This is a genomic window from Ligilactobacillus sp. LYQ135, from assembly GCF_053711055.1.
Genome location: NZ_JBSJYT010000001.1, coordinates 346,029 through 403,699 on the forward strand (window position 1 = coordinate 346,029; position 57,671 = coordinate 403,699).

Below are 57,671 nucleotides of genomic sequence, written 5' to 3' on the forward strand. Positions count from 1 at the left end.
ATTTTATTACTTGTTTTTGGGTTCATCGTTTAATTGCTCCTTTCCGTGTAATCAATCGAATTAACAAGTTAAATGCTAATGACATTAAAAGTAATACTAATGCTAGTGACCATAAAGCATTGTTAGATACTGTTCCTAAAACGGTATTTCCCATTTGGCTAGTTAATTGACTCGTCAAAGTAGCAGTTGGAGTACCTAAACCAGTTGGCATTAAGACGGCATTCCCAATAACCATTTGAACTGCTAAAGCTTCACCAAAAGCACGCGTCATCCCAAAAATAATCGCCGTTAAAATTCCTGGCATTGCAGCACGTAAAACAATTTTATAAATTGATTGCCATTTTGTTGCTCCTAAGGCTAAAGCTGCTTGGCGATAACTTACGGGAATTGATTTCAAACTATCGGCTGTTAATGAAATTACGGTTGGTAAAATCATTACAAACAATACTAATGTTCCTGCTAAAATTCCAAATCCAGTTCCACCAATTAACTTACGTACTAATGGAACTACAACCATTAAACCAATGTATCCATAAACAACTGAAGGAATCCCTACTAAAAGTTCGATCACAGCACGCAATGCTCGAGTTCCTTTTTTAGGAGCATATTCTGTCATGAAAATCGCAACGCCAATTGCAAATGGAGTAGCTAAAATTGCAGCTAAAATCGTTACGATAAATGAAGTTGAAATCATTGGTAAGGCACCAATTAATTTATGTCCTGGATCCCATTGTTTTCCAGTAATAAATTGTTTAATACTTAAATGATCTTGAGTAAATGTTGCAATCCCTTTACTTGTGATAAAGTAAAGAATTGATGCAATTAAAATGATGATAAATCCTAAACAAGTGTAGCAAAGGATTTTACCCCATGCATCTTCTTTTGTTTGCTTTGATTTTGATAGTAGCTTATTTTTGATTTCGTCCATGATTTCACTTCCTTGGTGTTATTTTGCCATCTGGTGATTTTTCAACTTGCATGTTATTTACACTAATATATTTCAAATCAGATACTAAACTATTTTGAACTTTATCTGACATCATGTATTCAATGAATTTTTTAGTTTCGCCGGTTGGCTTTCCTTTTGTATACATGTGTTCATATGACCAAATTTTCCACTTATTAGTTTGGACATTTTTATCGGTTGGCTTTATCCCATCAATTGAAAGTGGGTGAATTCCTTGACTTCTCAAGTATGAGAATGAAAGGTAACTAATTGCCCCTGGAGTATTAGAAACAATCTTTTGAACCGTTCCGTTTGACTCTTGTTCTTGAGCGTTCATCATTTTTTTGCCTTTCATTACATCACTTTCAAATGTAACACGCGTTCCACTTCCTTTAGCACGGTTAATTACCACAATTTTTTGATTTTTACCGCCTAATTGTTTCCAGTTAGTGATCTTTCCTGCAAAAATATCTTGTAATTGTTTCATTGTAATGTTTTTAACTGAAACACCATCGTTTACAATTGGTGCAATCCCAGCAACTGCAACCTTATGATCAACTAATTCATTTGCTTTAATTCCGCTTTGTTGACTTGCAAAAACATCAGAATTACCAATTTGAACAGCGCCTGCTTGAACTTGGCTTAATCCAGTTCCAGAACCACCACCTTGAACAGTGATATTCCCGCCATGTTCTTGATCATACTCACTTGCCGCCTTTTCAACTAAAGGTTGTAAAGCAGTTGAACCTACGATCGTGATTTTATCACTTTTATTTTGATTGCCACATCCACTTAAAAAAAATGTCGCAATCCCTAACGTCGCAATTACTGCAAGTATTCTTTTTTTCATTAATAATATCTCCTTAATATTTACCTCTCACTTGTAGCTTACTGAATTGATGTAAAACTTAGATTGATAATTTGTAAAGGGTATGTAAAAAGACATTATTAATGTAAATTTTGTGTAAAGTTATTATTTTTTCGGTAAATTTAAGAAGGTGTGACAAAATCATTTAAACAAGTGTGGCATAAGTTAGAAATGCATATGTATGTAAAACATCCAAAGCATTTCGTGCTTATGCTTAGCTTGTTGCTTTTTGAACCCGATTAAGAAAGTGTGACAAAAGTATTTAAAATAAACGTGGCATAAGCAGCATAAAAGAGACTGTAACTTACGTCATAGTCTCACTTTTTAGTATTCATACTTTATTTATCAGTTACTTGCCCATTTTCATCTTTTTGAACTTTCATATCATGAATACTAATGTACTTCATTTGTTTTACTAATTTTTGTTGCACTTCTTTACTCATCATGTATTTTAAGAAATCTTTAGTAACGCCAGTGGGTTTTCCTTTTGTATACATATGTTCATATGACCAAATCTTCCATGCATTTATTTGAACATTTTTATCCGTTGGTTTTATCCCATCAATTGAAAGTGAGTGAATTCCATCACCATCTAAATATGAAAAGGCAATGTAACTAATTGCACCTGGTGTCTTCTTAACTACTTTTTGAACAGTTCCATTAGAATCTTGTTCTTGGGCACTAACTGCTTTTTGTCCATTTAGCACCGTATCTTCAAAAGTTGTCCGGGTTCCACTCCCCTTAGCCCGATTAACTACAACAATTTTTTGATCTTTACCTCCTAATTGCTTCCAATTAGTAATTTTTCCAGTAAAAATATCACGTAATTGATCCATTGTAATATTTTCAACTGAGACATCTTGATTTACAATTGGAGCAATTCCGACAACTGCTACCTTATGATCAACTAACTTACTTGCATCAATTCCACTTTGTTGACTTGCAAAGATATCTGAATCACCAATTTGAACTGATCCTTCTTGAACTTGACTTAGTCCTGTTCCTGAACCACCACCTTGAACAGTGATACTATCGCCACTTTCACTTGTATATTTATCAGCTGCCTTTTCAACTAAAGGTTGTAAAGCAGTTGATCCTACAATTGTAATTTTCTCTGATTTTTTTTGAGAATTGCATCCTCCTAAAATTAAAGTCAGTAACCCTACCATGACAATTGTAAGTGGTAATTTCCTTTTCAAATTTTTCATCGTGGTAATCTCTCCTTTATTCTTTTTTGATTACACTTTAAATCCTAATAAGCTGATGTAAAATTCGAATAAATGTCACGTAAAATGTCCGTAAAAATTTTTTTTACTTTGTAAATTAATGATTGAGTTTGTGATTATTTTGTATATTTTCAAAAATAATTGCCAATTGCGTTTATAATATGGAATAATAAGGAAGGAAAAGTCTTTGTTGGAGGTACATCATGGAAGATCGGTTAATATTAATTACACAAAAACTTCCGTTGTTTATGAAGCTTAACACCTATTGCAATGATCATGGCTGGATGGTTTACAATACGACTGAAATTAATGATGTTATGGATTTCATTCAACATAAACATGTTGCTGGAATTATTTGGGATTTAGACGCTACTGATAAAACAGAAACACTGCCATTCATTAAAAAAATTCGTGAAACCTTTAATAAGCCAATTCTTACCCTCACCTCACAAAAAGACTTCGATTATGAAATGCAACTCTTTTCTTTGCATGTTGATGAATACTTAGTTGAACCATATGAATACGAAGAAGTGATTGTCCGCCTTCAACAAGCTATGTGGAGCCGGGCAATTCAAACTGAAAAGAAAGTTCCTGAACTTTTTGAACAAGAACTTGATATTGATGATAGCATCTTAGATGATTATACTGACGATGAAATTCACCAGCAAAAGAGTCATCATCCTAAGCATCATCACATTAAACTTGATGATTTACTTTTAGACATTGACCATTACCGCGTTTTAAAAAATGGCGAAGATTTAGGATTAACTCCTAAAGAATTTAAACTTCTTTATTTCTTAGTGAAAAATAAAGGACAAGTTTTATCCCGAGAACAACTTTTAGAAGGAGTTTGGGACTATAACGACTTAGGAACATCGCGAATTGTTGATATTCACATTAGTCATTTACGCGATAAAATTGAACCTGATCCTCAACATCCTAAATACATTAAAACCATTCGTGGATTCGGCTATTCTTTTGAAGGCAAACCAATCCGCATTAAAAAAGACAATAAAAATTAACAAAAAAAGAAGTTGTGACAAAACACTAGAAACGGGTATGCTGTAAGGAAAAATCCGAACGAATCACGCAGTGAAGATTCGGAGGCTTTAGAACTTACAGGCATGTCCGTTTGTTTTGGAGCACGATTATATGGATATAAAAATAGAGACTGGACTTACGTCACAGCCTCTTAGTTTATATTTTTATAGTTTTTTGAAAACTACATTCAATTTTTAAACTTCTGCTGGCGTTGTGATTTTACCTAAAAATTCCATTTGATTCAGATCACAAAAACGTTCCATGAGTTTTGAAGGTTCCATTCCTTGAACTGCTAGTCCTACTTTTTTCCATACCACATACTTTGAGGATATTCAGACATTCGATCAAACCACGTTTTCAAGTGTTCACTCATATTATGAGTACCAATTAGCCACACATCGGCTGCTTGCATTTTAGCAATAAATTCTTTAAATTGATCATCTGCAAAATGCTGTCCTAACTGATAAATTTTATAATCAATTCCCGTTAAAATTTGGTGTCCAAGTTGACTAGTATTGCCATTTGAATATTCACTTGCATTAATAAAAAGAATTTTTGTCATCCTACTTTATCTCTTTATCATCATTATTATCCAGCTGGTCTTAAATATATGGGTCAAGTTTATTTTCAAAATTACGCATATGACTATCAAAATTGTCGATTTTATAATTTAAATAGTCTAAGGTTTGTTGTAAATCAAAAATTTTTTCTTCAATTTCTGAGCGTTGTTCACGTAAAATATCTTTTCGTGCAACTGCCGCTTCTTCGCGTCTTTGTAAAAATAACTTAGTATATTCAATCATTGATTCAACTGAAACACCTGCATTTCACATATTTTTTACAAAGTAAATCCAGTTTAAATCATAGTTATTATACTACTATTACGATGAACGGGCGGAATTAACCCTTCACGTTCATAATATCGCAATGTATCCGGTGATAAATTAAATTTTTTACTTACAGTAGTCAACTTTTTGTTTAGTTGTAATTAATTCACCTTTTAAATCTTCAATTTGCTTTTCAATTTCTGCTTGTTGATCCTCCATAATTTTTAAGCGTTCAGGTGCATCCCTGTAGACTTCATACAGGTAATGGTTCTTAATGCTAAAAAATCAGTTCTTTTAAATGCACGATTCCCATGTTCATCGCGCCCAACAAAATTTAATAATCCAATTCGATCCCAATATCTTAATGTATGAGAGCTAATTCCCATAATTTTACTGACTTCACTAACTTTATAAGTTTTCATAATTCACCTACATTTCTTGTGCAGTTGTTCGCACAATAATTTCATTTAATGCTATATCTGCAGGCATATCAATTGCATCTGCAATTACTTGAGCAATTCGTTCAACTGGAATTGCATATTGATTATAAAAATCAGTAATAAATCCCTTAGCATCTTTGCTAGTAATTGAACTTAAAAGGTTAGTTTTAATTGATCCTGGAGAAACTACCGTTACACAGACATTCGTTTTCATTTGGGTCATTTCTTGACGCAAACCTTCGCTAATTGAATTTACTCCTGCTTTAGTAGCTGAATAAACAGATGAGCCTACTCCAACATGATGTGCTGCAATTGAGGAAATATTAATAATATGACCGAATTTTTGTGGAATCATGTAAGTTAGTGCTGTAGAAATTCCATAAAGCGCTCCTTTTAAATTAATATCAATCATATTATCCCAATCTTCAATTCGCTTTTCTGCTAAAGGAGATTGTGGCATAATTCCTGCACTATTTAACCATACGTCAATTCTGCCAAATGCTTCATTCGCCTTATCTGCTAACTTTTGAACCGCAGTTGCACTTGTTACATCGTCACTTCATAAATTGCCGTACCGTCATTTTTTTCAATTTCAGTTTTAATTTCTTGGAGCTTATTTTCACGCCGTGCTTCCAAAACCACTTTATATCCTTTTTGTGCCATTTTCAATGCTGTGGCCTTTCCCATCCCACTAGATGCACCTGTATTACGATTACTTTTTCACTCATGTTTATCATCCTTCCTGTCAATATTTCAAGTGTAGGTCTTTGAGTGTACTCAAAGACAAGAAAAAATTCCTTTAAGTTGATTTAAAAAACATCAACTTAAAGGAATTAAGTTCCACATGAAACTATTCATTTTTCTTTATCAAATTCTATTAAAAACTTTCTCATAAAATCCGTACGCTCATGTGCTAATTTTTTCGCACTTGGACTGTTCATTAAATTCTCTAGTTTTAGTAATTTCTCATAGAAATGATTAATCGTAGTACCTTGATGATTATGGTATTGAGTTGCTGATTTAAACTGTTTTTGTGGCTTAGTTTCATCATATATCAATTGATGATGGACACCACCATATGCAAATGCACGTGCAATTCCAATTGCACCTAATGCATCTAATCGATCAGCATCTTGAACATATTGACCTTCAATTGATAAAATTTGCTTTTCATGCAAGTTCTTCGAATATGACATCTTTTGAATTGTATTGAATATATTTGATTGATCTTTTAGTGAAAGTTTCTTAATCGTATCTAAATTTTTAATCTCGGCTAATCTTCTGATTGAATTATCTGTAAGTTTTTCATCAATTGTATCATGTAAATATGCCATTATTTTAACTAACTTAATTCCATGCTCATCATTTGGATAGTCCTTTTGAAATAAATTCACTGCGGTTGCTGCCACTCTTTTAGCATGATAAAAGTCATGACCACTTGGATCGCTTTGCATCCACTGATAAGCAAAATTAACAATATCTTCCATATTATTAATCCTTAAATTTTACTGCGGTACCATATGCGACCACTGATTGCATATCACCACTAATTGAACCAGAATCAAATCGCATCATCACAACAGCATCTGCGCCTTTATCAATGGCTTCTTGTTTCATTCGTTCAATTGCTTTTTGTCGTGATTCATGCAACATTTCAGTATAAGCCTTGATTTCTCCTCCAACAATATTTTTCAAACTTGCACCCATGTTACGCAATACATTTTTTGATTGAGTCGTTACTCCAAATACTTCTCCAATAATTTCATATTCACGACCTGCGATTTGTTCTGTAGTAGTAACTAAAATATCCATAATTATCTCCTCCTTTTAGGTTGTTTTAATTATACCATAATTCATTTTACAAGCGACAAAACTATTCCAATGTCAATAAAAACTATGCCAAAAATCGTCAAATTCAACAAAGATCATTTTCACAAATAAACTTTGCTTTCACGAAAACTGGCATGAAAATTGATTAAAAATAAATTTTATTTTCTTTTTAAAACACATTCCATTCAGATCGTGCACAATCATTTGTAAAAACATTCATCTTAATTCTTAACTAATTTTACTAACTATTCGGAACAATCCAATGCATTTTTCTTTAAAAAACCAAAAAAACTCCGCAGAAAAACTGCGGAGAAAAAAGGAGTATATTTTATGAAATCTCAAAGGGGAAGCTTGAGTTTCATGATTTGTAATCAACTACTTTTCAGGGGAGAAAAAGTAATGAAAATGTTTCGGCCTTTTCTATCAGGCTATATTTACAATTTACACTGTAAATGTGAATTTTTTGTGAATTTCATTCATTTGAAAACGTTTTATTTATTAAAAAAGTTTAAAGTTGATGTTTTTTGCATTTATTTGAGCAACATTGCATTAAATGCAACAATAACTGTTGAGCATGACATCACTGCAGCTCCAACCATTGGACTAAGTATAAAGCCGATTGGTGCAAGGATTCCAGCTGCTAATGGTAGAACAATGATATTATATCCTGCTCCCCACCAAAGATTTTCAGTCATTTTCACAGTCGTTTTCCGTGCTAGTTTCAAAAATTTCAATACATCAGTTGGATTACTTTTCACTAACACTACATCTGCTGAATTAATTGCCACATCCGTTCCTGAACCAATTGCAATTCCAATATCAGCTCGCGTTAAACTTGGTGCATCATTAATCCCATCACCAATCATCATTACTTTACCTTTTTTTTGATATTCACGTACAATTTTTTCTTTATCTTGAGGCATTAATTCCGCTTTGACTTCATCAATTCCTAGTTCATTTGCAACTGCTTGAGCAGCTTTTTGGTTGTCTCCAGTTAGTATTACTGGAATAATTCCTTGTTCTTTTAATCTAGCAATAAATTTCTTTGAATCCTTTTTAATTGTGTCGCCTTGAGCAACATATCCTAAAATTTCTTTATCTTTAATCAAATAACTAATTGTACTTGCAACTGGTAAATTATCAATTACTGGAACTGTAATTCCTGCTTTTTTCAATCCATTGGCTGAAACTAAACTATAAGTAGCTTCAGCAATTTTCCCCGTTAAGCCCACTCCAGTAATTTGAGAAACATCTTGTGCTGGATTAATTTTTAAATGGCATTTTTTGGCTTCATCAACAATTCCAACTGCAAGTGGGTGACTTGAGCTAATTTCTAAAGCAGCCATTAAATTTAAAATTTGATCATCATTCAAATTAGCAGTTAAAGTTCCAATTTTGTGAACTTTAAAATCGCCTTCTGTTAATGTTCCTGTTTTATCCATTAACGCATATTTTAGATGCCTAACTTGTTCCATTGCGGTTCGATTATGAATCAATAGTCCTTGTCTTGCAGCAATTGAAGTACTTCTTGCTACAACAAGAGGAATCGCTAATCCTAAAGAATGCGGACAAGCTACCACTAAAGTCGCAACTGCAACTGATAAAGCATAAGATAAACCTTCATAGTGAAACCAAACAACAAAAGCAATTAAGGCAATTGTTACAGCTGCGTAAAATAATGATCCCGCAACTTTATCAGCCATATTTTCTTGTTTTGACTTTGTCTTCTTTGCATCATTAATTAATCTCATTACTTGAGCCAAATATCCATTTTGACCAGTTCCTGTAACTTTAATTGTTAATGTTCCATTCCCATTTACTGATCCACCTACAACACTATCGCCTTGATGTTTTTCAACTGCCCGTGATTCACCAGTAACCATGGATTCATTTGCCGTTGAAGTTCCTTCAATCACAATTCCATCTGCAGGCATTTTTTCTCCTGCTAATACTTGTAAAACATCATCTTCATGAACATCTTTCAAAGGAACATCTTTAACTTGACCGTTAATTACTTGATGCGCCATCTTAGGTAAGAGTTTAACTAATGAATCTAAAGAAGAACTTGCCTTCATTTCGACATTCATTTCAATCCAATGACCTAACAACATAATGTCAACTAAACTTGATAATTCCCAAAAGAAATCCATTACATGTTTTCCAAAAAATTGTTGCTGAATTACGGAATAAATACTATATACATAAGCAACACTAATTCCCATTGCAATTAAAGTCATCATCGCTGGTTTCTTCTCTTTAAGTTCAACCTTTGCTCCACTGAAAAATGGTGAGCCACCATAAAAGAAGATAATTGTTCCTAAAATCGCTACAATCCAATTTGAACCAGGAAAAGTGATTTCAAAAGGTAAGTGCATTCCCATAAAAGGGGACATCACAATAATTGGAATTGTTAAAATCAAGGATATCCAAAACTTCTTTTTCATATTTCCCATATGCATCATGTGACCGCCATGTTCCATCATGTCCATATCATCATGGTGCATATGCGCATGATCCATTTTGGTGTGATCATGCATTTCATGTTGATCCATATCCATTTTCAAAAACCTCCTAACTTATCCTCAATCCTAAATATATACTTTATGTTTACGTTTGTAAACGTAAATGTTCTTAATTTTAAAATAAAAAAAAGACTATGACAAAAGTCATAGTCTTAAAATTACTTTTATTAGTCTTCAGCAACAAATGGTAACAAGCCCATGATGCGAGCACGTTTGATAGCTACTGTAAGCTTACGTTGGTTCTTAGCACTTGTACCTGTTACACGACGAGGTAAAATTTTACCACGTTCTGAAATGAAACGACGTAATAATTCTGTATCTTTGTAATCGATGTATTCGATATGGTTTGCTGCGATGTAGTCTACCTTACGGCGACGACGACCGCCACGACGTTGTTGTGCCATGCTTATCCCTCCCTAGTTTCTAGAATGGTAAGTCATCATCTGAAATATCAATTTGTTGTCCATTATCGGCAAAAGGATCATTATCATTGGTTGAATTACCTTGATTTTGATCATTGCCACCAAGATTACCAGTTTGCACATTTCCTGAGAATGAACCACCCTGACTACCTGCTGGATTTCCATATGGGTTATTGTCAAATGATGGATTATTCATTGAAGAGCCATCTTGACCTTGAGGATGTTCACGGCGGTATTGTTCAGATTGCGCTTTAGTTTCCAACAATGAGAAGTTGTCAACTACAACTTCTGTCACGTATACCCGTGCACCTTGTTGGTTTTCATATGAACGAGTTTGTAACCGTCCTTCAACAGCAACCATTGAACCTTTATGGGTAAAATTAGCAAAGTTTTCAGCTGCTTTGCGCCAAAGCACACAGTTGATAAAATCAGCTTCGCGTTGCCCATTTTGGTTTGTAAATGAACGATCAACTGCAAGGGTAAATGATGCAACTGCCGTTCCAGATTGGGTATAACGTAAATCAGGATCTTTTGTTAAGCGACCTACAAGAACTACTCTGTTAATCAAGGTCATGCCCTCCTTTATATTTTAATTTTATTCTTTTATTAGTCTTCGCGTTTTACGATCATGTGGCGTAAAATACCATCGTTGATCTTTGAAAGACGATCAAATTCGTTAATTGCATCTGCATTTTCAGCATTAACGTTTACAATGTGGTACATACCTTCTGTGTAACCGTTAATTTCATATGCAAAACGACGCTTTGACCAGTCTTTTGAATCAATAATTTCAGCACCACCATTCTTCAAAACGTCATCGAATTTAGCAACTAAATCATTTTTAGCTGCTTCATCAAGTGAAGGATTGATGATGTATGTGATTTCATAATGTGTCATAGTTGTTTGCACCTCCTTATGGACTTTTGGTTCTTTTAAATATAGTAAAAGAACAAGGTATTACAAGTTAGAATTATATCATCTCTATTTTTGTTTTGCAATAAGATTCCTGATTTTTCCCCTTACTATCTATATACGCTAAAAAAGATTTTTTTTAGAAAAAATTGCAAAAAAAAAGACTGCGACTCATGCCACAATCTTCTTGAATTCTTAGCTTAGTCTTCTTGCTTTTCGTTATGTTCAATTTCACGATCAGCAAGTGCTTGTACATCATTTTTTAGCAATATTTGATCTGCACTAGTTTCTATAGTTGCATCTGCAACATTATTTTCGTCATTTTTTTCAGGATCAACCTTAGCAATTGTTGAAACTTTAGCATCATCTTCTAAGTTAATTAGGTGAACACCTAAAGTTGCTCGTCCAGTTTCAGAAACATCTGCAACATTAAAGCGAATCAAAACGCCTTTATTGGTAATTACCATGATATCTTCATCACCATGCACAATCGTTAATCCCGCTAATGGACCATTCTTGGCTGTGATATTAGATGTTTTAATTCCTTTTCCGCCACGTCCTTTAATTGGATATGCACTTGCAGGTGTCCGTTTACCATAACCATTTTCTGAAATTACGAATACATCACTATCTTGATCCAAAATATCAGAACCAATTACATAATCATTTTCACGTAATCTAATTCCCCGAACTCCGGCAGCAGAACGTCCCATCGAACGCACTGTACTTTCATTAAATGAAACTGCATATCCTAAATGAGTTCCAATAATAATATTTTGATTGCCATCAGTTAATGATACATTCATCAATTCATCGTCATCATGTAAATTAATTGCTTTTAATCCATTTTTACGAATGTTACTAAAATCTTCAACTGGAGTCCGCTTAACAGTTCCTTGTTTTGTAGTAAAGAACAAGTAAGCAGCATTTGCATTTTCATCATGCGGAATATTTACAACCGTTGCAATTTTTTCTCCTTCACCAATGTTAAGCAAATTAATCACTGGAATTCCCTTTGCTGAACGTCCATATTCAGGAATTTCGTAGCCCTTCATGCTATATACTTTTCCTAAATTAGTAAAGAATAGTAATTCATCATGCGTTGAAGTAGTAATTAATTGTTCAATGAAGTCATCATCATGAACGCCCATTCCTTGAACACCACGTCCACCACGTCTTTGAGCTTTAAAATCACTTGTTGGCAAGCGTTTAATATAACCATTATGAGTTAATGTAATTGCGACAGATTCTTCTTCAATTAAATCTTCATCTTCAATGCTTGTGACTTCGCCAACCATTAATTCAGTGCGGCGTTCATCGCCATATTTATCTTGGATATCAAGTAATTCTTGGTAAATAATTTCATTAATACGAGCTTCATTTGCTAAGATATCTTCATAATCAGCAATTGCCTTCATAGTCTTATCATAATCGGCTTCAACTTTGTCTCGTTCCAAACCGGTTAATCGAACTAGTCGCATATCTAAAATTGCTTGTGCTTGCTTATCACTTAAATCAAATTCGTTCATCAAGCGATCTTTAGCAATGTCTCCACTTTCAGATTTACGAATAATATTGATAATTGCATCAATATGGTCTAAAGCAATTCGTAACCCTGCTAAAATGTGTGCTCGTGCCTTAGCTTTTCTTAAATCAAATTCCGTTCTTCTGCGAATAACTTCAACTTGGTGTTTTAAGTAGTATTGCAAAATTTGCTTTAAACTTAAAATTTTAGGAGTGCCATCAACAATGGCTAACATATTAAACCCAAATGAAGTTTGCATTAAGGTCATCTTATACAAGTTATTTAATACGACTGATGCACTGACATCGCGCCGCACATCAATTGTAATCCGCATCCCATCACGGTCAGATTCATCATGAATAGCTGTAATTCCATCAATTTCTTTTTCCCGTGCAAGTTCAGAAATCCGTTCAATTAAGCGGGCTTTATTGACCATGTATGGTAATTCATGGACAATAATTTGTTCCCGTCCATTTTTTTGCTCTTCAATTTCAACTTTAGCACGTAATGTAACGGTTCCCTTACCAGTTTCATATGCTTTTCGAATTCCTGATTTTCCCATTACAATTCCACCAGTTGGAAAGTCTGGTCCTGGAATTACTTCCATCAAATCAGCAATAGTTGCATCAGGATTATCCATTAAAACATGGATTGCAGAAATTACTTCTGATAAATTGTGAGGTGGAATGTTTGTAGTCATCCCAACCGCAATCCCAGTTGCACCATTTACCAATAAATTTGGAAAACGCGCAGGCAAAACTTTAGGTTCGCGTTCAGTTCCATCGTAATTTGGTTGAAAATCAATTGTGTCTTTATTAATATCACGCAGCATTTCAGTTGCGATCTTAGACATCCGTGCTTCAGTATAACGCATCGCAGCAGCACCGTCGCCATCGACAGACCCAAAGTTACCGTGTCCATCAACAAGCATGTACCGATAGCTGAAATCTTGTGCCATTCGCACCATAGATTCGTAAATTGCTGAGTCACCATGTGGGTGAAATTTACCCATAACTTCCCCAACAATTCTGGCTGATTTCTTGTATGGCTTATCTGGAGTAACCCCTAATTCACTCATTCCATATAAAATCCGTCGATGAACAGGTTTTAAACCATCGCGAACATCTGGTAAAGCACGTGCTACTAAAACACTCATTGCATAATCTAAGAACGATGTTTGCATGACGTTTGAAAGATCAACGTCTTTAATTCGATCTGGTAAATCTACCACTGTAGCTGCCTCCTTCTACATTTCCTGGGTAATAAAATTTTAAACATCAAGATTGTCAACAAAGGTTGCATTTTCTTCAATAAATTGGCGCCGTGGACCAACTTGATTACCCATTAACATTTCAAATACTGAGTTTGCTTCTTGAGCATCTGCTAATTTAACACGTAGTAACCGGCGTCTTTCAGGATCCATTGTAGTTTCCCACAATTGTTCTGCATCCATTTCACCAAGTCCTTTATACCGTTGAATTACTGGCTTAGGTGAAGCTGGTAATTGTGATAAGATTTCATCCAATTCCTCATCTGAATCAATGTATCGAATCATTTTACCTTGGCGAACTTGATACAATGGTGGTTGTGCAATATAAACATAGCCTTTTTCAATCATTGGACGCATAAACCGATAGAACAATGTTAATAGCAATGTTCGAATGTGAGCACCATCAACATCCGCATCAGTCATGATGATTAATTTATGATAGTTTGCTTTTTCAACATCAAAATCTTCGCCAAAGCCGGTTCCAAGTGCAGTAAATAATGAGCGAATTTCTTCATTCGCTAAAATTCGGTCTAAACTTGCCTTTTCAACATTTAAAATTTTTCCACGAATTGGCAAAATTGCTTGGGTTAAGCGTGAACGTCCTTGCTTAGCTGAACCACCCGCAGAATCCCCTTCGACGATAAATAATTCTGAAATCTCAGGATCTTTACTTGTGTTATCTGCTAATTTTCCTGGTAAATTCGAAATTTCTAATCCATTTTTCTTTCGCGTAACTTCGCGTGCACGTTTAGCAGCAACCCGTGCCTTAGATGCTAAGATTCCTTTATTTACAATTTCTTTAGCAACAGTTGGATTTTCCATCATAAACTTACTAAAGATTTCACTGAAAATCTTATCAGTTGCAGCACGTGCATCTGAATTTCCTAACTTAGTTTTAGTTTGCCCTTCAAATTGTGGGTTAGGATGTTTAACTGAAATTACAGCAGTCAATCCTTCACGCACATCTTCACCAGATAAATTAGGATCATTTTCTTTTAATAAATTAGTTTTACGCGCATAATCATTAATTACCCGCGTCAATGCAGTTTTAAACCCAGATTCATGAGTTCCACCTTCATATGTGTGAATGTTATTAGTGAAGGTTAATAAATTGGAGTGAAAATCATTAGTATATTGCAAGGCAATTTCAACTGTAATTCCCTTTTGAACTCCTTCAACATAAATTGGATCTTTAAAAATAACTTCCTTGCCCTTATTTAAGTACTCAACATAATGTTTAATTCCACCAACATAGTGAAACTCTTCATGAGTAGGTTCTTCAGGTCTTTTATCGTCAATTGTAATTTTTAATCCTTTATTCAAAAAGGCTAATTCCCGAATCCGCGTTGTTAAGGTTTTAATATTGTAAATTGTTGTTTCAGTAAAAACATCTGGATCTGGAACAAAGTGCACCGTTGTTCCATGAGCATGGACATCAGTTTGCCCAATCACATGCATGGTAGTGTTAACTTTTCCAAGTTTAAAATCCATTCCATAAATGTTAGGATCACCTTCACGAGTAACTTGAACATCTAATGAAGTTGATAACGCATTTACTACAGATGCACCTACACCATGCAATCCACCAGAAACCTTGTATCCACCACCGCCAAATTTCCCGCCGGCATGTAAGACAGTGAAAACTGTTTCTAAAGCAGGACGACCAGTTTTCTTTTGAATATCGACTGGAATTCCCCGCCCATTATCTTTAACAGTGATACTATTATCTTTTTCAACAGTTACGTTGATTTCCGTTGCAAATCCCGCTAAAGCTTCATCAATTCCATTATCAATGATTTCCCATACAAGGTGATGCAAGCCTTGTTCGCTAGTTGATCCAATATACATTCCAGGACGTTTACGAACTGCTTCTAAGCCTTCTAAGACTTGGATTTGACTGGCATCATATTCTTTAGCTTTTTCTTCTTTTGCTTCTTGCACTTGCTTCTCATCTGCCATATCGTTCACTCCTAACTTATAATCTTATTTTTATTTCGTTGGATAAAATACTTGTGGAATCAACTTGGAATCATCACTTTCAAGTGTAGTTGTTCCAGTTTGAATCCGAAAAATTCGTGGTTCTTTAATTAAATTTCGCGCTACATCACTTAAAGCCGGCGTTGTCAGAAAGGTTTGAACCTTATCTTGAATTGTTTTCAATAAGTGCGTTTGTCTTGCACCATCTAACTCGGATAAAACATCATCTAGCAACAACACCGGATATTCTCCAGTTTGATTTTTCATTAAATCAATTTCAGCTAACTTTACTGCTAAAGCCACTGTTCTTCGTTGCCCTTGAGAACCATAAACTTGGACATTTTTTTGATTAATCAAAAACTTAACATCATCACGATGAGGTCCATATAAAGTAGTTCCTTGAAAGATTTCTTTTTGTTGATTTTTAGTATATAAGTCCATCAAAGCTTGTGAAATTTCAGTTTCATTCATTTCAGCAATGGTCTTTAATGCACTTTCATATTCAAAAGTCAACTTTTCTTTGCTTTGGGTAATTCCTGCTTGCAGTTTTTGCGCATATTTTTCTAATTCTTTTAAAAAACGCACTCGCTGAATAATAATTGCACCACCAACTGCTGCTAATTGCTCAGACAATACTTCTAAATATAATTTGTCGGTTTGAATCTTGGTTTGCAATTGTTTCAAATACTGATTACGTTGCTTTAAAATACTCCGATATTGAGTTAAATCATGTAAATATTTAGGTGAAATTTGCCCAAACTCCATATCAATGAATCTTCGACGAACACTTGGAGCGCCATTAACCAAAGCCAGATCTTCTGGAGCAAATAAAATTACATTTAACTGACCTAAATATTCTGAAAGGCGGGCTTTTTCTAAATGATTTACCTTAGCCTTTTTACCACGCTTTCCGATGTCTAATTCTAATTTTAAAGAGCCAAATTGGCGTTGCACTGTTCCGTAAATTTGAGCAGCATCCTTTCCAAATTCGATTAATTCCTTATCGTTATTTGTACGGTGGCTGCGCGTCATTGCCAACACATAAATTGCTTCTAGTAAATTGGTTTTACCTTGAGCATTTTCTCCAATTAATACATTAATTTGTGAAGAAAAATCAATGCTGACATCATCATAATTGCGGAAATGATGCAGTTTTAAATTTTCTAAGTACATAGTTTTTAAAGACCACTTTTCATGATGTAAGTTTTGCCATTGGGCAATTTTACTTCATCATTGGGATAAAGTTTGCGTCCTCGACGATTATCTAGCTCGCCATTAACATAAATATCATGCTCACTTAAGTACCATTTTGCTTGTCCACCTGATGAAATTACATCAGCAATTTTCAACAATTGTCCTAATGTAATGTATGGTGTTTCTAACCTAATTTCCTGCATCTAGCAAACCCTCCTTAAAATTAGTCTTTTACTGTATAATTATACCCTTTTTTTAGGATAAAAACAATTTTATTCCGCATATTTTGCGGTTTAAGCAAAGTTAATGATTTCGAATAAAAAGACCCTAAAACTATTAAAAATAGCTTAAATCAAACAAGGTTGACAAAAGCATTTAAACATAAAAATAAGACTACAACATGCGTTGTAGTCTTTAATTTACTTTTCTTTAACATACTGTCTTTCAATTTCTTCTAGTGTATGTCCTTTAGTTTCTGGAACTTTAAAGATTACAAAAGCAACTGCAATTAAACAAATTACTCCAAAAATTGCAAAAACTGTTTCTTGAGTCATTGACGCTGTCATTAATGGGAATAATAATCCCACTAAAAATGCACCAATCCAGTTAAATGATGAAGCCGTTCCACTTGCTTTTCCACGGATTGCTAGTGGGAAAATCTCACCAACAATTACCCATGTAAGTGGTGCCCATGTAAATCCATAAAAGCCAACATAAATGCATAAGAAGAAAATTGTAATTAACGGGTCAACATTTCTAAATAACGTACTAATTACAGCCGGCAAAATAAAAGATAAGCCCATTCCTGTACCACCTAAAATCAATAAAGTCCGCCGCTTAAATTTATCTGCAATGATTAAGAAAACAAATGAAGCTCCTAAAAGAATTGCGCCTTCAATTACTGGCCACATTAAATTTGATGAAGCTGCATGTCCTGTTGCCTTAGCAACAATTAATGGAATGTAATAGAAAATTGCATTAACTCCCATTAATTGTTGGAAAGCAGCAACTCCGACGCCTGCAATCACTAAGTAATGGTATTTTCCAGTAAATATTTTACTTAATTTAGTTTGAGATTTACTTTGGTTTTCGGCTTTTTTTATGCTTTGGACTGCGTGAATTTCACTTTCGATCTGATCTTTCGGTTGTACTAAAGTCAAAACTTGCCGCGCTTCTTTAATTCGATTGTGATTAATTAAGTAGCGTGGTGATCCTGGTAAGTTTAAACTTCCAATAAATAAAATTAATGCTGGCACTGCAGCCATTCCAAGCATTGCACGCCAAGCAAAAGTTGCTGGTAAATATTGCAACAAATAATCAACACAATAAGATAATAAAGTTCCTAATGCAATCATTGTAAAATTAATTCCTGACAGTCGTCCTCTCGATTTAGCAGGAGTCATTTCTGACATATAATTTGGCACGATTGCTGAAATTGCTCCGACAGAAAGTCCTAAGAAAATACGCACTAACGTCAAATATATGTATCCATTTTCAGGTGCAATTGCTGATAGCAAAGATCCCACAATAAAAATTAAAGCTGAAAATGAAAGCATCCTTTTTCTGCCAATTTTATCTGATAAATGCCCTGCCATAATCCCGCCAAAAATTGCACCAAACATCAAAGATGATGTGATACATCCTTCCCAAAAGGCGGAATGCATGTGCCAATCAATTTGTAAAAATGGCAAAGCGCCTGTCATTACCCCAATATCGTAGCCGAACAAAATTCCTCCAAATGAACCAAAAAAATATATATACGCCTTTGAAACTTTTTTTACTCGCGTCATAAACATCCCTTCCTTCGATTTAAATTTTGCACAATATATAATTATAAAAACATTGTTATTTTAATTTTTTTATCAGTAAAAGTCATTTAATTTGCTCAAAATAAAAAAGACTGCAATTTTTGTTACAGTCTTTAATCTTTTGATTATTTTAAAAAGTTCGCACTGGAGTGATTAATTGAATAAAATCTTCGCTATCTTCAGTTGGCATTAATGTAAATGGACGTAATGGCAATGTTAATGATAAACGCACTTGTGCTTGTCCAAAAGCTTGTAAAGCAGCTTTCATATAATCCGGGTTAAAGGAAATTTCAATATCATTTCCTTCTAACTTATCAAATTGTAATTCTTCTTCAATATTTCCAACTTCAGGTGAGTTACTTGATAATGTTGCTGTTTGTTTTTCAGTATTTAAATTTAATTTAACAACATTATTACGACCTTCGTGTGAAAGTAATGATGCTCGTTCAATCGCACGCAATAATGTTATAGCATTAAATTCAACATTTGTTTCTGAACTTTGCGGAATTAAGCGATCTGTGTCAGGATACATTCCTTCAAGTAAACGTGAATAAAAAGCAGTATCATTAAAATTAAACAAAATTTGATTTTCAGCAATTTGTAATTCAAGTGGATTGGTTGAATCACCAATCATACGTGCCAGTTCAATTAAAGATTTACCTGGGACGATAATGTCATAGTTAAGATTTTCAGCACCAATTAACTTTACTGTCCGTTGACTTAACCGATGTGAATCAGTTGCAACTGCATGTAATTTTCCATTACCAATTGTTAAATGAACACCTGTTAACATTGGCCGATTTTCTTGAGTTGAAACTGCAATCACAGTTTGATTAATAATTTGTTTGAACAAATCAGCTGGAATTTTTAAATGTTCATTTGAATCAATTTCTGGTAAATGAGGATAATTTTCTGCATCTATCCCATTAACTTGATATTCAGTTTGTCCAGAAGTAATCGTTGCTTGAAAACGATCATTAACTTCTAAAGTAAAAGTATCTTCTGGCAATTTTTTAACAATTTCACTAAAGAAGCGAGCTGGTAACACAATTGATCCTGGTTCATTAATTGTTAAGTCAAAATCAGAATCATCAGTAGTAATTTCATTTTCAATTGAAATATCAGAGTCACTTCCTGTGAGTGTTAATTTAAAATTATCAGCTTGAATTTTTAAACCAGTTAAAATTTCAATTGCAGTTTTAGATGAAATTGCGCGTTGCACATCATTTAATTTTTTTATGAATGCATTTCTTTTTATTGTAAATTTCATGTAGATGCTCCTTTAATTAATATATATAAGTAATTATTTATAGTAGTAGTATTAGGGGATGTTGATCTTGTGGAAAACTTTTGAAAAGTTATAAAAATCAAGAATTATTCCTGTGAATAATGTGTGGATAAAAATTTGATTTTGTTCACAGTTATTCACAATTAAACCTTTAAGTTTTCCTTCAACTCTTCAATATTTTTTTGCAATTCTTTATTGCTTAAAAGTTCGGTTTGAATTTTTTCATGGGCATGAATGACCGTCGTATGATCTTTACCACCAAATTCTTGACCAATTTTTGGTAAAGAAGCGTCAGTTAATTCGCGTGATAGATACATTGCGATTTGACGTGGCATTACAATTGATTTAACCCGTTTTTTTCCTTTCAAATCAGTCACGGTCACGTTAAAGTATTTAGCAACCTTATTTTGAATTAAAGGAATTGTTACTTCTTTAGCAGAACCGTTACTTTCAAATCCACTTAAAGCTTCGGCTACCATACTAGTTGTGATTGGTCCATTAGTCATTGACGTTACAATTTTGATTCGAGATAAAGCACCTTCAAGATCCCGCACACTTGAATCAGCGTGACCAGAAATATAGTTTAAAGCTTCATCGGGTAAATCAAGACCAAGCGATTGAGATTTTTCGCGTAAAATTGCAATTCGCGTTTCAAAATCAGGTGGAGTAATATCTACTGGCAGTCCCATTTTAAAGCGTGTAACTAACCGCGTTTGTAAATTTTGAATTTCGTTTGGTAATCGATCTGCAGTGAGGACAATTTGCTTATTATTTTGGAAAAGTGTCTCAAAGGTATTAAAAAATTCTTCTTGAGTTCCAAGTTTACTTGCAAGGAATTGAATATCATCAACTAATAATAAATCTACGTTGCGATATTCTGAGCGAAATTCAGATTGATTTTTTAATTGAATTGAAGTAATAAAATCGTTGGCAAAAGCTTCACTTGAAACATATTTAACCTTAGCTTTAGGATTACGTTTTAAAATAGTATGTCCAATCGCTTGCATTAAGTGAGTTTTACCTAGTCCTGCTCCTCCGTATATAAATAAAGGATTGTAAACACCACCGGGATCTTCAGCAACAGCCAAAGCAGCGGCATGTGCCATTTTGTTTCCGTTTCCGACCACGAATTTTTCAAAGGTATAATTACTATTCAATTGATTATTTTGAACGAAATTATTATCTTTTGATGAGATCTTACTGGTCTTTTGCGGAACTTCGTTGGCTGAATGATCAACTTGAAGATCAATTTCGCTTGGTTGTTGAGTAGATGTTTCATTGATTTCTTCAGCTGAACGGACAATAATATTGATTTTTTGACCAATTGCTGGTTCTAGTAAATCAATAATTGTAGGGCTAATGTTACGTTCCCAATAACCTTTTATAAGATCAAATGGAACTTCAACGACCAGAGTATTATTTTTGAATTCCAATGGTTTGGCTTGTTTGATCCAGGTATTAAAAGCCACTTGACTAAAAGATTCACGTAACCCATCAGAAATAATCTTCCATAAAGAATCTAATTCTGGCTCATGCACAATTGGGCCTCCTTTGCAAAAAAAATTATACGTTCATTGTAGCATTAAAAAAATAAGTTTTCCACAGGTGTGAAAAAGAATATTTTATTAAAGAACAAGGGGTTAATTGTTTATCCACAAGGATAATTTTTTTGTTGATAACATTAATGTGCCGGAGAGTTATTCACAGAACACTTTGGAAAGTACTGCTTGATATGGCGGGGATTATAATTCTTTTCCACAAAAACAACAAAAATCCACAAAAAGACAATCCACCTATTGTTAACTGTGGATAAGTGTGTAAAAAAAGCTGTTAATTTCTTTTTTACAATTCACAATTATTTATTTTGACTGCTAATAAATTTTTGTAAAATGTGGAAATTTTTGCTAATTTTTCACAAAAAAAATAAATTAGCAATTTTTTCAAATTAAAAAATCGCTTTTCATATCATCTTTTGTATGTTAAACTTACAAAGTAAGTCTGTTTTAGACTTTATTGGCATTCGAAATAGAATTTAATATTTCAATTTTAATAAGGAGGTGTTACTTCATGAAGAGAACTTACCAACCTAAGAAACGTCACCGTCAACGCGTACATGGTTTCCGTAAGCGTATGAGTACAAAGAACGGTCGGAATGTGTTAGCACGTAGACGCCGTAAAGGTAGAAAAGTATTGTCTGCATAGATCACTGGACCGTCAGTGGTCTTTTTTCTTATCTAAAAGAATTAATGGATAAGTCCATTTTGGGAGAATGACAATGAGAAAATCATACCGCGTTAAAAAAGAAGCAGAATTCCAAACGGTTTTTAAACAGGGCAAATCAGTTGCTAATCGACAGTTTGTAGTTTATATGCTTGAAAAACCCAATCAACCTCATTTTCGAGTAGGCATCTCGGTTGGAAAAAAGGTCGGCAATGCAGTTGCACGTAACTGGGTCAAGCGGCGTATTCGCCAAACTTTAACAGATCTAAAGCCACAATTAAAGCAAGACTGTGATTTTTTAGTAATTGCACGCCCAACAGTGGCTTGGATGTCAACTGCAGAAGTTAAGAAGCATCTTAGTCATGCGTTAAGATTAGCGAAAGTATTACCTGCAAAAAATGAAACGAAAAGTGAGGAATCGCGTAAGTAATGAAAAGACGTACTAAAAGAAATCTTGCGATTCTCGGAACCTTGTCATTGGCTTTAGTATTAGGCGGATGTGCCAATAGTAATGAACCAATTACTGCTCATAGTACTGGTTTTTGGGATCATTATATTATTTGGAATTTCGTTCGCGCCATTCAATGGTTGAGTAATATATTTGGCCATAACTATGGATGGGGAATCGTGGTCTTTACAATTATTGTCAGAATTATAATCTTGCCGTTGATGTTCTATCAAATGAAGAGTACGCGCAAGACACAAGAAATTCAGCCAAAATTAAAGGCATTACAAGCTAAATATCCTGGTAAAGATCGTGAATCAATGCAGAAATTACAGGAAGAACAGCAAAAACTTTATGCTGAAGCTGGAATTAATCCAATGGCTGGATGCTTGCCAATGCTAATTCAAATGCCAATTTTGATTGCTTTGTATCAAGCAATTTGGCGTTCACCAATTTTGAAGAATGGTGATTTCTTGTGGATGCATTTAGGTGAAAAAGATCCATATTACATTATGCCAATTTTGGCGGCATTATTTACATTTGCAACTTCAAAATTAACAATGATGAGTCAACCAGAAGGCTCAAATAACATGATGAACAGCATGATGTTATATTTCATGCCAATTATGACTGGATTTATTGCGATTAACTTACCGTCTGCTTTGGCACTTTACTGGGTGGTAACAAATGCCTTTTCAGTAGGACAAACATTATTATTGCAAAATCCATTTAAGATTCGGCGTGAACGTGAAGAAAAAGAAGCAGCAGAAAAAGCACGTCAAAAACGTTTAGAAAAAGCTAAACGAAAAGCATACAAACGCAAGAAAAAATAATTGCAAAGCTTATAACAGCAACATCGTATGTGCGGTGTTGCTGTTTTTTACTTACATAATAAAAATATATAATTTTAGATTAAACTGTTTAATTAAATTAGCAAAAGAAAAAATTAATTAAATTCTCATAAAATCACTTGCAATTTATCATGGAATGCTGGTATTTTTATAGTATCTTTAATGTAAGGGAGAAACTCAATTGGAAAAAACATTAGTTATCAATTCAGGTAGTTCAACATTAAAATTTAAGTTGTATTCAATGCCTGAAGAAAAAGAAATTGCAAAGGGTTTGCTTGAACGAATTGGTTTTGATGGTTCAAAGGTCAAAATTACATATGGTAATGGCGATGTTTATACTGAAGAAAAACCATTAGAAAACCATGGAGAAGCTATTCAAGTAATGCTTCACTTGTTAAAAGAATTAAAAATCGTAAATGATTTTAATGAAATTACAGGTGTAGGTCATCGGGTTGTTGCCGGTGGCGAATACTTTAATCAATCAGTTGTTGTTGATGATGATGTTATTCAAAAAATTGATGAGTTAGCCGATTTTGCGCCTCTTCATAATCCAAATAACTTGATTGGAATTACTGAATTTAAAAAGTTATTGCCAAATGCAATTTCAGTTGCAGTTTTTGATACTGCCTTTCATCAAACATTGCCTGAAGAAAACTATATGTACAGCACACCATATGAATGGTATGAAGATTACAAAGTACGACGCTATGGTGCTCATGGAACAAGTCATCAATATGTAGCTGAACGAGCTGCAGAATACTTTGATAAGCCATTAAAAGATTTAAAATTGATTACTTGTCACTTAGGTGCAGGTTCTTCAATGTGTGCAATTAAAGATGGTAAATCATTTGATACATCAATGGGATTCACTCCATTAACAGGAATTACAATGGGAACTCGCTCAGGAGATGTTGATTTTTCACTAGTTGCTTATGTAATGAAGAAAATGAATACCACTGATGTAGATGCTGTTTTAGATACATTAAACAAAAAATCTGGTTTATTGGGTGTTTCAGGACGTTCATTAGATATGCGTGATTTGCAAGCAGCTGAAAAAGATGGCGATAAACGTTCAGCTTTAGCAATTCAACTTTTCGTTAAAAATATTGTACGTTATGTAGGTCAATACTACGCAGAAATGGGCGGATTAGATGGAATTGTCTTTACTGCTGGAATTGGCGAAAATGAAGGAGCGATTAGAAAACGAATCATTGACCGGTTATCATTTATGGGAATGGAAATTGATGACACTAAAAATGATGCTAATGTAGATGGCTTTATTTCAACAGCTGATTCTAAGATTAAAGTTTTACGTATTCCTACAAACGAAGAATTAATGATTGCTAGAGATGTTGAGCGGTTGAAAAAATAATATAAGTTACAATTTGAAATAAAGGCTTGATTTATTAAAATCAAGTCTTTTTATTATGCATGATGTAATTTTGGATAATAAAATAACAACCTTTCAACTTTGGTACGTACCATTGAAAATAAAGGTTGACCCTCAAAGAATAAGCAGGTATGATAAAGGTGTAGTCAAATATGAAAAGGCTTTATTAAGGGAGGAATCCATGATGGTTGATTATTCATCAAAAGAATATTTAAAAAAACTCGATGCATACTGGCGTGCAGCTAACTATGTTTCAATCGGACAATTATATTTAAAAGACAACCCACTATTAAAAAGAGAATTAAAAGCAAGTGACGTAAAGGCACGTCCAATTGGACACTGGGGTACAATTGCAGGCCAAAACTTTATTTATGCACATTTAAATCGAGTAATTAATAAGTATGATTTAGATATGTTTTATGTTGAAGGACCTGGCCATGGTGGTCAAGTAATGGTTTCAAATTCATATTTAGATGGAAGTTATTCTGAAATTTATCCTGAAATTAGTCAAGATGAAGAAGGAATGAAGCGTTTGTTTAAGCGTTTTTCATTTCCAGGCGGCGTAGCTTCACATGCAGCTCCTGAAACTCCTGGCTCAATTCATGAAGGCGGTGAGTTAGGATATACAATCTCACATGCTACTGGTGCAGTTTTAGATAATCCTAATTTAATTGCAGCAGCAGTGGTTGGTGATGGTGAAGCAGAAACTGGTCCATTAGCAACTTCATGGCAATCCAATAAATTCATTAATCCAATTAATGATGGTGCAGTCTTACCAATCTTAAACTTGAACGGATATAAAATTTCAAATCCAACTATTTTATCACGTGAAAGTGATGAAACTTTAACTAAGTATTTTGAAGGAATGGGATGGAAACCTTACTTTGTTGAAGGTGATGACCCTGCTAAAATGCATCCTCAAATGGCTGAAGCAATGGATAAAGCAATTGAAGATATTAAGGCTATTCAAAAGAATGCACGGGAAAATAATGATGCAACCTTGTCACAATGGCCGATGATTGTTTTCCGTGCTCCAAAAGGTTGGACTGGTCCTAAGAAATGGGATGGTAAACCAATTCAAGGTTCATTTAGAGCTCACCAAATTCCATTACCAGTAGATGAAGATCATATGGAACATAAGGATGCATTAGTTGAATGGATGCAAAGTTACCATCCTGAAGAACTATTTGATGAAAATGGCAAATTGAAAGCAGAAATTGCTGAAATTTTACCAACTGGTGAACATCGAATGGCACTAAATGAACATACTAATCCTGGTAAGTTGATTCGCGATTTAATTTTACCTGACTTTAGAAAATATGCGGTTGATACTTCAATTCGTGGTGGTCAAGTTGCACAAGACAATCGGGTTTTAGCAGATTATTTAAAAGATGTAATTGAAATAAACGCTAAGAATCATAATTTTAGAATTTTTGGTCCAGATGAAGTGATGTCTAATCGATTTGCACCTATTTTTGAAGTAACTAATCGCCAATGGATGGAAGATATCCATGAACCAAACGATGAGTTTGTTGCTTCAGCAGGACGAGTGATTGACTCACAACTTTCAGAACACCAAGCAGAAGGATTCTTAGAAGGTTATGTATTAACTGGACGACATGGTTTCTTCCAAAGTTATGAAGCATTCTTAAGAGTAGTTGACTCAATGCTTACTCAACACTTTAAGTGGTTAAGAAAAGCCAAGGAACAACCATGGAGAACTTCTGTACCATCATTAAACATTATGGCAACATCAACCGTATTCCAGCAAGATCATAATGGTTATACTCATCAAGATCCTGGAATTTTAGATTTATTGGCTGAAAAGAAACCAGAATTTATTCGGGAATACTTGCCAGCAGATGCAAATACTTTACTTGCAGTATTTGATAAAATTTTGAATGATTATGATAAGATTAACTATATTGTATCTTCTAAACATCCACGGCAACAATTCTACTCAGCAGCAGAAGCAAAAGAATTAGTTGATAAAGGATTAAAGATTATTGATTGGGCTTCGACTGATGATCATGGCGAACCTGATATTGTCTTTGCTGCTGCTGGAACAGAACCAAACTTGGAAAGTTTAGCAGCAATTTCAATCTTGCATGAAAAGTTACCAGAATTAAAGATTCGGTTTATTAATGTGGTTGACTTATTAAAACTTCAAAGTCCAAAGCGAAATCCACGGGGATTATCAGATGAAGAATTTGATATGTACTTTACAAAGGATAAACCGGTAATTTTTGCATTCCATGGATTTGAGGGGTTACTACGTGATATTTTCTTTGATCGGCATAATCATAATGTGCATTTTCATGGTTATCGTGAAAACGGAGACATTACTACCCCATTTGATATGCGAGTAGTAAATCAATTAGATCGATTTGATTTGGTTAAAGATGCGGTTTCTAACTTAGATAATCCATCAGCTTACGGTGAAACTGTCGCTGAAATGGATGCAAAAATTGCTAAACATAACCAATATATTCGCGATACTGGACGTGATTTACCAGAAGTAAATGAGTGGCAATGGAAGCCAATTAAATAAAAGATAAATGCGACGAAAATATTTTATGTTGATCTAGTTACTTTGGGAATCTAGTTGTAAAATATGGGAAAAGAGACTATCATTTGTGAAATTTCATAAACGATAGTCTCTTTTTGTACATACAAATTATAAAGATTTTGTTTTGAAACTATTTTTTAAAAGGAATATAATGATGATAATCTTTAAGAAAAGAAGGGGAAGTATATGGATGAAGTTTTAAGAATTTCAGGAATTGGCCTATTTTTGATAGGAATTTGGCAACTATATGTAGCCTGGAAATATTATCGTTTTCTTCATCAAAAAGGAACTGATAATGTTTTTAGTCCGCTAGCATTATATTCAGGGGTAGTTATTGGCATATTTGCTTTTGTTTTAGGAATTATTTTAATTATAAGTCCAATGGATGCATATAACACTATAATGCAAATGATGCATAACTAAAGCAATTCAGATTAAAAGGAACTTATTTTGGAGTAGTTAGAAATTTAATTGTGCATTCAGGAAATAAAACAAGTCATTCAAGAAATTTTGATTTATTTTAATGATGAGATGATATTATACTAAGTGAACATAGAAGTTGAGGTTCTATGTTAAAAGATAAGCATTAAAACGACGAGCAGTGGTATTATTTTCACTTACTCAAACTTATATTGTACGAATATTTTATATGGACCGTCACACATGTCATATAATCTAATCTCTTTGACAATAGATGGAATTTAATTATAGTATCCTCTCCCAACCGATACTTGAAAATGATTTAACCTGATCGCTGCGAGTCAATAGTTTCTGTAAAGAATTGCATGGTGGCAATTTGTGCGCTTGCTCTTGACCCCTTTTAATGAAATGGCGTTACACGGAAACGAAAAGAAACGAGACCGCCCAGTCTCGTTTCTTTTTTTAACTCAAAATATAATAAAGCTAGATTAATGAAAGAACGTGTCAAAATGAAGTTCAAAATTATTGCACACCGGAGAATGTCTACGTTAGCATCAGAAAATACTTTAAGTGCTTTTGAATTAATTTAATGCCACAGTATAAAATTAATTGGTTGGAGACAGATTTAGCAATTACTAAAGATGAACAATTTGTTATTATGCATGATAATAACTTATCACGAACCACAGATGAAAGGGGAAATTTAACAAATGTCACGTTAAAAGAGCTTCGAAATTTTTCAGCTGGGAGTTGAGTAATAAGTTTCAAAAAGAAAAGGTATCAACTTTTGATGAATTAGTGATATTTTTAAATCAAACCAAGATTAAATTGATCCAGGTATTCGGGTAATCATTTCTTCATTTTATTCTGAAATTTTATTAAAATTAAACAACTTAAGGTTGCAGGTTTTGAAGTGAATGTGTGGACTGTTGATTATTTTCAAAGAGCAATGCAATTGTCAAACTGGATGTGGACGGAATTTTTACAGATATTGGGCAACAGTTTCATGTGAAACAATAAAAAGGTACGATAAAAACATTAAAAACAAGCGAAGAGATGTAAGAAAGAAAAAAGACTGTAACTTATGTCACAGTCTTCGATAAATTACTTAATTAAAAGCTTTAATGCTACTGAAACGATTAAAACAAGAATAACCGCACCGATGATAGAAGGAATGATTGCCATTCCTGCAACAACTGGACCCCAAGATCCAAGTAAGTATTCACCGAGAGCAGATCCAATTAATCCAGCAACAATATTTGCAATCCAACTCATTGAACCGCCACGATTAGTAAGCCATCCAGCAATTGAGCCAATGATTGCCCCAATCAATAAGCTCCAAATAAGATGTAACATAATGTGCACCTCCTAAGGAGCCTATTATATCATATTTTAGTTAACTTCAAAGTCTTTTTTGATTTGCTGAATATTGTTAGAACGTAATACACTTTTAATAATTACTAAAGCTAGTAATGCAAAGAAAATAATATTAAGTAAACCACTTCCAAAAATTGGAGCAATATGATTTAAAATGACGGCACAAAATGTTTCAATAAAACTGAAAAAAATTGGCACCATAATATTAACTGTTCTTAAATAAAGTAATGCGCATATCAACCCTAATGTAAAACTAGCAGTAACTTGATAAATTGTTTCTAAAATGCCACCATAAAAATCATTTAGTAAGTATACTTGAAAAGCACTGTATAAAAATGAACTAACTACTACACTTTTAATGATGACATTGTCAGTTTTCCAATTGTGTAAAAGTGAAGGAAGAATAACACTAAAAAATACGACAACTGGAATTGATGATGTTGATAAAATGTAAAATAACCAGAAAAATGGATCAAGCGAAATTCGCAAAGACGTTTCAGAAGGAATTGTTCTAAAAAGTACATTGATTGCAATAATATACAATGGCATGAATAATGCTAACCAACCAAACCGTTTAAAACCAAACCAATCAAAATAGATTTTTTCTTTGGTATAACGCCAATTAATTAGTAAAATCCAGCCGATTGCAAGTAAATTACTGATCAACATATCTATAACTGTAATTTTAACTTCAAAAATACGTGAAACAAGATGTAAAAATAGTAACCCTAATAGCCAAAAAAGAAGGGTCAACCAAGTTATCTTAATATTTTTTTTTGTTTTTTTTTCTGTCATAACCTAATCCTTAACTTTTATTTTCAACTAATAATTTTAATATAAACTTTTCAGAAAAGAAACTCTTGGAATTTAATTGTTAACGTTTTAAAACTAGGTTAGATATAATGATTACTATAAAGATATGGAAAGAAGAATTTATGATGGAAAATAAGTTGATTGCACATTCAATTGATGAAACTGTTGAGAAGGCCATTGAATTTATTCAACAAAAGAATTTTAAAATTTTTGATGACATTGATCAACAAAAAGAAGCCATTGATGTGGGGTTGAAAATTCCCCAAACAAGACTAATTATTTTTGGCAATCCTAAAGTGGGAACTTTATTAATGCAAGAAAATGATGAAATCACTTTTGAATTACCAATAAAAGTATTGTTTATTCAAAAAGGACAACAAACTAAAATGATCTATAAAGATCCTTATGATTTTGCTGGATATGATCATTTAAAAGATCAAGGAAAAGAAATTATTCAAAAAATGCATGGAATGTATTTAGAAATGGAACAAACTTTAAGATAAAAGCTTTGCTTCAAATTTGAAACAAAGCTTTTTTCTACTTAAATGCAATATAAATTTGATGACTTCTTGGAAATTCAATATTCATCCGTTCTTTTAACAACGTTAAACATTTTTGTTGATTTAAGTTTTGCGCATGAAAATGCTTAAATCCATTTTCATTTAATTGAAAATGATTATTATTTTGAGTGATTTCAATTTTACGATCACGTTTCCATGTAGTTAACAGGACATGGATTTTTTGATTAGCCTTCATGCGTTTTTGAATCATTACAGCAGCATTATTACGTGAAATTAACTGCACTTTAAACACCTTCATTATTCAATTGATACTTTTAGTGTAGTCTTTTTAACAAATAAAAGCACTTATTTAACATTAAACTTAGTTGCAATTTGTTGACGAGATTTTGCGCGTATTTCAATTGCTAAAACAATTAAGGCAATTAATAAAGTAACTAAAGCCGGGGTAATTCTAGTTTGACTTTCAGTTGTATTAGATACACTCATTGAAATGAAATCAGTTAGTGTATGAAAAAGAATCGGGGTAATTAAATTTCCTGTTTTTAAGTACATAATGGCTAAAATAATTCCAAGTGAAAATGCAACAATAATTTGAATTAAAGTATTTTTTAGCGGTTGAGAGAAAACATTTAAGGAATGGGTAATTGCAAAAACTAAACTACTAAGTAAAATAGCAGCTAAAATTGGATTCTTTCCTTTCCAATTATGCAAGAAACTTCCTAAAATTAATCCTCTAAAAGTTATTTCTTCAGCAACGCCTACTAAAATCGTTAAGCAACCATACATCAAAACGTGATGCATATAAGGAAAATAAGTAAATAATTCTAAGAATGTAAAAATAAAGAAAATATCAATTACTAAGGAATGCGAAAAAATATTCCAGTGATTAAAAAAGAATTTTTCTTTAGTATAAAAGTGATTAATAAGTAAAACCGCAATAATGATTCCAATTTCACAAATATCTTGGAGTACTAATTGATCATCAGAAGATACAATGTGATAACGCAATTGTAAAAGTGAGAGAATAAAGTTAATAACAATAAAACTTAAAATCCAAAATGCCCACGTAAACCATGGTTTACGTGGATTTTTATCATTGTTAAATGCCACGAGTTTGGCCTCCTAGTAATCTTATATCAACAATATAGCAGAAAATGTTTAACAAAAAAATAAAAGAGAACTATTAATATTTAAGTTTTAGTTATATTTTAAACTATTTAATAAAGTTGATTATTTTGGATTCTCCTTCACATAAATATGCATAAAATGGTAAAATTATACTAGTATTTTATTCGCACGAATTATTAGGGATAAAAGAATTTTTATGACGATTTAAAAGAGGTATCCGTATGAAGAAATCATCAGTTTTTGATGCGAGCTCATTAGCTCTAAAAAAGATTATGAATAGCCGCAAAGTCCAAGTTTCACAAGAAACCAATGCAGTCCTTGATGATAATACAGCTTCTCAGCGTGCATCTTTTGAAGAACAGTTAAAAAATGCCCAAGATGAACTTAAAAGCATCAGTCATGAAATTGACGAAATTCAGTTTAGTGTAGATGCTAAACGGAAGCAAATTCAACAATTAGATCAAGTAGCTGATAAAACAAAAGCAGAGTTAAAAACTGCTCAAAAAAATAAAACTACTGCTCAACAAAATTTGCAAAGTGCAACGATTGAAAATATCAATAAAATTAGTCAAAAAATTGCTAATAAACAAGATGATATTGTTTTAGATCAAAAACGTATTCAAGAGTTAGAAAAAACAAAAGTAAAGCCTCAGAAACAAACATCTGCACAAAAAGCACAGATGCAGCGGTTAAATGAACAAAAACAAGTTTTAACTAAAAGACAACTAGAAGCACAAAAAAGTGTGAATGGGGCTAATCAAGTAGTGTCGGATGAACAAAAGGCACTTGAAACTGCGAAATTTGAAATTAGCAAAGCAAGTGGACAAAGTATAAAACAAGCACGTGAAAAAGTTCAAACAAAGCAAATTGATTTAAATACTGCACGTTATAATTTACGGGGGGCACAACGTGAATTAGAAAATGTTCAAGAAAACTTAGAAGAAGTTGAAAATAAAACAAGCTTACTTCAAGGTGATAATAAAGGAGCATTAGAAGCAGTTAAGGCAAAATTAATTAAAGATCAAAAATTACTTGATGAATTTCAAACGCGCTTAGCAGTCTTACAAGATGCTAATAATCAAATGCAAAGTGTTCGGACTCAATTAAAAAAAGCAGAAGAAACCGTTCAACAAAATGAACGTCAAAAAGAGAAATTACGCCAAGCGCTAGCAGAAGAAATCAACCGGTTAACGGTTGCTAAAAGACGTGGACTAGATTGTCAAAAGAGAGTAGAGACACTCACAAATGAATTAACCGTATTACAAAAATCACTAGCTTCAATTCCGCTTGAAAAAGAAATTCAAGATGAACGCTTGCCGCAGGTGAAAGAAACGCGCAAGACTAAAACACGTAAAAGTGGTCAAATTTTGAAGGTCGCAGCACTTACAGTTTCTGAAATTTTAACCCGATTAGATCTTGGACATAATCGTAAAAAAAGAAAATAGTTTCCCTGGAAATTTAATTGCTTTTGCTAAAAATGGTCATAGAAAATTCAAACTTAAAAAGTATGCTAATAACATAGTGAATAACATCCCTAGTTATTTGCTACCTAACATACTCCAAATATACAATCCTTTTTCTCTAATCTATGCAGAAATTCACATAGATTAGAGTTTTTTTATTGTGTCAAAAAATTTCAAATTAATAACTTGACTTTTAAAAAACAACAAAGTAATATTAAGTGCGAAATAGTTTGATAGTAGATAAAGTAGTCAAAGTGCTTTATCCACGTCTTTAGGTATGTAGCAAAGGCGTGGAGTAGGCACTTTTTTTATGCAAAATTAATTTTAGAAAGGAACAAAAAAATGATAGGAGAAGCAACAGAATATGATACAATTGCAGCTATTTCAACTCCTGCAGGTGAAGGTGCAATTTCGATTGTACGTTTAAGTGGAGATGATGCTTTACCAATTGTAATGAAACTATTTAAAGGAAAAAATTTAAATAAAGTACCAACGCATACCATTAATTATGGTCATATTATCGATCCTAAAACAAAGCAAATGGTTGATGAAGTTATGGTAACTGTAATGCGAGCACCTAAAACGTATACCCGTGAAGATATTGTTGAAATCAACTGTCATGGTGGGATTGTCCCAACCAATAAAATTTTGCAATTATTATTAAGTAATGGTGCACGAATGGCTAATCCAGGAGAATTTACAGAGCGTGCATTTTTACATGGAAGAATTGACTTAACCCAAGCAGAATCAGTTTTAGATATTATTAAAGCTAAAACGGATCGTTCAGCACAACTAGCATTAGATCATCTTGGAGGAAGTTTGGCTAAGATGATTCGCAAGTTACGCGAACAAATTTTAGATACTCTTTCAAAAGTAGAAGTTAATATTGATTATCCAGAATATGATGGAACAGAAATGATTACAACTCAGTTACTCAAAGAAAGAACTATTGAAGTTAAGGATAAAATTGACAAATTATTGGAAACGGCACAAGGAGGCAAGATTTTACGTGAAGGTCTTGCAACTGCAATTGTAGGTCGGCCAAATGTAGGGAAGTCAAGTTTATTAAATTATTTATTACATGAAGATAAGGCAATTGTAACTGATGTAGCTGGAACTACCCGTGATGTAATTGAAGAATATGTTAATATTAAAGGAATTCCATTGAAATTAATCGATACAGCTGGAATTCGTGAAACTGAAGATAAGGTCGAAAAAATTGGGGTAAAACGTTCTCGTAAAGCGATTGATCAAGCTGATTTAGTTATCTTAGTATTAAATGTAAGTGAAGCTCTTACAGAAGAAGATCGTCAGTTATTAGATTTAACAAAGAATAAAAAGCGGATTGTGATTTTAAATAAAATCGATCTCCCACAAAAAATTGAAATTGATGAAATTTACCAAATGGTTGGTAAAGAAAATATAATTGAAACCTCAGTTGTTAATGATATTGGAGTTGACGAACTTGAAGATCACATTAAAGAGATGTTTGCTACTGGAATTGAAAATTCTCAAAATGCAGTGATCATTAATAATGCACGACATGTGGCTTTACTCAATAAAGCAGCAGATTCTCTTGATGCGGTTTTAGTTGGTATTGAAAATGATATGCCAGTTGATTTATGTCAAACTGATATGCGAGATGCATGGGAATATTTAGGTGAAATTACCGGTGATTCATATAAAGATGAGTTACTTGATGAATTATTTAGTAAGTTTTGTTTAGGAAAATAATTTAAGGAGAGCGAAAATGCAAGAAGGAAAGGCGTATAAAGCAAAAGATTATGATGTAATTGTAGTTGGTGCAGGGCATGCTGGATGTGAAGCAGCTTTAGCGTCAGCACGAATGGGCAATCAAACTTTATTAATGACCATTAATCTTGAAATGGTGGCATTTATGCCATGTAATCCTTCAGTTGGTGGTCCTGCAAAAGGTACGGTTGTCCGCGAAATTGATGCACTAGGTGGCGAAATGGGACGCAATATTGATAAGACTTATATTCAAATGAGAATGTTGAATACAAGTAAGGGTCCTGCAGTTCGAGCATTGCGAGCCCAAGCAGACAAACACCAATATTCAAGTGAAATGAAACACACACTAGAACAACAACCTAACCTCACATTACGTCAAGGAATGATTGATGATTTAGTTGTTGAAGATGGTAAAGTTACTGGTGTAATTTCAAGTACAGGAGCTCACTATGGTGCTAAAGCAGTGGTTTTAACAACTGGAACTTCTGCACGCGGAAAAATTATTATTGGTGAATTAATGTACTCCTCTGGTCCAAATAATTCTCAACCAGCAATGGAATTAACTAAAAACTTAGAAGATAAATATGGTTTTGATATCGTGCGCTTTAAAACCGGGACACCTCCACGAGTAGATGGTAATACAATTCATTATGATGAAACAGAAGAACAGCCCGGCGATGACACAGTTAACCACTTTAGTTTTGAAACTTCTGATGATGATTATATTCCTGTTAAAGATCAATTGTCATGTTGGTTAACATATACAAATGAAAAAGTGCACCAAATTATTCGTGATAACTTAGATCGTGCCCCAATGTTTACGGGCGTAATTGAAGGAGTAGGCCCACGGTATTGTCCATCAATTGAAGACAAAGTGGTGCGTTTTGCGGATAAAGATCGGCATCAATTATTCTTAGAACCAGAAGGAAAAACGACTGATGAATATTATGTTGATGGATTATCAACTTCATTGCCAGAAGATGTGCAATTACAAATGCTTCATCAAGTTAAAGGGTTAGAAGATGCTGAAATGATGCGTCCAGGATATGCGATTGAATATGATGTAGTTTCACCATATCAATTGCGGCCAACACTTGAAACTAAATTAATTAAAGGTTTGTATACTGCAGGTCAAATTAATGGGACATCTGGTTATGAAGAAGCTGCGGGTCAAGGCTTAATTGCTGGAATTAATGCTGGACGGTATGCTGCTGGTAAACCAGGAATTGTATTAAGACGAAGTGATGCGTATATTGGAGTTTTAATTGACGATTTAGTTACAAAAGGAACCAATGAACCATATCGTTTATTGACATCACGTGCAGAGTATCGTTTGATTTTGCGGCACGACAATGCGGATTTACGGTTAACTGAATTAGGACATGAAATTGGGCTAATTTCAGATGAACGTTATGCTGAATTTGAACAAAAGAAAGCAGAAATCGAAAATGAAAAGGCTAGATTAGAATCAATTCGGATTAAACCAAATCCACAAATTGATCAATTCCTTGAAGAACATGGAGATAAACCATTAAAAGATGGAGTTTTAGCAAGTGATATGTTAAAACGACCATATATGAATTACAAGGCATTACTTCAATTTATTCCAGCACCAGAACATGAGTTGAACCGGCGGGTAATTGAACAAATTGAAATTCAATATAAGTATTCAGGTTATATTAAGAAAGCTGAAGAAAAAGTTGATAAGTTACGTCGAATGGAAGCAAAGAAAATTCCTGACAACATTGATTACAGTGCAATTGAAGGATTGGCAACTGAAGCGGTTGAAAAATTAACTAAGATTCAACCCGAAACTTTGGCTCAAGCTAGCCGAATCAGTGGAGTAAATCCTGCTGACATTTCAATTTTAGCTGTCTACATTCAGCAAGGAAAAATTGCTAAAAAATAAACTCAAGGTGTGAAAAAACACTTAAACAAGCGTGGCAAAATAAGATTGTAGCGGATGTTGCAGTCTTATTTTTTCGGAAATTTCCAATTTAAAGGCAAGTTTCTCCTTTGTATTTAATTAAATTTAGATTTTGCTAAACATTTTTAAGCGATTATTTATTAAAAATTAAGAGAATACAAAAAAATTGAATTTACGGAAAGCGATTTATTTGCTACACTTATCTTATTGGTTGGTTAATATTTTAGACAATTAAGTCCGAAATATATTAGAAAAAATGTCAGGTTTATATGGACTATGTTTTATAGTAAACTAATTTCAACAGATATTTTTTCGCTTTTTTTGTTAAATTAAATTGACAATTTGTAAGTGGAAAATATATTATAAAACTAAGAAAGAGTTACTAAAATGCAAACCTAAATTCCATGACAGTTGGAGGAGGATCTTACACATGAGTGAAAAACAAACAGAAGAAAAGAGTAAAGAAGAAAAATTAAGTGATAAACTCTTCTTACTTTATAGCTTAACAATGCAACATGAAAGTAGTGAATTAGCACGCAGTCAATTTAAGGGCATTACAACAAAAGACTTGCATTTAATTCACGCAATTTCTTTAGATGAAAACCAAACAATTACTCAAGTTGCAAAGAAAATGGCTTTAACAAAGGGTACTTTGACAAGTAATGTTGATAAGCTTGAATATTTAGGATACATTGAACGTCATCGGAGTACTAAAGATCGGCGTGTAATTAACCTTTCATTAACAAAGAAAGGTAAATTACTTTACCGTTTACGTAACCGGGAACACAATGAATTTGTAAATATTATGCTTGATGGTCTTTCAGAAAAAGAACGTGCAGATGTAAATAATGCTGTTGATCGTTTAATTAAGTATTTAGAAGAAGCTGAAAATAAGAATAAATAATAAAAAAGCGAAACTATGAAAAATTAATTTCATGGTTTTGCTTTTTATTGTTTTACCAAATGTTTACCCGTTTATCAACATCGCGATACATTCCGTCGCCTTTTTGGATATTAAATGTAGTATAGAAATCCGCAAGATTTTGCGGTTGAATATTTGCACGTAAAACGGCCGGAGCATGAACGTCAATGTTAAGTAATAACTGCATTCGTTCCATTGATGCTTTTGTGCGCCAAATTCGAGCCCAATTAATAAAGAAGGCTTTTAAATCGGGATGTGCTTCATTTTTAGAGGCTTCTAAAGCACAACTTAAACCACCTGCATCAGCAATGTTTTCAGAAACAACTAATTTTCCATTCACTTTACCAGCAGGTGTTTTCAATCCATTAAATTCTTTAATCATATCCTCTGCTAAAGTTTGAAAATGCTTCAAATCATCTTCAGTCCACCAATTATGTAAGTTTCCTTTTTCATCAAATTGAGCACCATTATTATCAAAAGCATGTGAAATTTCATGTGCAATTACCGCACCAATTCCGCCATAATTAGCACTTGCTGATTGATTAATGTCATAGAAAGGTGCTTGTAAAATTGCAGCTGGAAAGACAATAACGTTAAATTGAGGATCATAATAAGCGTTGACCATATGAGCAGGCATTTGCCATCTTGTACGATCTACTTCTTTGCCATAACGTTCAAAGTGATTACGAATTACAATTTCACTAAAGTTAAGTGCATTTTCAAGTAATGATTGATGTTCATTCACAATGAATTTTTTATATAAAGGATCTAATTCTTCTGGGAACCCAACGTTAATGCCAAGTGCATCCAATTTAACAACTGCTTGTTTGCGAGTTGATTGACTTAGCCATTGATTTTTTTGCAGACGTTTTTTATAAACAGCAATCATTTGATGAACCATGTGTCCAACATCTTTTTTTGCCGCACTACTAAAGTATTTATGTGCATAGTACAAGCCTACTGTTTGGTTAAAACGATTAGTTGCTAGACGATAAGCTGATTTTTTAGGAGTGCTAGCTTCTTTTGAACCAGAAATTGCTCGCGAAAATTCCCCACCAGTAACACGCAATTCGTCACTTAAATAACTCGTTACACCAGTTAAAGAATTAACTAAAAGCCAACTTTTGAAGTTTTCAAAAGTATCAGGATTGACGATTTGATCCAATGCTTCATAGTATTTAGGTTCTTCAACAATCACTTGATCCGGAATTTGATTAATTAATCCTTGAGCGTATTTACCTAAATCTAAGTAAGAACTGAATTTTTTAAAATCATCAAAAGAATACTTATTATATAATTCAGGGTAATTAGCGCGTTCAGTACTATTTTTTTGATGCGGTGCCATTGAAGCATCAAACTTTAAGGCTTGTTTTAAAGTTTTTTGAGCAAATTCATCGTCATATCCCGTCATCTTAAAAAGTTTTAAAACCATTTGAGAAAAAATTTTGATAAGCATCTTACCATTTTCGTTATTCTCATCATAATAAGTTTTATCGGGAAGAATTAACGAAGGGACAGATCCATATAAAGCATATTGATCTGTATTTTTCATGTCACTACTTACGTATAAACTAAAAGGTGTTTCATAGCCTTTTAACGTTAATTCAACTGCTTGTTGTTCCCAATCATGCCAATCAGTGAGCTTTTCAACGCGTTGCATAAATTTAATTGCGGGTTTAAAACCATCTTGATCGCGTTTTTCAAAATCTAATGCTAAACGATAATATTTAATGAATTCATTTAAATACTGATCGTCAATTTGATTTTTATTAAGCATTTGATCAAAATCAGCGATTAATGTTTTTTCAATATCATCAGCAAGAGTTTGAAATCCGCCTGTTTGAGATTTATCGGCTGGAATTTTAGCAGTTTTTAGCCATTCGCCATTAACAGCCATATATAAATCATCTTTAATTATTTGTTCATTTACTTCAGTCATTGCAAGACCTCCTTATTAAATATTTTAAACATAAATATTTTTAAGGAACAAGTCAACTTAAAAAGCCAGGTAAACACTCATATAAATCCCACTGCAAATTTATATGAAGTGTTACCTGGCCGTTGTCACGCAGGAGTATTATGAATTATTTATTTTGGCTGCATGCGCACTTTGCTTTGGGGTTTGACTTGCAAGTGCAAGTTTTGCCATCTGAGCATCCGCATGGACAGCCGCAGTTACATTGTTTTTCGCTCATCTGAAACCCTTCTTTTTAGTTATAATAAAAAGGAGCCTCGGCCTTGACTTGAAAACTTAACTTCCATTCATGGTCACTAGTTTACCATCTAACACAAGGCTTCTAACTCCTTACAACTATTATTATATGCACTTTGCCATGAAGTGCAAAAGATAAGTCTCATAATTTTATAAAAAAAGCTGCAACCGAAGTTACAGCTTCTAAATGATGGGTGGTCAGGGGATCGAACCCTGGACCCACGGATTAAGAGTCCGTTGCTCTGCCAGCTGAGCTAACCACCCAAATGGTTATCTTGTCAACGATTAATATAATAACAAGAATCACGAAGTTGTGCAAGTGTTTTTTTTTATTTTTTTTTAGTTTAAATTATAAAAAAAGGATGCATGTGCAGGTGCATCCCTTTGTTCTGTGTTTTAAAGCGCATCTGAACTTTATTTTGAAATGACTTTTAATTGATAAAAACTGCCGGTAACTAGTTTTTAACGTGAAGATTTTAATATCAATTCAAGTATGAGGCAACTAAGTTAACTTAAATATACTAAAATTACTCCTGTTAAATTAATAAAAACTCCGGAGATGATTATTGATTTAACCATTAAAAATTAGTAGTTAAGCAAAGATTACTAACAATTTGTGGTAAAGGGGAGAATGTACCGATTGATCACTTGAATTGCAAAACATGGAGAATGTATTAACAAAGTGTTTTGCAAAGGGTGAATAATCAAACTACTAGTAACTATTATCAAATTAAAATTGCTGTTCTGAAATAAAATTCAGAGCCTATGTGTATTATAGCATAATTTTAGATGATTTCATGAGTTTTCATGAGAAAAGCGTTTTTAGTAAAATTTTTCAAAGTTTGGCAATCAATAAGCATTGTTTTATAATATAAATTGAGAAATTGTCAGTTAAGTTATTGCTAGAATTGAATTTGATGAAAGACAGTGTAACTAATTGACCCCGCCAATATTTGGGAGGAATAAACTATGAAAAACAAAATTTTAGTTGTTGATGATGAAAAGCCGATTTCAGATATTATTAAATTTAATTTGAAAAAAGAAGGCTTTGATGTTTATACAGCTTATGATGGTGAAGAAGCATTACAAAAGGTTGAAGAAGTTGATCCTGATTTAATTTTACTTGACTTGATGCTTCCTAAGATAGATGGATTAGAAGTTGCACGTGAAGTTCGTAAAACTCATAATATGCCAATTATTATGGTTACAGCAAAAGATGCTGAAATTGATAAGGTTTTAGGACTTGAAATGGGTGCTGATGATTATGTTACTAAGCCGTTTTCAAACCGAGAATTAGTTGCTCGGGTTAAAGCCAATCTTAGACGGCAATCAGCTGCAGTGGCAACCGCACAAGCATCTGAAGATGAAAGTCGGAATAATGAAATTGAAATTGGAGATTTAATTATTCAACCAGATGCTTACTCAGTATCAAAACGTGGTGAAAAAATTGAATTAACTCACCGTGAATTTGAATTATTATATTACTTAGCACAACATTTAGGACAAGTGATGACACGAGAACATTTACTCCAAACTGTATGGGGTTACGATTATTTTGGTGATGTGCGGACAGTTGACGTAACGGTACGTCGTTTACGTGAAAAAATCGAAGACAATCCTAGTCGTCCAGTTTGGTTAGTTACTCGACGTGGCGTAGGATACTTTTTACGGAAACCAGAAAATTAATCTAAATTTAATTAAGGGATTGAGATAAAGGTGAGTGAACAAAAACAAACTCAAAAAAATAAAAAACTGCACTTTTTTCAATCGATCCATTTCAAAATTGCCCTGGTATTTGCGCTTTTACTTTTAATCGCGTTTCAAATTGTCGGGGCTGTTTTTATTCAAAGATTGAAAAGCGACAATTTAAAAACATTTAAGCAACGCGTAGAATTATCTTCATATGTTGATAATTCATTGGCTCAAAGTTTAAGCTCAAGTGATACAAAAAAAGCCAATGAGCAAATTCGTTTAATTTTAGAAGACGTTAATAATAGTAATATAACAAACGTTCAAGTTGTCGATGCGAAGGGCAATATTCGTGGTGATAACGATGTTAATAATCGCTCTTTAGTAGGACAAAGGACAACTGATAGTGATATTAAACAAGTTTTATATAATGGGCGGACTTATTCTAAAGTTACGTATGATCGAAGTGATAATAAACGGTACTATATTTCGATTACCCCTTTATTTAGCGCAACCGGTAATACCAATACGGTTGTAGGGGCAGTGTATATTCGTGCGAGTTTAGAAAGTGTTTATGATTCGCTTAATAATGTTACTGCTATTTTTGCAACGGCAGCGTTAATTGCTACTGTAATTGGATTAATATTAGCAATTATTTTAGCAAGTGCAATTACCCGACCAATTGATGAAATGAAAAAACAAACAACGCGAATTGCAAATGGTGACTATTCTGGTCAAGTCCATGTTTATGGTAAAGATGAGTTGGGACAATTAGCCGAAGCTGTAAATAATTTATCGGTTCGAGTTGAAGAAACCCAAGAACAGTCTGAGTCAGAAAGAAGACGACTTGATTCGGTTTTGACGCATATGTCTGATGGGGTGATTGCCACTAATCGTCGTGGAAAAATTAATATCATCAACCATGCTGCATGTGACTACTTAGATATTGATGAAAAGCAAGCATTAGGTAAGTCAATTTTAGATGTATTTGATATTCGTGACAATTATACGTTACATGATTTATTAGAAAGTCAAGATGAAATTTCAATTGATTTATCAGATCAAGAACATGAACAAATTTTACATGCCTATTTTTCTTTGATTCAACGGGAATCCGGATTTATTTCAGGAATTGTATGTGTGCTACGCGATGTAACTGAACAAGAAAAAATGGATCGGGAATTACGGCAATTTGTATCAAATGTTTCTCATGAGTTAAGAACACCACTTACAAGTATGCGCAGTTATATTGAAGCTTTGAATGATGGTGCATGGCAAGATCCTGAAGTTGCACCTAGCTTTTTGAAGGTAACTCAAGAAGAAACTGATCGCATGATTCGTATGATCAATGATTTGTTAAAACTTTCACGAATGGATTCAGGACGTGTTAAGTTGGATTTGGAATTAGTTAATTTAAATGAGTTATTTAATTATATTCTTGATCGTTTTGAAATGATGCTTGAAAAAGATAACAATGATACTCATGAAACTAAATCTAAGAACTATACAATCAAACGTGATTTTACTAAAAAAGATTTATGGGTAGAAATTGATACCGATAAGTTCATTCAAGTAATTGATAACATCATGAATAATGCAATTAAGTACTCACCTAATGGCGGAGTAATTACTTGTCGTTTACTTGAAACTCAAAATCATGTGATTTTAAGTATTTCTGACCAAGGCTTAGGAATTCCGAAAAAAGATTTAAATCATGTCTTTGATCGTTTCTTTAGGGTTGATAAAGCACGTTCACGTGCCCAAGGTGGAACTGGTTTAGGATTAGCAATTTCTAAAGAAGTAATTGAGATGCATCATGGTAAGATTTGGGCTGATAGTCAAGAAGGTAAAGGATCTACCTTCTACATTTCACTTCCATATCATGAGTACGATGAAGAGGAGGATTTGTGGGGTGAAGATTAAAAAATATTTACTACACATCGGACTATTCATTGCAGTAGCAATTAGCTTAATATTTTCAGCGATTATTTGGATTGATCCAGCAACATTCCATCGCACAACGCAAACAACTACAACTACAAACGCGGCCAATAGCGAAACAGAGGGTGATGAACACTATAGTTATGCAGATGTATACTTACCAACAACGGTAGTATTGACTCAAGATAAACAACAAATGCAATTAACTGATAACAATGATGATATTGTAAATGATATGAAATCTCACTTGAATAATGCGCATGTGAAGTCGATTTCAGAAAAAACAACCAAAAATTTTAATGATTATCATGACAAATTTTTAGAAGGAAATAACATCATGTTGTCATATTCAGCCCCAGTATCAATTGGGATTTTTGGAAAATTAATTGATAATAAAGTATTACAAAAAAAATATGCAGATCATACGTTTAAACATATTGTTTTACCAATGAATGATCATAAAACGGTTTATTTATATAATGATAGTAATTTGCATATTTATAAGGTAAAGTTGAAAAAAGCCTTACCTAAAGCAATTTATAATGTGATTGATAATAAAGATATTCAAAAAACCCCAATTCAATATCAAGAAATTAATGATAATCACTATATTCGAAACTACACAAAAGGAGTAACTGTTCCGCAATATAGTTATTTAATTAATAAAGAAAATACAAGTTTATTTGTAACGCACCTTTTAGGCTCTTCTAATTCAGGTTCAATTGCAACCAATGAACGTAATGGGGTTACAACGTACTCAACTGAAAATGATCAACGGCTGATTGTAAATAATAAAACGGGAACTGTAAATTATTCACGAGATGGTCGCAATGATTATCATGGTGGAATTCCTAAATCTTTAAATGAGATTTTGAAGCAAAGTTTTACTAATTTAAATCGATTAGGTGTAGCATTAGATGATGTTCGCTACCAAGACTATAATAGTTCTAATCATACTGTAACTTATGAAACTTACGTTGGGGGCTACCCAATTATTTCAGATAATTATTATGGAGCATACGAAATTAGTATGCAAAAAAATGGCGGACTTCAATATGCATTTTCAATGGATAACTTACAAGTTCCATTGCCAAATAACAATAAAACAGTAATGTTGCCACCAACTAATCAAGTGATTCAAAATTTGAAAAATAATAACTATGATTTGAATAAAGTTGAAAAAATCGAAGTTGGTTATGCATGGTCACAAAATCCAACTTCACAAATGGTAATTGATTTAACACCAACATATTTTATTTACTATGATGGTAAATGGATGAATTACAGTGACTTAAATGGGTAGGAGGAAGCAAAAGTGAATTTTAAAAGAATTGAGTGGATTTTCTTTATCGCATTTATTATGCTTGATATTTTTCTTGTTTCCTCATATTTCCAACAAGGTGGCCCTATAATGGATACAACGGCTAATAAATCTGAAAATACAACCGTTTCAGTGCTTAAAAGTATGCATGATGATCAAATCAATGTAGGTAAAACATCAAATAAATCGGGAAAAGGATATTATGTATCAAGTGCAAATGGAAATAAATTAAAGGATAAAGCAAATCAATTGCGCTATCAAAATTGGAGCTACAACAATAACAAAATTAACTCAACCTTTGCAACAATGATTAAGTTAAACACGGATACTCCGCAAAAAACGTTAAAATCAATTGTAAGTGATCCAAGTCAAATTATTGATGGTAAAGATTATAAATATTGTGAAGAACTTTCAACCAAAGATACGATAGTATATGCACAGTATATTAATGGTAATCCGGTTTATGATGAAGTCGGACAGATTCGTTTTCATGTGAAGAACGGCTATGTTCAAGGGTATACTCAAGGTCATTTAGACGATTTACAAATACTTCGCGGTTCGCGAAAAACTTTAAGTCAAAAACGAGCTTTAATTTGGCTATATCAATATAATAAATTGCCAAGTAACTCAAAAGTTGTATGGAGTCATTTAACATATTCAAAATTATTATCCGTAAATGGAAATACAGTATACATTCCAACTTGGGTTTTTTATATTAAAAATGATACTTCTGGAAGTACAATTTATCGACGAATAAATGCCTTTACCGGAGCAGTGATGGATGACAACAGCGATTAGAAGGGAATGATTACAACGTCAGATTCAATGCAAATCAGTATTCTTGCAAGTGGAAGTGCAGGTAATGCAACTTATATTGAAACCCCACAACATCAAGTTTTAGTTGATGCAGGTTTATCTGGTAAAAAAATTGAAGAGTTGATGAATTCCATTGGGCGCACTTTAAAAGATGTTGACAGTTTATTTGTAACTCATGAACATACAGATCATAGTAAAAGTGTTGGGGTGCTTGCACGCAGATACGGGATGAATGTATATGCTAATCAAAAAACATGGGAAGCAATGGAGCCTAAAATTGGTAAAATTAAGCCAACTCAAAAATATGTGTTTGAACCAGAGCAAACTTTATCTTTAGGTGATCTTGATATTGAAAGCTTCAATGTTTCTCATGATGCAGCAAACCCACAATTTTATGAATTACATCATGCAGGGCATTCCTTTGCCATTGTCACTGATACAGGCTATGTTTCTAATCGAGTAGAGGGAATTATTAAGGATGCACAGGCTTATTTGCTTGAATGTAACCATGACACTGAAATGTTACGAATGGGACCTTATCCCTGGGCATTGAAACAACGAATTATGGGTGATACTGGGCATTTATCGAACGAAGATGGTGCGCGGGTAATGACGGATGTTTTAGGAAATGATACTAAGCAAATTTTTTTAGGACATTTAAGTAAGGAAAATAATATTAAAGAACTTGCACATTTAACCGTGGAAAACATTATGAAACAACATGATTTAGCAGTCGGACATGATTTTCAACTCCTTGACACAAGTCCAGATCAAGCAAGTCCATTAATAAAATTAAAATAAATGAATGTATTGTTAAAATTAATGAGGAAGGAACTGTAAAAATGGGTTCCTTCTTCTTTTTTTGCGAATATTATTCATAAAGTGTTCAAATTTTGTTTTTATAATCTTATATAGCAATATTGAAATAAATTAAGGAGGGACTAATTGTATGGATGACAAGGATAGCAGAAACCAATACAATGGTGACTATACGCAAAAATCAACCCCACAATCTCAAAATGATTCTTATAATCAACAACCAAGAAAAACTAGTTGGATAAAAATTTTTCTAGTAGCATTAGTTGGCGGTATTTTAGGTGGAGGAATTATTATTGGTGGTTATGCAGTTTATAAACACTATACAAGTACAACAGTAACTTCGGATAATCGTAAGGGAAAAACAGTTACAAGTAATATTAAAGTAACCGAAACAAATCAAGCAACGAAAGCATTTAATAAGGTTAAAGATGCAGTTGTTTCAGTTGAAGCATATTCAAGTAGTAGCTCACTTGATGATCTTTTTGGAAGTCAAAATGGTAGTGAAGATGAAACTTCAGCAAGTGAAGGATCTGGGGTAATTTATAAGAAATCAGGAAATACAGCGTTTATTGTAACTAATAATCATGTTATTTCTGATTCAAATAAAGTAGAGGTTCTTCTAAATAATGGTAAGAAATTATCAGCAACAGTTGTTGGAACGGATTCGGTATCTGACTTAGCTGTTTTGAAAATTAATGCGCAAGATGTAACTGAAGTAGCTACATTTGGAAATTCTAATGATATTCAGGTTGGACAAACTGCTTTAGCAATTGGTTCTCCCTTAGGCTCAGATTATGCTACGTCATTAACAGAAGGAATTATTTCAGCTAAGAAGCGGACAATTGATATTACTAATAGTCAAGGTGTAACCACAGGACAAGCTACTGTTATTCAAACAGATGCAGCGATTAATCCAGGAAACTCTGGCGGTCCATTGATTAACTTAGCAGGACAAGTAATTGGGATTAACTCAATGAAATTATCAAGCACAGGAACTGGTTCAGGATCTTCAACATCAGTTGAAGGGATGGGATTTGCAATTCCAAGTAATGAGGTTGTTTCAATTATTAATCAATTAGTCGAAAACGGAAAAGTTGTACGTCCAGCATTAGGAATATCATTAGTTGACTTAACTTCGGTTCCAGAAGAACAACAACAAAGTGTCTTGAAGTTACCATCAAGCGTGACAGGTGGAATTGTAGTTGCTAAAGTTAACTCTGATTCACCATTAAAAGATAGTGGAATTCAAAAAGGTGATGTAATTGTCGGTTTAGGCGATAAGAAAGTCACTGACTTAGCAAGTTTACGTGAAGCTTTATATGCACATAAAGTTGGCGATACAATTGAAATTCAATACTATCACAATGGTCAACTTAAGAAGACAGATGTTAAATTAACACTTGAAGCGAGTGACGAAAATACAACTAGTTCTTCAAGTGAAGGAAACTAAAACCTTGTAAAAAATAATAGTAAAAAACCTCGTAGTTGATTGTCATTCAACTACGAGGTTTTTTGTTTCGCTAATTCATTGTAAAACAAGAAATTTAAACTAATGAAATGATCATTTTTTATTTTGATCACAGTACTGACAATAAGGATGTTTTAAATAGTCTTTCCAAAATTGAGCATTAATTTCTTGTTCATGTCCACACTTAGTACACCGTACAACATAGGTTTGATTAGAAGCAAGTGCACGTGGATTGTATGAGGGAATTTTGATTAATTCAATCGTATTTGTAAGCATTTCAGCCATAAAAAATCCTTCTTTCATAATTATTATACCGCAAGTTAGTGATGTTCGACTTTTAGTAAAAAGAAAATAAATTCTTAATGCTTAACTTGCAGTTAAAGTGTAAAGATGAGTATAATTTTAAAGGATATTTTGGAGTTATCCCCAGTTTATCCCCAAAAAAGGTGTTAGTAAAACACAATTAAAATTCAAAAGTTATCCACAAAGTTGTGAACAGGTGTGGAAATCTAAAAAAAGAAGACTTTTTAAATTGTGAAACCACTATTAAAATAAGCGTTTGTGAAGGTGTTTCACGTTAAAGATTTATAACAATGTTTCCAAATTGATTGTGAATAATTAAAAATTAAAATCGCAAATATTGTGTCGAATTTATGTTCGCACAATATATTGATTATTATCTTGTGAATATGTGGATAACTTTGTGGAAAAGGTGATTTTTAAATAATGAACATTAAAATTGTCTGTGTCGGAAAATTAAAAGAAAAATATTTAAAGCAAGGAATTGCAGAATATGCTAAAAGACTTAGTAAATTTTGCAAATTTCAAATTGTTGAAGTTGCTGATGAAAAGGCTCCTGAAAAGTTAAGTGATGCTGAAATGGAAAAAGTTAAAGAAATCGAAGGACAACGGATTTTAGCTAAAATTAAAGATAAAGAATATGTTTATGCATTAGCGATCTTAGGAAAACAACGAAGTTCAGAAGAACTGGCCCAAGAAATTAAAAAGTTAACTACTTATGGTAAAAGTGACATTACCTTTGTGATTGGAGGTTCATTGGGATTATCAAATGAGGTTTTAAACCGAGCTGATACCCAAATTTCATTTGGAAAGTTAACGATGCCTCATCAATTAATGCGACTAGTATTAACTGAACAAATTTACCGGGCATTTATGATTAATAATGGATCGCCATACCATAAATAGTTTAATACTATTAAGATAAATTTATTTGTCATAATAAAAAAGTTAGGCTTGCCAAACAAATGGATTTTAGATACCATATAAATTGGATCAACAAAGAAAGGATGATTTTTTATATGGCAGAAGAAACCAAAGCGCATCAGTTCGTTGAATATGCGAATGGGAAGTCATTAGAAGAAATTAACGGTACAGTGCGTGTTCCTGAAGGTAAAGGCTTTTGGAAAACTTTACTAGCTTATTCTGGTCCGGGAGCCTTAGTTGCGGTTGGATATATGGATCCAGGAAACTGGGCAACATCAATTACTGGAGGGCAAAACTTCCAGTACTTGCTGATGTCAGTTATCCTGATGTCCAGTCTAATTGCAATGCTTTTACAATACATGGCAGCAAAATTAGGAATCGTAACTCAAATGGATTTAGCACAGGCGATTCGGGCACGAACAAGTAAAACACTAGGTTTTATTTTATGGATACTAACAGAAATGGCGATTATGGCAACTGATATTGCCGAAGTCATTGGGGCTGCGATTGCTTTAAACTTACTTTTCCATATTCCACTTTTAGTAGCAGTTTTCATTACTGTTTTAGATGTTTTCTTACTTTTATTACTTGCTAAAGTTGGTTTTCGAAAAATTGAAGCATTAGTTGTATGTTTAATTTGTGTAATTTTGTTTGTATTTACATATGAAGTTATTTTATCTAATCCTAATTGGAGTGACGCCTTCAAAGGATTGCTTCCAAGTAAGGATGTAATGAATAATTCGCCTGTAATTAACGGTGAAACTCCTTTAACTGGAGCATTAGGAATTATTGGGGCTACGGTAATGCCACACAACTTATATTTGCACTCATCAATTTCACAAACCCGTGAATTAGATCATTCAAAATCCGAAGATATTAAGCGCACAATCAAGTTTACTACCTGGGATTCAAACATCCAATTAACAGCAGCATTTTTTGTTAATGCATTGTTATTAGTAATGGGTGTGGCAGTTTTTAAAACTGGTGCGGTTAAAGATACTTCTTTCTTTGGTTTATTTGATGCATTGAACAATCCAGCACTTTTAGATAATCAAATTCTTGCTCAAGTAGCTCGGACAGGGGTTTTATCAACATTGTTTGCGATTGCTTTGTTGGCATCAGGTCAGAATTCAACGATTACCGGGACATTAACGGGACAAGTTATTATGGAAGGATTCATCCATATGAAATTACCTTTATGGGCTCGTCGGTTAATTACTCGTTTATTAGCAGTTGTGCCTGTAATTTTATGTGTAATGATGACCAGTGGAGAATCAGTAACCAAACAACATATTGCGATTAATAACTTAATGATCAATTCTCAAGTTTTCTTATCATTGGCTCTTCCGTTTTCAATGGTTCCATTATTGATGCTAACTGATAGTAAAGCTGAAATGGGCGAGTTTAAGAATGTTTTATGGGTAAAAATACTTGGATGGATATCTGTTGTTACGTTAATATACTTAAACTTAAGTGGCTTGCCAGATCAAATGGTGGCATTTTTCAGTGATTCACCAACACCACAACAACAAGCAATTGGAACAGATGTTGCTTATATTGTTGGTGCCTTAATTCTTGGATTATTGGCATGGGTAATTTTTGAATTACATAAAAGTAATCGTAAACTAACGGCAACTAAAGAATTGGATGTGAGTGTAGATGGCGAATAATGAAAAAATCAAAAACATCAAAAGAATTTTAGTAGGTGTAGACGACTCTGAAGATGCTCAATTGGCTTTTCGAGTTGCAATGAAGCGTGCAATTGAATTAAACGCAGCGCTATATATTACCTCGATTTTAGAAAAAGATGAGATGAATGTTTATCAAATTTTAAATGCAGATTATTTGCGTGAACAAATTGATAAATTAAATCAACACATTGAAGGGTATAAGAAAGTTGCAATTGAAGCAGGGGTAAAGAAAGTTTATACAATTACGGGTCAAGGAGATGCGGGTGAAACTATTGTTAAGGAAATTATTCCGCAAGTAAATCCAGACTTATTAGTTATTGGTGCATTAGCAAAAGAAGGTATTGGCAAGTATTTTGGTTCACAAGCAGCATACATGGCAAAATATGCACCCGTATCAGTTTTAGTTGTACGTGAGTAAATAGGATTGTGTGAGTTATAAAGTGAATACTTTATTCTAGGGATTGAGTTCTGCTCAGTCCTTTTAGTTTTATATTGGTTTTTATAACTATAAAATCTAATCTTACAGGACATACTTTGAATATTAATAAAAAGCCCCTTTGATCACTATGTAAGAACATCTCATCTAATGATCCACGGTGATTAAATTTATTTAACATATTAAGGATTTGGTGTAATGTTGGAGAAGTCGAAGTAATTCTTATTAAAGACATCTAGAATTGGCGATAAGTAAATTTTCTTCGAATGTAGATAACATTGCTATAGCATTTTCCTTTGTATTGAACACAAGTCCTTCTCAAGTTTTTAATCTTCTTGTCCTTAGGTTTAATTTTATTCTGTTTATATTTTGTAATGCTGGTTCTTCTATTTTTTTACCAAATTAACCTACTTTATTGGTTAATTTTTTATGTTTCATGCTATAGTTATCAATGTTAAATGAAATAAGCATTCAATGATTTTTTATCATTGAATGCTTATTTTTTCTGTGACTTATGTCATAGTCTCACACATATCATTATAAATATAATTTTTTTAATTTATTCAACTTTTTGACGTTTTAATTCAAGTTTCCGAAGTAATGGTAACAAGAATCCAAGCACAATTAAGAATCCAACTGTTAAGAAATTCATGAGGAGTTGGTGATCAAATGCGGCTGTTCCAGGAGCAGCATCTTGTGGGATAAAGCCCATGGTAGCACATACGAACGTGAAAATGAAACACCACCAACCAACAGCTAAAGCGCCTTTACGGTTTTTAATGAAGACATATTCAGAATTAAATTCATTTTGACGTAAGCGAATTGCAATGAATGCAACGAAAACTAAAGCTGTCTTATAAGGAGAAACAATTCCGTTTAGGTTTAATAACCAGTTATAAATAGAGTTGATACTTGGTAAAGTTCCACTTAATAATAGAATAATTAAACTAATTCCAGCAGTTAAAATGTAACTGTTAATTGGACGACCATTTTTGTTTTTCTTAGTAAGCCAACTTGGCATGTATTTTGAGGCAGTATCACTTGCAAATACACGACTAGAAGCATCGATTAAAATTGCTAATTGTGCAAGCATAAAGAAGAGTTGTACAAATGCAAAAACATACATCAATGAGCTTCCTAAACCACATTGCTCACCAAGTAATTTGAAGGCATAGTAAGGACCATTCATCTTAAAGTCTGTAGGAATGTCATTAGCATTAAAGAATACGGCTAATGCTAATGTTCCAAAAATTGTTAAGAAGGCTGTCATTAAAGCTAATGCCCACATTGCTTTAGGAAAGTCTCGCTTAGGATTTTTCAACTTATTAATGTAAGGAGCAGCTAATTCAGCCCCAGACATTGCGAAGATTAAAAGTCCAGTGGTAGAGAAATAGTGCAAAGTAAAACTTGGCTTGAAAGCTTCAGCAGTAAAGTGAGTGGCTGGTTTTGCTCCATGTGTTAATGCCCAAACAGTCATAAAAACAAAGAGCATTGAAATTAAGAACATCGCACCTCCACCAATAACTGAAAGAATTTCAAGTGAATTTTTTACCTTATTTTCAAAAATGATAAATAATAAAATAATTAAAAATGTCATCAAACCAAATGTTGTAGTAGACATATGCTGATTTAAAGTAGCATTGCCTAAAATAATCCAACTAATTGAAACTACTACTGAATTTGAAACATCAACAAGATATGGAATAGTTTGAGTCCAGTACATCCATGAGGTTACATATCCAAAAAGATCGCTTCCGGTTCCTCGGCGAATCCAAGATGCTAATCCTCCAGTTTCTTTGCCATCAAATGTTAATCCTAATTGAGTTGCAATTAATGCATAAGGGATTACATATGAGAAAAGCAAGAAGATCCAAGAAATAACAACTGAGAGCCCCTGGTTTTGAAATGGGTAAAAGATATTTTCAAAACTAATGATTGTAACAAAGTCTAGTAGGGCAATTACTGGCCAGCTCATGTAATGTTTTTTTGGTGTTAAATCATTCATGGGTAAATCCTTTCTGTAATAATTTGTAAAATGCTAGTTTGCATTATTTAATTTCTTTTAAGGTATACTTAATATATGTAAGAAAATTATATATAACACATACTTATCTAGTTTAAAGCAAAAATTGAAAATAGCAAAGCCCTTTTCATAAAATTTGAAAGGATGATAAAAAATGAGTTTTTTGAAAATCGCTGCTCCTAAAAATTTAATGCAATATATTCCTGCAAAATGGCAAGCAATTCCATTATCTTCAAATATAAATGGTGCTGAATTGGCAGCTATTGTAATTGATAAAAATAGTTTAACTGAAGATAAGATTGCTACTGAAGTTAAAGAAAAAGCTGCGCTTGATATTCCAGTGATTGTTGCTGATTTAAATCATGGCAATGAAATTACCCAAGAAATCGAAAATAAAGCTACTGAATATATTAATGAAAATGTTCCGCACTTTTTATTGGATTTAGTTAATTTTGCACAAAAACGACCAGTAAGTTTTACAACGCCAGGACATCATAATGGTAGATATAATGAAAAACATCCTGCAGGTGTAATTTTTAATCAATTTTTTGGCGAAAATTTACTTTATGCCGATACGAGTGATACGGTAGCAGAATTGGGAGATACGATGACTCATAGTGGTGCTCCCCTTGAAGCTGAACAAAAAGCAGCAACAGTTTATAATGCAGATAAAGTTTATTTTTGTCCAAATGGAACAACCGGTTCAAATGATATTTGTACAAGTGCAATTTTAAGACCAGATGATTTAGTTTTATTTGATCGTAATAATCATAAATCTTTGTATAATGGTGCATTAATTATGAATGGGGCAAAACCAGTATATATTCCGACTGATCGCAACGCACTTGGCCTAATTGGTGAAATGGACTCTCAATTTTTGACAGAAGAAAAGTTACGTAAAGAGGCTGCTAAAATAGATCCTCAAAAAGCACATCAAAAACGACCATTTAGAATGGCAGTAATTCAAGCCGAAACATATGATGGAGTTTTCTATAACGCGTCATGGTTGTTAAAACGCATTGGAAAATTATGTGACTATGTTTTATTTGACTGTGCATGGGGTGGTTTTGAGCAATTTGTTGATTTAATGAATGATTTATCACCGTTAAATCAACATTATGGAAAAGAAGATCCTGGAATTTTAGTAACTCAATCATTACATAAACAACAGGTTGGAATGGGATCTGCTTCTCAAATTTTGAAAAAAGATGCCCATATTAAGGAACAAGATCGCTATGTTGACCATAAGCATTTTAATAATGCATATTTGAAATATGTAACTTCTAGCTATAATTATCCTCTATATGCTTCAATGACCGTTAATGCATATTTATCTGGAAGTAATGGTAATCGCAAATGGTGGGATGATACTTTAAAACGCGGAATTAATTGGCGCAAAAAACTTATTTATGAATCTAAAATATTTAGACCCCTTGTTCCAGTTGAAGTTGATGGTAAATTATGGGAAGATATCCCAACAGATAAACTTGCCAGTGACATTAAATATTGGAAGTTAAATCCGCAAGATGATTGGCATGGCTTCAAACACATAGCTGAAAATGAGGCAATTATTGATCCGTTAAAATTGACTATTCAAACACCCGGAATTGATGTTGCCGCTGAAGAATATGAAAAAGAGGGAATTCCAGGAGATGTAGTAGCTGAATTTTTAACTGAGCATCGTATTTTAAAGGCTAAAGCAGATTTAAACTCATTATTGTTTTTACTTACTCCAGGAGATACTGAAAGTGATTTAGACGCACTTATGAGTGCACTGATTGAATTTGAAAACTTGTATGAAGAAGATGCTCCATTAGAAAAAGTATTACCCGGGTTATACCAACAATATACTCAACGATATGCAGGTTATACAATTAAACAACTTTGCCAAGAAATGCATGAGTATTATCAAGCGCATCAAACCTTTAAATTACAACAACGGCTATTCCAAAAGCCTCAAATGCAAGCGTATGACTTACAACCTGCTGAAGCTGATTTGAAGTTTAGACATAATCAAAGTGAGTTGTGCAATTTAAAGGATGTAGAGGGAAGAATTGCAATGGAAGGAGCATTACCATATCCCCCAGGAGTATTTATTGTTGCTCCGGGAGAAAGATGGCAAAAAGTCGATGTAGACTATTTTGAAACTTTAGTAGGAGCAATGGAAAGGTTTGATGGATTTGTACCTGAAATTCAAGGAGTTCATTATGCCAAAGATAAAGTTGGTAAAATTCACGTTGAATGTGAAGTTTTAAAAGAATAATTCAAATAGTAAGAGACTGTGATGCAAAGTTACAGTCTTTTTTTTGTTTTTCGCAATTTGATGGTGGTCCGCTCCAATTTTATAAAAAATGAGAATTAAATTCGTGATATAACGAACAATGTTTCAATGGAAAGAAACGCTTATTTTGAAGATTAATTGAAATAAATATGAAATTTGATATTGATTATTCAATGAAAAATGATACAATTTACTGTAGCAAATCAATAATTAATCACAACATTTAGTGTGATTTATATTTAATAATCAAGATGAGGAGAATAAATGAATGATCGAAGTTTCGAATCTTAGTAAGACTTACGAAAATGGGTATCAAGCCTTGGAAAATGTGAATTTTTCTGTAGAAAAGGGCGAATTAGTTTGTTTATTAGGTCCAAGTGGTTGCGGAAAATCAACACTGTTGAACATTCTTTCGGGGTTACTTGATGCTACTTCTGGAGATATTAAATTTGATGGCAAATCAGTTTTAGAAACTTCACCTGAAAATCGTGATATCGGATTCGTTTTTCAAAATTATGCTCTTTTTCCACATATGACAGCTGAGGAAAACGTAATGTTTCCATTAACTGTAGGAAAAAATAAACAGTCCAAAAAAGAAGCAAAACAAGCTGTTCAAAAATATATGGAATTAACACATATCACTGATATCGCTCAAAAGAAACCAGGTCAATTATCTGGTGGACAACAGCAACGGGTTGCAATTGCCAGAGCTTTAGTTCAACAACCTAAAGTATTATTAATGGATGAACCTTTGAGTAACTTAGATGCACGTTTACGTCTTCAAATTCGGGAAGAAATTCGAGCATTAGTTAAAGAAGTCGGAATTACAACGATCTTTGTCACTCATGATCAAGAAGAAGCTTTGTCAATTGGTGATCGCATTATTCTATTAAATAATGGGGTTGTTCAACAAGCAGATCGTAGTCAAAATCTTTACTTAAATCCAGTAAATGAATTTGTTGCTAATTTCATTGGTAATCCAGTAATTGACTTGTTCCCAGTTAAATTAGAAAATAACCAATTCGAGGGCGAACACTTCACTTTATCTCAAACAAGATTTACTGAACATAAACAATTAGATTTAGAAGATGGCGAATATACAATTGGAATTCGTCCAGAAAATATCCAACCAACAACTGAAGAACATGCTGACTTAACAGTTAAGATTGATGATATTGAATTAATTGGACGTGAACGCGTATTAAAATTTATGTTAGGCAATCAACAATATCGTTCACTTGTAGATATTGAAAATCAAATCAATGGCGATGATACTGTTCATTTAAAATTTAATATTGAAAAAGCATATGTCTTCATGAAAGACGGAAAGCGGGTATATTAGGATGAAATTAAAACGAAAAAACCAATGGAGTGCATGGTGGTTTTTAGGACCAGCGTTACTTGGTGTGGCATTGTTTAGTATTTTTCCAATTATTCGGGCATTTGTGATGAGTTTTCAGTCTGGCTCATTGATTTCAATGCACTGGACAGGATTAAGTAACTATAAATATGTTATTGCTGATCCATACTTTGGTAAAGCTTTGCAAAACACGGTGCTATACGCTTTTACAGTTGTGCCAATCGGACTTGTAATTTCAATTTTAATTGCATGGAACTTATTTAACCGCATAAAACATTCAAAATTTTTTGAAACACTCTTCTTTATGCCATATGTTACAAGTACAATTGCGATTGGAATTGTTTTTCGTTACATTTTCAATGGTCAATATGGGATTTTAAATTATATTTTGAAGTTCTTCCACTTAGGTACTCCTGATTGGTTAGACAATCCAAGTATGAATATGATCACGGTAATCATTTTTGGGGTGTGGTTAGGATTAGCGTTTAACATTGTA

Annotated in this window: 55 protein-coding genes, 1 tRNA gene and 1 pseudogene (2 of these 57 cut by a window edge); 25 read left to right on the top strand and 32 right to left on the bottom strand. The window is 33.2% G+C overall.

Annotation, left to right across the window (positions count from 1 at the left end; translation table 11 throughout):
* The 4 genes from pstA to ACWCL1_RS01585 form a co-directional block, all read right to left on the bottom strand.
* A protein-coding gene (gene pstA, locus ACWCL1_RS01570; protein ID WP_454545171.1) for a phosphate ABC transporter permease PstA crosses the window boundary here: on the bottom strand, positions 1–26 show its 5' portion. 868 nt of this gene lie to the left of the window's left edge; the window shows 26 of its 894 coding nt (coding positions 1–26); its start codon is at positions 24–26; the stop codon falls past the left edge of the window.
* Positions 23–928: a phosphate ABC transporter permease subunit PstC gene (pstC, locus tag ACWCL1_RS01575; protein WP_454545172.1), complete on the bottom strand. Its 906-nt coding sequence runs from the start codon at positions 926–928 to the stop codon at positions 23–25. The genes pstA and pstC overlap by 4 nt, the downstream gene beginning before the upstream one ends.
* Before the next feature lie 4 nt (positions 929–932).
* Positions 933–1,796, bottom strand: coding sequence for a phosphate ABC transporter substrate-binding protein (locus tag ACWCL1_RS01580; protein ID WP_454545173.1), 864 nt, complete (start codon positions 1,794–1,796; stop codon positions 933–935).
* 356 nt (positions 1,797–2,152) lie between these two features.
* The gene (locus ACWCL1_RS01585; RefSeq protein WP_454545174.1) at positions 2,153–3,022 is read right to left on the bottom strand and encodes a phosphate ABC transporter substrate-binding protein; all 870 of its coding nucleotides are present in this window, start codon (positions 3,020–3,022) and stop codon (positions 2,153–2,155) included.
* A 221-nt stretch (positions 3,023–3,243) separates the two neighbouring features.
* On the opposite strand from ACWCL1_RS01585, the gene ACWCL1_RS01590 reads away from it, so the two are divergent.
* On the top strand, positions 3,244–4,062 hold the full coding sequence (locus ACWCL1_RS01590; RefSeq protein ID WP_454545175.1) for a response regulator transcription factor: 819 nt from the start codon (positions 3,244–3,246) through the stop codon (positions 4,060–4,062).
* Between the two features lie 213 nt (positions 4,063–4,275).
* On the opposite strand, the gene ACWCL1_RS01595 is transcribed toward ACWCL1_RS01590, so the two are convergent.
* The 20 genes and pseudogenes from ACWCL1_RS01595 to dnaA form a co-directional block, all read right to left on the bottom strand.
* Positions 4,276–4,398 carry a hypothetical protein gene (locus ACWCL1_RS01595; RefSeq protein ID WP_454545176.1) on the bottom strand — a complete coding sequence of 41 codons (123 nt, stop codon included), beginning with the start codon at positions 4,396–4,398 and terminating at the stop codon, positions 4,276–4,278.
* Positions 4,380–4,643 (bottom strand): flavodoxin family protein, encoded by a 264-nt coding sequence (locus ACWCL1_RS01600; RefSeq protein WP_454545177.1) that lies wholly within the window; start codon positions 4,641–4,643, stop codon positions 4,380–4,382. The genes ACWCL1_RS01595 and ACWCL1_RS01600 overlap by 19 nt, the downstream gene beginning before the upstream one ends.
* A 40-nt stretch (positions 4,644–4,683) precedes the next feature.
* Positions 4,684–4,884 carry a hypothetical protein gene (locus tag ACWCL1_RS01605; RefSeq protein ID WP_454545178.1) on the bottom strand — a complete coding sequence of 67 codons (201 nt, stop codon included), beginning with the start codon at positions 4,882–4,884 and terminating at the stop codon, positions 4,684–4,686.
* Between the two features lie 53 nt (positions 4,885–4,937).
* The gene (locus ACWCL1_RS01610) at positions 4,938–5,051 is read right to left on the bottom strand and encodes a MerR family DNA-binding transcriptional regulator (protein ID WP_454545179.1); all 114 of its coding nucleotides are present in this window, start codon (positions 5,049–5,051) and stop codon (positions 4,938–4,940) included.
* An 81-nt stretch (positions 5,052–5,132) separates the two neighbouring features.
* Entirely contained in the window at positions 5,133–5,330 is a 198-nt protein-coding gene (locus ACWCL1_RS01615) for a MerR family transcriptional regulator (protein ID WP_454545180.1), read from the bottom strand.
* Positions 5,331–5,337: 7 nt separating this feature from the next.
* Positions 5,338–5,841 (bottom strand): annotated as a pseudogene (locus tag ACWCL1_RS01620) (SDR family oxidoreductase); the annotation flags it as partial.
* A gap of 53 nt (positions 5,842–5,894) precedes the next feature.
* On the bottom strand, positions 5,895–6,035 hold the full coding sequence (locus tag ACWCL1_RS01625; protein ID WP_454545181.1) for a hypothetical protein: 141 nt from the start codon (positions 6,033–6,035) through the stop codon (positions 5,895–5,897).
* 167 nt (positions 6,036–6,202) lie between these two features.
* Positions 6,203–6,835 carry an HD domain-containing protein gene (locus ACWCL1_RS01630; RefSeq protein ID WP_454545182.1) on the bottom strand — a complete coding sequence of 211 codons (633 nt, stop codon included), beginning with the start codon at positions 6,833–6,835 and terminating at the stop codon, positions 6,203–6,205.
* Between the two features lie 4 nt (positions 6,836–6,839).
* Positions 6,840–7,160: a heavy metal-binding domain-containing protein gene (locus ACWCL1_RS01635; RefSeq protein WP_454545183.1), complete on the bottom strand. Its 321-nt coding sequence runs from the start codon at positions 7,158–7,160 to the stop codon at positions 6,840–6,842.
* A gap of 548 nt (positions 7,161–7,708) precedes the next feature.
* On the bottom strand, positions 7,709–9,730 hold the full coding sequence (locus ACWCL1_RS01640) for a heavy metal translocating P-type ATPase (RefSeq protein ID WP_454545246.1): 2,022 nt from the start codon (positions 9,728–9,730) through the stop codon (positions 7,709–7,711).
* A 137-nt stretch (positions 9,731–9,867) separates the two neighbouring features.
* Positions 9,868–10,104: a 30S ribosomal protein S18 gene (rpsR, locus tag ACWCL1_RS01645; protein WP_454545184.1), complete on the bottom strand. Its 237-nt coding sequence runs from the start codon at positions 10,102–10,104 to the stop codon at positions 9,868–9,870.
* Positions 10,105–10,123: 19 nt separating this feature from the next.
* Positions 10,124–10,690 (bottom strand): single-stranded DNA-binding protein, encoded by a 567-nt coding sequence (gene ssb / locus ACWCL1_RS01650; protein ID WP_454545185.1) that lies wholly within the window; start codon positions 10,688–10,690, stop codon positions 10,124–10,126.
* A gap of 38 nt (positions 10,691–10,728) precedes the next feature.
* Positions 10,729–11,019, bottom strand: coding sequence for a 30S ribosomal protein S6 (gene rpsF, locus ACWCL1_RS01655; protein WP_454545186.1), 291 nt, complete (start codon positions 11,017–11,019; stop codon positions 10,729–10,731).
* 215 nt (positions 11,020–11,234) lie between these two features.
* Positions 11,235–13,790 carry a DNA gyrase subunit A gene (gene gyrA / locus ACWCL1_RS01660; RefSeq protein ID WP_454545187.1) on the bottom strand — a complete coding sequence of 852 codons (2,556 nt, stop codon included), beginning with the start codon at positions 13,788–13,790 and terminating at the stop codon, positions 11,235–11,237.
* A gap of 39 nt (positions 13,791–13,829) precedes the next feature.
* On the bottom strand, positions 13,830–15,788 hold the full coding sequence (gene gyrB, locus ACWCL1_RS01665) for a DNA topoisomerase (ATP-hydrolyzing) subunit B (protein WP_454545188.1): 1,959 nt from the start codon (positions 15,786–15,788) through the stop codon (positions 13,830–13,832).
* Between the two features lie 30 nt (positions 15,789–15,818).
* On the bottom strand, positions 15,819–16,979 hold the full coding sequence (gene recF / locus ACWCL1_RS01670; protein WP_454545189.1) for a DNA replication/repair protein RecF: 1,161 nt from the start codon (positions 16,977–16,979) through the stop codon (positions 15,819–15,821).
* A 5-nt stretch (positions 16,980–16,984) separates the two neighbouring features.
* Entirely contained in the window at positions 16,985–17,203 is a 219-nt protein-coding gene (gene yaaA / locus ACWCL1_RS01675) for a S4 domain-containing protein YaaA (protein ID WP_454545190.1), read from the bottom strand.
* 216 nt (positions 17,204–17,419) lie between these two features.
* On the bottom strand, positions 17,420–18,790 hold the full coding sequence (locus ACWCL1_RS01680) for a sugar porter family MFS transporter (RefSeq protein WP_454545191.1): 1,371 nt from the start codon (positions 18,788–18,790) through the stop codon (positions 17,420–17,422).
* A 148-nt stretch (positions 18,791–18,938) separates the two neighbouring features.
* Positions 18,939–20,078 carry a DNA polymerase III subunit beta gene (gene dnaN / locus ACWCL1_RS01685; RefSeq protein ID WP_454545192.1) on the bottom strand — a complete coding sequence of 380 codons (1,140 nt, stop codon included), beginning with the start codon at positions 20,076–20,078 and terminating at the stop codon, positions 18,939–18,941.
* Between the two features lie 161 nt (positions 20,079–20,239).
* The gene (gene dnaA, locus ACWCL1_RS01690; RefSeq protein ID WP_454545193.1) at positions 20,240–21,634 is read right to left on the bottom strand and encodes a chromosomal replication initiator protein DnaA; all 1,395 of its coding nucleotides are present in this window, start codon (positions 21,632–21,634) and stop codon (positions 20,240–20,242) included.
* Positions 21,635–22,163: 529 nt separating this feature from the next.
* Between dnaA and rpmH the strand changes: the two genes are divergently transcribed.
* From rpmH to ACWCL1_RS01725, 7 genes are all read left to right on the top strand, one after another.
* Complete coding sequence (gene rpmH / locus ACWCL1_RS01695; protein ID WP_057827207.1) at positions 22,164–22,298, top strand: 50S ribosomal protein L34; 135 nt, start codon at positions 22,164–22,166, stop codon at positions 22,296–22,298.
* 73 nt (positions 22,299–22,371) lie between these two features.
* Positions 22,372–22,746: a ribonuclease P protein component gene (rnpA, locus tag ACWCL1_RS01700; RefSeq protein WP_454545194.1), complete on the top strand. Its 375-nt coding sequence runs from the start codon at positions 22,372–22,374 to the stop codon at positions 22,744–22,746.
* On the top strand, positions 22,746–23,594 hold the full coding sequence (locus ACWCL1_RS01705) for a YidC/Oxa1 family membrane protein insertase (RefSeq protein WP_454545195.1): 849 nt from the start codon (positions 22,746–22,748) through the stop codon (positions 23,592–23,594). The genes rnpA and ACWCL1_RS01705 overlap by 1 nt, the downstream gene beginning before the upstream one ends.
* 199 nt (positions 23,595–23,793) lie before the next feature.
* Complete coding sequence (locus ACWCL1_RS01710) at positions 23,794–24,984, top strand: acetate/propionate family kinase (protein WP_454545196.1); 1,191 nt, start codon at positions 23,794–23,796, stop codon at positions 24,982–24,984.
* 199 nt (positions 24,985–25,183) lie between these two features.
* Positions 25,184–27,553, top strand: a complete 2,370-nt coding sequence (locus ACWCL1_RS01715; RefSeq protein WP_454545197.1) for a phosphoketolase family protein — start codon at positions 25,184–25,186, stop codon at positions 27,551–27,553.
* 204 nt (positions 27,554–27,757) lie between these two features.
* Positions 27,758–27,994, top strand: a complete 237-nt coding sequence (locus ACWCL1_RS01720; RefSeq protein ID WP_454545198.1) for an immunity protein — start codon at positions 27,758–27,760, stop codon at positions 27,992–27,994.
* A 586-nt stretch (positions 27,995–28,580) separates the two neighbouring features.
* On the top strand, positions 28,581–28,745 hold the full coding sequence (locus tag ACWCL1_RS01725; protein ID WP_454545199.1) for a glycerophosphodiester phosphodiesterase: 165 nt from the start codon (positions 28,581–28,583) through the stop codon (positions 28,743–28,745).
* Between the two features lie 350 nt (positions 28,746–29,095).
* Here ACWCL1_RS01725 and ACWCL1_RS01730 read toward each other — a convergent pair whose 3' ends face one another.
* Positions 29,096–29,347, bottom strand: a complete 252-nt coding sequence (locus ACWCL1_RS01730) for a GlsB/YeaQ/YmgE family stress response membrane protein (protein WP_454545200.1) — start codon at positions 29,345–29,347, stop codon at positions 29,096–29,098.
* A gap of 36 nt (positions 29,348–29,383) precedes the next feature.
* Positions 29,384–30,163 (bottom strand): hypothetical protein, encoded by a 780-nt coding sequence (locus ACWCL1_RS01735; protein ID WP_454545201.1) that lies wholly within the window; start codon positions 30,161–30,163, stop codon positions 29,384–29,386.
* A gap of 143 nt (positions 30,164–30,306) precedes the next feature.
* Here ACWCL1_RS01735 and ACWCL1_RS01740 point away from each other — a divergent pair, with 143 nt between their 5' ends.
* Positions 30,307–30,684, top strand: coding sequence for a DUF302 domain-containing protein (locus tag ACWCL1_RS01740; RefSeq protein WP_454545202.1), 378 nt, complete (start codon positions 30,307–30,309; stop codon positions 30,682–30,684).
* Positions 30,685–30,718: 34 nt separating this feature from the next.
* On the opposite strand, the gene ACWCL1_RS01745 is transcribed toward ACWCL1_RS01740, so the two are convergent.
* Both ACWCL1_RS01745 and ACWCL1_RS01750 read right to left on the bottom strand, forming a co-directional pair.
* Positions 30,719–30,985, bottom strand: coding sequence for a hypothetical protein (locus ACWCL1_RS01745; RefSeq protein WP_454545203.1), 267 nt, complete (start codon positions 30,983–30,985; stop codon positions 30,719–30,721).
* Between the two features lie 62 nt (positions 30,986–31,047).
* Positions 31,048–31,812, bottom strand: coding sequence for a CPBP family intramembrane glutamic endopeptidase (locus ACWCL1_RS01750; protein WP_454545204.1), 765 nt, complete (start codon positions 31,810–31,812; stop codon positions 31,048–31,050).
* Positions 31,813–32,051: 239 nt separating this feature from the next.
* Between ACWCL1_RS01750 and ACWCL1_RS01755 the strand changes: the two genes are divergently transcribed.
* The 4 genes from ACWCL1_RS01755 to ACWCL1_RS01770 all read left to right on the top strand — a co-directional run bounded on the left by ACWCL1_RS01755 (position 32,052) and on the right by ACWCL1_RS01770 (position 37,876).
* Positions 32,052–33,275: a hypothetical protein gene (locus ACWCL1_RS01755; RefSeq protein WP_454545205.1), complete on the top strand. Its 1,224-nt coding sequence runs from the start codon at positions 32,052–32,054 to the stop codon at positions 33,273–33,275.
* Between the two features lie 360 nt (positions 33,276–33,635).
* Positions 33,636–35,027 carry a tRNA uridine-5-carboxymethylaminomethyl(34) synthesis GTPase MnmE gene (mnmE, locus tag ACWCL1_RS01760; RefSeq protein ID WP_454545206.1) on the top strand — a complete coding sequence of 464 codons (1,392 nt, stop codon included), beginning with the start codon at positions 33,636–33,638 and terminating at the stop codon, positions 35,025–35,027.
* A 16-nt stretch (positions 35,028–35,043) separates the two neighbouring features.
* A complete protein-coding gene (mnmG, locus tag ACWCL1_RS01765; RefSeq protein ID WP_454545207.1) occupies positions 35,044–36,954 on the top strand; it encodes a tRNA uridine-5-carboxymethylaminomethyl(34) synthesis enzyme MnmG in 1,911 nt (636 codons plus the stop codon).
* A 448-nt stretch (positions 36,955–37,402) separates the two neighbouring features.
* A complete protein-coding gene (locus ACWCL1_RS01770) occupies positions 37,403–37,876 on the top strand; it encodes a MarR family winged helix-turn-helix transcriptional regulator (protein WP_454545208.1) in 474 nt (157 codons plus the stop codon).
* 52 nt (positions 37,877–37,928) lie between these two features.
* Here ACWCL1_RS01770 and ACWCL1_RS01775 read toward each other — a convergent pair whose 3' ends face one another.
* Both ACWCL1_RS01775 and ACWCL1_RS01780 read right to left on the bottom strand, forming a co-directional pair.
* Positions 37,929–39,833: a M13 family metallopeptidase gene (locus tag ACWCL1_RS01775; protein WP_454545209.1), complete on the bottom strand. Its 1,905-nt coding sequence runs from the start codon at positions 39,831–39,833 to the stop codon at positions 37,929–37,931.
* A gap of 464 nt (positions 39,834–40,297) precedes the next feature.
* A tRNA-Lys gene (locus ACWCL1_RS01780) sits at positions 40,298–40,370 on the bottom strand.
* 705 nt (positions 40,371–41,075) lie between these two features.
* Here ACWCL1_RS01780 and yycF point away from each other — a divergent pair.
* From yycF to ACWCL1_RS01810, 6 genes are all read left to right on the top strand, one after another.
* A complete protein-coding gene (yycF, locus tag ACWCL1_RS01785; protein WP_454545210.1) occupies positions 41,076–41,792 on the top strand; it encodes a response regulator YycF in 717 nt (238 codons plus the stop codon).
* A 30-nt stretch (positions 41,793–41,822) separates the two neighbouring features.
* Positions 41,823–43,718 carry a cell wall metabolism sensor histidine kinase WalK gene (walK, locus tag ACWCL1_RS01790; RefSeq protein ID WP_454545211.1) on the top strand — a complete coding sequence of 632 codons (1,896 nt, stop codon included), beginning with the start codon at positions 41,823–41,825 and terminating at the stop codon, positions 43,716–43,718.
* A complete protein-coding gene (locus tag ACWCL1_RS01795; RefSeq protein ID WP_454545212.1) occupies positions 43,708–45,039 on the top strand; it encodes a YycH family regulatory protein in 1,332 nt (443 codons plus the stop codon). Before walK ends, ACWCL1_RS01795 begins: the two co-directional genes overlap by 11 nt.
* A gap of 12 nt (positions 45,040–45,051) precedes the next feature.
* Positions 45,052–45,855, top strand: a complete 804-nt coding sequence (locus ACWCL1_RS01800) for a two-component system regulatory protein YycI (RefSeq protein ID WP_454545213.1) — start codon at positions 45,052–45,054, stop codon at positions 45,853–45,855.
* Positions 45,856–45,861: 6 nt separating this feature from the next.
* The gene (locus ACWCL1_RS01805) at positions 45,862–46,674 is read left to right on the top strand and encodes an MBL fold metallo-hydrolase (RefSeq protein WP_454545214.1); all 813 of its coding nucleotides are present in this window, start codon (positions 45,862–45,864) and stop codon (positions 46,672–46,674) included.
* Positions 46,675–46,822: 148 nt separating this feature from the next.
* On the top strand, positions 46,823–48,142 hold the full coding sequence (locus ACWCL1_RS01810; RefSeq protein ID WP_454545215.1) for a S1C family serine protease: 1,320 nt from the start codon (positions 46,823–46,825) through the stop codon (positions 48,140–48,142).
* Between the two features lie 111 nt (positions 48,143–48,253).
* Here the strand turns inward: ACWCL1_RS01810 and ACWCL1_RS01815 are convergent, their stop codons facing one another.
* Positions 48,254–48,445, bottom strand: a complete 192-nt coding sequence (locus tag ACWCL1_RS01815) for a hypothetical protein (RefSeq protein ID WP_454545216.1) — start codon at positions 48,443–48,445, stop codon at positions 48,254–48,256.
* A gap of 441 nt (positions 48,446–48,886) precedes the next feature.
* Here ACWCL1_RS01815 and rlmH point away from each other — a divergent pair, with 441 nt between their 5' ends.
* The 3 genes from rlmH to ACWCL1_RS01830 all read left to right on the top strand — a co-directional run bounded on the left by rlmH (position 48,887) and on the right by ACWCL1_RS01830 (position 51,493).
* Complete coding sequence (gene rlmH, locus ACWCL1_RS01820; RefSeq protein WP_454545217.1) at positions 48,887–49,366, top strand: 23S rRNA (pseudouridine(1915)-N(3))-methyltransferase RlmH; 480 nt, start codon at positions 48,887–48,889, stop codon at positions 49,364–49,366.
* Positions 49,367–49,479: 113 nt separating this feature from the next.
* Complete coding sequence (locus ACWCL1_RS01825; RefSeq protein ID WP_454545218.1) at positions 49,480–51,054, top strand: Nramp family divalent metal transporter; 1,575 nt, start codon at positions 49,480–49,482, stop codon at positions 51,052–51,054.
* Positions 51,044–51,493 carry a universal stress protein gene (locus ACWCL1_RS01830; RefSeq protein WP_454545219.1) on the top strand — a complete coding sequence of 150 codons (450 nt, stop codon included), beginning with the start codon at positions 51,044–51,046 and terminating at the stop codon, positions 51,491–51,493. The genes ACWCL1_RS01825 and ACWCL1_RS01830 overlap by 11 nt, the downstream gene beginning before the upstream one ends.
* Positions 51,494–52,070: 577 nt before the next feature.
* Here the strand turns inward: ACWCL1_RS01830 and ACWCL1_RS01835 are convergent.
* Entirely contained in the window at positions 52,071–53,516 is a 1,446-nt protein-coding gene (locus tag ACWCL1_RS01835; RefSeq protein WP_454545220.1) for an APC family permease, read from the bottom strand.
* A gap of 172 nt (positions 53,517–53,688) precedes the next feature.
* On the opposite strand from ACWCL1_RS01835, the gene ACWCL1_RS01840 reads away from it, so the two are divergent.
* The 3 genes from ACWCL1_RS01840 to ACWCL1_RS01850 all read left to right on the top strand — a co-directional run.
* Complete coding sequence (locus ACWCL1_RS01840; RefSeq protein WP_454545221.1) at positions 53,689–55,797, top strand: putative ornithine decarboxylase; 2,109 nt, start codon at positions 53,689–53,691, stop codon at positions 55,795–55,797.
* Between the two features lie 286 nt (positions 55,798–56,083).
* Positions 56,084–57,157 (top strand): ABC transporter ATP-binding protein, encoded by a 1,074-nt coding sequence (locus ACWCL1_RS01845; protein ID WP_454545222.1) that lies wholly within the window; start codon positions 56,084–56,086, stop codon positions 57,155–57,157.
* Between the two features lies 1 nt (position 57,158).
* On the top strand, positions 57,159–57,671 hold the 5' portion of the coding sequence (locus tag ACWCL1_RS01850) for a carbohydrate ABC transporter permease (RefSeq protein ID WP_454545223.1). 363 nt of this gene lie beyond the right edge of the window; the window shows 513 of its 876 coding nt (coding positions 1–513); it begins with the start codon at positions 57,159–57,161; the stop codon falls past the right edge of the window.

What these genes read in the sequence shown, in the direction of transcription:
- pstC (WP_454545172.1), bottom strand. Translation starts at nt 928, where the DNA reads ATGGACGAAATCAAAAATAAGCTACTATCAAAATCAAAGCAAACAAAA.
- ACWCL1_RS01580 (WP_454545173.1), bottom strand. Translation starts at nt 1,796, where the DNA reads ATGAAAAAAAGAATACTTGCAGTAATTGCGACGTTAGGGATTGCGACA.
- ACWCL1_RS01585 (WP_454545174.1), bottom strand. Translation starts at nt 3,022, where the DNA reads ATGAAAAATTTGAAAAGGAAATTACCACTTACAATTGTCATGGTAGGG.
- ACWCL1_RS01590 (WP_454545175.1), top strand. Translation starts at nt 3,244, where the DNA reads ATGGAAGATCGGTTAATATTAATTACACAAAAACTTCCGTTGTTTATG.
- ACWCL1_RS01600 (WP_454545177.1), bottom strand. Translation starts at nt 4,643, where the DNA reads ATGACAAAAATTCTTTTTATTAATGCAAGTGAATATTCAAATGGCAAT.
- ACWCL1_RS01605 (WP_454545178.1), bottom strand. Translation starts at nt 4,884, where the DNA reads ATGATTGAATATACTAAGTTATTTTTACAAAGACGCGAAGAAGCGGCA.
- ACWCL1_RS01615 (WP_454545180.1), bottom strand. Translation starts at nt 5,330, where the DNA reads ATGAAAACTTATAAAGTTAGTGAAGTCAGTAAAATTATGGGAATTAGC.
- ACWCL1_RS01625 (WP_454545181.1), bottom strand. Translation starts at nt 6,035, where the DNA reads ATGGGAAAGGCCACAGCATTGAAAATGGCACAAAAAGGATATAAAGTG.
- ACWCL1_RS01630 (WP_454545182.1), bottom strand. Translation starts at nt 6,835, where the DNA reads ATGGAAGATATTGTTAATTTTGCTTATCAGTGGATGCAAAGCGATCCA.
- ACWCL1_RS01635 (WP_454545183.1), bottom strand. Translation starts at nt 7,160, where the DNA reads ATGGATATTTTAGTTACTACTACAGAACAAATCGCAGGTCGTGAATAT.
- ACWCL1_RS01640 (WP_454545246.1), bottom strand. Translation starts at nt 9,730, where the DNA reads ATGGATCAACATGAAATGCATGATCACACCAAAATGGATCATGCGCAT.
- rpsR (WP_454545184.1), bottom strand. Translation starts at nt 10,104, where the DNA reads ATGGCACAACAACGTCGTGGCGGTCGTCGTCGCCGTAAGGTAGACTAC.
- rpsF (WP_454545186.1), bottom strand. Translation starts at nt 11,019, where the DNA reads ATGACACATTATGAAATCACATACATCATCAATCCTTCACTTGATGAA.
- gyrB (WP_454545188.1), bottom strand. Translation starts at nt 15,788, where the DNA reads ATGGCAGATGAGAAGCAAGTGCAAGAAGCAAAAGAAGAAAAAGCTAAA.
- recF (WP_454545189.1), bottom strand. Translation starts at nt 16,979, where the DNA reads ATGTACTTAGAAAATTTAAAACTGCATCATTTCCGCAATTATGATGAT.
- yaaA (WP_454545190.1), bottom strand. Translation starts at nt 17,203, where the DNA reads ATGCAGGAAATTAGGTTAGAAACACCATACATTACATTAGGACAATTG.
- ACWCL1_RS01680 (WP_454545191.1), bottom strand. Translation starts at nt 18,790, where the DNA reads ATGACGCGAGTAAAAAAAGTTTCAAAGGCGTATATATATTTTTTTGGT.
- dnaN (WP_454545192.1), bottom strand. Translation starts at nt 20,078, where the DNA reads ATGAAATTTACAATAAAAAGAAATGCATTCATAAAAAAATTAAATGAT.
- rpmH (WP_057827207.1), top strand. Translation starts at nt 22,164, where the DNA reads ATGAAGAGAACTTACCAACCTAAGAAACGTCACCGTCAACGCGTACAT.
- rnpA (WP_454545194.1), top strand. Translation starts at nt 22,372, where the DNA reads ATGAGAAAATCATACCGCGTTAAAAAAGAAGCAGAATTCCAAACGGTT.
- ACWCL1_RS01705 (WP_454545195.1), top strand. Translation starts at nt 22,746, where the DNA reads ATGAAAAGACGTACTAAAAGAAATCTTGCGATTCTCGGAACCTTGTCA.
- ACWCL1_RS01715 (WP_454545197.1), top strand. Translation starts at nt 25,184, where the DNA reads ATGATGGTTGATTATTCATCAAAAGAATATTTAAAAAAACTCGATGCA.
- ACWCL1_RS01720 (WP_454545198.1), top strand. Translation starts at nt 27,758, where the DNA reads ATGGATGAAGTTTTAAGAATTTCAGGAATTGGCCTATTTTTGATAGGA.
- ACWCL1_RS01725 (WP_454545199.1), top strand. Translation starts at nt 28,581, where the DNA reads ATGCCACAGTATAAAATTAATTGGTTGGAGACAGATTTAGCAATTACT.
- ACWCL1_RS01730 (WP_454545200.1), bottom strand. Translation starts at nt 29,347, where the DNA reads ATGTTACATCTTATTTGGAGCTTATTGATTGGGGCAATCATTGGCTCA.
- ACWCL1_RS01735 (WP_454545201.1), bottom strand. Translation starts at nt 30,163, where the DNA reads ATGACAGAAAAAAAAACAAAAAAAAATATTAAGATAACTTGGTTGACC.
- ACWCL1_RS01740 (WP_454545202.1), top strand. Translation starts at nt 30,307, where the DNA reads ATGGAAAATAAGTTGATTGCACATTCAATTGATGAAACTGTTGAGAAG.
- ACWCL1_RS01755 (WP_454545205.1), top strand. Translation starts at nt 32,052, where the DNA reads ATGAAGAAATCATCAGTTTTTGATGCGAGCTCATTAGCTCTAAAAAAG.
- mnmE (WP_454545206.1), top strand. Translation starts at nt 33,636, where the DNA reads ATGATAGGAGAAGCAACAGAATATGATACAATTGCAGCTATTTCAACT.
- mnmG (WP_454545207.1), top strand. Translation starts at nt 35,044, where the DNA reads ATGCAAGAAGGAAAGGCGTATAAAGCAAAAGATTATGATGTAATTGTA.
- ACWCL1_RS01770 (WP_454545208.1), top strand. Translation starts at nt 37,403, where the DNA reads ATGAGTGAAAAACAAACAGAAGAAAAGAGTAAAGAAGAAAAATTAAGT.
- ACWCL1_RS01775 (WP_454545209.1), bottom strand. Translation starts at nt 39,833, where the DNA reads ATGACTGAAGTAAATGAACAAATAATTAAAGATGATTTATATATGGCT.
- yycF (WP_454545210.1), top strand. Translation starts at nt 41,076, where the DNA reads ATGAAAAACAAAATTTTAGTTGTTGATGATGAAAAGCCGATTTCAGAT.
- ACWCL1_RS01805 (WP_454545214.1), top strand. Translation starts at nt 45,862, where the DNA reads ATGATTACAACGTCAGATTCAATGCAAATCAGTATTCTTGCAAGTGGA.
- ACWCL1_RS01810 (WP_454545215.1), top strand. Translation starts at nt 46,823, where the DNA reads ATGGATGACAAGGATAGCAGAAACCAATACAATGGTGACTATACGCAA.
- ACWCL1_RS01815 (WP_454545216.1), bottom strand. Translation starts at nt 48,445, where the DNA reads ATGGCTGAAATGCTTACAAATACGATTGAATTAATCAAAATTCCCTCA.
- rlmH (WP_454545217.1), top strand. Translation starts at nt 48,887, where the DNA reads ATGAACATTAAAATTGTCTGTGTCGGAAAATTAAAAGAAAAATATTTA.
- ACWCL1_RS01825 (WP_454545218.1), top strand. Translation starts at nt 49,480, where the DNA reads ATGGCAGAAGAAACCAAAGCGCATCAGTTCGTTGAATATGCGAATGGG.
- ACWCL1_RS01830 (WP_454545219.1), top strand. Translation starts at nt 51,044, where the DNA reads ATGGCGAATAATGAAAAAATCAAAAACATCAAAAGAATTTTAGTAGGT.
- ACWCL1_RS01835 (WP_454545220.1), bottom strand. Translation starts at nt 53,516, where the DNA reads ATGAATGATTTAACACCAAAAAAACATTACATGAGCTGGCCAGTAATT.
- ACWCL1_RS01840 (WP_454545221.1), top strand. Translation starts at nt 53,689, where the DNA reads ATGAGTTTTTTGAAAATCGCTGCTCCTAAAAATTTAATGCAATATATT.
- ACWCL1_RS01845 (WP_454545222.1), top strand. Translation starts at nt 56,084, where the DNA reads ATGATCGAAGTTTCGAATCTTAGTAAGACTTACGAAAATGGGTATCAA.